The 44,187-nt window shown below is 44.9% G+C and carries 39 protein-coding genes, 3 tRNA genes and 1 other RNA gene (1 of these 43 cut by a window edge); 40 read left to right on the top strand and 3 right to left on the bottom strand.

Annotation, left to right across the window (positions count from 1 at the left end; all coding sequences use genetic code 11):
* Positions 1 to 1,465 carry the end of a lamin tail domain-containing protein gene (locus IH982_03445; GenBank protein ID MCH7828884.1) on the top strand. 2,945 nt of this gene lie to the left of the window's left edge, so only the last 1,465 of its 4,410 coding nucleotides appear in the window; its start codon lies beyond the left edge, outside the window; its stop codon occupies positions 1,463 to 1,465.
* 179 nt (positions 1,466 to 1,644) lie between these two features.
* Here IH982_03445 and IH982_03450 read toward each other — a convergent pair whose 3' ends face one another.
* Entirely contained in the window at positions 1,645 to 1,881 is a 237-nt protein-coding gene (locus IH982_03450; GenBank protein MCH7828885.1) for a hypothetical protein, read from the bottom strand.
* A gap of 111 nt (positions 1,882 to 1,992) precedes the next feature.
* On the bottom strand, positions 1,993 to 2,166 hold the full coding sequence (locus IH982_03455; GenBank protein ID MCH7828886.1) for a hypothetical protein: 174 nt from the start codon (positions 2,164 to 2,166) through the stop codon (positions 1,993 to 1,995).
* A 201-nt stretch (positions 2,167 to 2,367) separates the two neighbouring features.
* Here IH982_03455 and IH982_03460 point away from each other — a divergent pair, with 201 nt between their 5' ends.
* From IH982_03460 to IH982_03575, 24 genes are all read left to right on the top strand, one after another.
* The gene (locus tag IH982_03460; GenBank protein MCH7828887.1) at positions 2,368 to 3,012 is read left to right on the top strand and encodes a hypothetical protein; all 645 of its coding nucleotides are present in this window, start codon (positions 2,368 to 2,370) and stop codon (positions 3,010 to 3,012) included.
* 87 nt (positions 3,013 to 3,099) lie between these two features.
* The gene (locus IH982_03465) at positions 3,100 to 3,603 is read left to right on the top strand and encodes an RNA polymerase sigma factor (protein ID MCH7828888.1); all 504 of its coding nucleotides are present in this window, start codon (positions 3,100 to 3,102) and stop codon (positions 3,601 to 3,603) included.
* A gap of 76 nt (positions 3,604 to 3,679) precedes the next feature.
* Complete coding sequence (locus IH982_03470; protein MCH7828889.1) at positions 3,680 to 4,435, top strand: hypothetical protein; 756 nt, start codon at positions 3,680 to 3,682, stop codon at positions 4,433 to 4,435.
* Positions 4,436 to 4,575: 140 nt separating this feature from the next.
* Complete coding sequence (locus IH982_03475; GenBank protein ID MCH7828890.1) at positions 4,576 to 8,400, top strand: hypothetical protein; 3,825 nt, start codon at positions 4,576 to 4,578, stop codon at positions 8,398 to 8,400.
* A 144-nt stretch (positions 8,401 to 8,544) separates the two neighbouring features.
* Complete coding sequence (locus IH982_03480; GenBank protein MCH7828891.1) at positions 8,545 to 10,248, top strand: hypothetical protein; 1,704 nt, start codon at positions 8,545 to 8,547, stop codon at positions 10,246 to 10,248.
* Between the two features lie 254 nt (positions 10,249 to 10,502).
* Positions 10,503 to 11,465 (top strand): UDP-N-acetylmuramate dehydrogenase, encoded by a 963-nt coding sequence (murB, locus tag IH982_03485; protein MCH7828892.1) that lies wholly within the window; start codon positions 10,503 to 10,505, stop codon positions 11,463 to 11,465.
* Positions 11,466 to 12,038: 573 nt separating this feature from the next.
* On the top strand, positions 12,039 to 12,443 hold the full coding sequence (speD, locus tag IH982_03490; protein ID MCH7828893.1) for an adenosylmethionine decarboxylase: 405 nt from the start codon (positions 12,039 to 12,041) through the stop codon (positions 12,441 to 12,443).
* On the top strand, positions 12,440 to 13,309 hold the full coding sequence (speE, locus tag IH982_03495; protein ID MCH7828894.1) for a polyamine aminopropyltransferase: 870 nt from the start codon (positions 12,440 to 12,442) through the stop codon (positions 13,307 to 13,309). Before speD ends, speE (IH982_03495) begins: the two co-directional genes overlap by 4 nt.
* A gap of 91 nt (positions 13,310 to 13,400) precedes the next feature.
* Positions 13,401 to 14,264 carry a polyamine aminopropyltransferase gene (gene speE, locus IH982_03500; protein ID MCH7828895.1) on the top strand — a complete coding sequence of 288 codons (864 nt, stop codon included), beginning with the start codon at positions 13,401 to 13,403 and terminating at the stop codon, positions 14,262 to 14,264.
* A 28-nt stretch (positions 14,265 to 14,292) separates the two neighbouring features.
* A complete protein-coding gene (locus IH982_03505; protein MCH7828896.1) occupies positions 14,293 to 15,147 on the top strand; it encodes an arginase family protein in 855 nt (284 codons plus the stop codon).
* Entirely contained in the window at positions 15,144 to 15,518 is a 375-nt protein-coding gene (locus IH982_03510; protein MCH7828897.1) for an S-adenosylmethionine decarboxylase, read from the top strand. Before IH982_03505 ends, IH982_03510 begins: the two co-directional genes overlap by 4 nt.
* 6 nt (positions 15,519 to 15,524) lie before the next feature.
* Entirely contained in the window at positions 15,525 to 16,394 is an 870-nt protein-coding gene (gene speE, locus IH982_03515) for a polyamine aminopropyltransferase (protein ID MCH7828898.1), read from the top strand.
* A 58-nt stretch (positions 16,395 to 16,452) separates the two neighbouring features.
* Positions 16,453 to 18,888, top strand: a complete 2,436-nt coding sequence (secA, locus tag IH982_03520; GenBank protein MCH7828899.1) for a preprotein translocase subunit SecA — start codon at positions 16,453 to 16,455, stop codon at positions 18,886 to 18,888.
* Positions 18,878 to 19,360 carry an 8-oxo-dGTP diphosphatase gene (locus IH982_03525; GenBank protein MCH7828900.1) on the top strand — a complete coding sequence of 161 codons (483 nt, stop codon included), beginning with the start codon at positions 18,878 to 18,880 and terminating at the stop codon, positions 19,358 to 19,360. The genes secA and IH982_03525 overlap by 11 nt, the downstream gene beginning before the upstream one ends.
* An 18-nt stretch (positions 19,361 to 19,378) precedes the next feature.
* Positions 19,379 to 20,023 (top strand): DUF1614 domain-containing protein, encoded by a 645-nt coding sequence (locus IH982_03530; protein ID MCH7828901.1) that lies wholly within the window; start codon positions 19,379 to 19,381, stop codon positions 20,021 to 20,023.
* Between the two features lie 119 nt (positions 20,024 to 20,142).
* A complete protein-coding gene (gene secD / locus IH982_03535) occupies positions 20,143 to 21,462 on the top strand; it encodes a protein translocase subunit SecD (protein ID MCH7828902.1) in 1,320 nt (439 codons plus the stop codon).
* Position 21,463: 1 nt separating this feature from the next.
* Complete coding sequence (secF, locus tag IH982_03540) at positions 21,464 to 22,345, top strand: protein translocase subunit SecF (GenBank protein ID MCH7828903.1); 882 nt, start codon at positions 21,464 to 21,466, stop codon at positions 22,343 to 22,345.
* Between the two features lie 39 nt (positions 22,346 to 22,384).
* Complete coding sequence (locus tag IH982_03545) at positions 22,385 to 23,404, top strand: hypothetical protein (protein MCH7828904.1); 1,020 nt, start codon at positions 22,385 to 22,387, stop codon at positions 23,402 to 23,404.
* An 8-nt stretch (positions 23,405 to 23,412) separates the two neighbouring features.
* Complete coding sequence (locus IH982_03550) at positions 23,413 to 24,708, top strand: hypothetical protein (GenBank protein ID MCH7828905.1); 1,296 nt, start codon at positions 23,413 to 23,415, stop codon at positions 24,706 to 24,708.
* A 3-nt stretch (positions 24,709 to 24,711) separates the two neighbouring features.
* Positions 24,712 to 26,499 (top strand): type IV secretion system DNA-binding domain-containing protein, encoded by a 1,788-nt coding sequence (locus IH982_03555; GenBank protein ID MCH7828906.1) that lies wholly within the window; start codon positions 24,712 to 24,714, stop codon positions 26,497 to 26,499.
* A 10-nt stretch (positions 26,500 to 26,509) separates the two neighbouring features.
* Positions 26,510 to 27,568 (top strand): phosphoglycerate kinase, encoded by a 1,059-nt coding sequence (locus IH982_03560; GenBank protein MCH7828907.1) that lies wholly within the window; start codon positions 26,510 to 26,512, stop codon positions 27,566 to 27,568.
* Positions 27,569 to 28,741, top strand: a complete 1,173-nt coding sequence (locus IH982_03565; GenBank protein ID MCH7828908.1) for a DHH family phosphoesterase — start codon at positions 27,569 to 27,571, stop codon at positions 28,739 to 28,741. It begins immediately after the preceding gene.
* A gap of 46 nt (positions 28,742 to 28,787) precedes the next feature.
* Positions 28,788 to 29,234 (top strand): ribonuclease HI family protein, encoded by a 447-nt coding sequence (locus IH982_03570; protein ID MCH7828909.1) that lies wholly within the window; start codon positions 28,788 to 28,790, stop codon positions 29,232 to 29,234.
* 34 nt (positions 29,235 to 29,268) lie between these two features.
* Positions 29,269 to 29,559, top strand: coding sequence for an MGMT family protein (locus IH982_03575; protein MCH7828910.1), 291 nt, complete (start codon positions 29,269 to 29,271; stop codon positions 29,557 to 29,559).
* A gap of 79 nt (positions 29,560 to 29,638) precedes the next feature.
* On the opposite strand, the gene rnpB is transcribed toward IH982_03575, so the two are convergent.
* Positions 29,639 to 29,995, bottom strand: an RNA gene (gene rnpB / locus IH982_03580) — RNase P RNA component class A.
* An 88-nt stretch (positions 29,996 to 30,083) separates the two neighbouring features.
* Here rnpB and murJ point away from each other — a divergent pair.
* From murJ to IH982_03655, 15 genes are all read left to right on the top strand, one after another.
* Positions 30,084 to 31,709 carry a murein biosynthesis integral membrane protein MurJ gene (gene murJ, locus IH982_03585; protein ID MCH7828911.1) on the top strand — a complete coding sequence of 542 codons (1,626 nt, stop codon included), beginning with the start codon at positions 30,084 to 30,086 and terminating at the stop codon, positions 31,707 to 31,709.
* Positions 31,710 to 31,718: 9 nt separating this feature from the next.
* On the top strand, positions 31,719 to 33,497 hold the full coding sequence (lepA, locus tag IH982_03590) for an elongation factor 4 (protein ID MCH7828912.1): 1,779 nt from the start codon (positions 31,719 to 31,721) through the stop codon (positions 33,495 to 33,497).
* A 156-nt stretch (positions 33,498 to 33,653) separates the two neighbouring features.
* On the top strand, positions 33,654 to 34,136 hold the full coding sequence (locus IH982_03595; GenBank protein MCH7828913.1) for a hypothetical protein: 483 nt from the start codon (positions 33,654 to 33,656) through the stop codon (positions 34,134 to 34,136).
* Positions 34,137 to 34,365: 229 nt separating this feature from the next.
* Positions 34,366 to 34,752: a hypothetical protein gene (locus tag IH982_03600; GenBank protein ID MCH7828914.1), complete on the top strand. Its 387-nt coding sequence runs from the start codon at positions 34,366 to 34,368 to the stop codon at positions 34,750 to 34,752.
* A gap of 1 nt (position 34,753) precedes the next feature.
* Positions 34,754 to 34,824, top strand: a tRNA-Gly gene (locus IH982_03605).
* Positions 34,825 to 34,840: 16 nt separating this feature from the next.
* Positions 34,841 to 34,915 (top strand) — tRNA-Thr (locus IH982_03610).
* The gene (prfB, locus tag IH982_03615) at positions 34,867 to 36,018 is read left to right on the top strand and encodes a peptide chain release factor 2 (GenBank protein MCH7828915.1); all 1,152 of its coding nucleotides are present in this window, start codon (positions 34,867 to 34,869) and stop codon (positions 36,016 to 36,018) included. Before IH982_03610 ends, prfB begins: the two co-directional genes overlap by 49 nt.
* On the top strand, positions 36,018 to 36,698 hold the full coding sequence (gene ftsE / locus IH982_03620; protein ID MCH7828916.1) for a cell division ATP-binding protein FtsE: 681 nt from the start codon (positions 36,018 to 36,020) through the stop codon (positions 36,696 to 36,698). The genes prfB and ftsE overlap by 1 nt, the downstream gene beginning before the upstream one ends.
* A 61-nt stretch (positions 36,699 to 36,759) precedes the next feature.
* Positions 36,760 to 37,668, top strand: coding sequence for an ABC transporter permease (locus IH982_03625; GenBank protein ID MCH7828917.1), 909 nt, complete (start codon positions 36,760 to 36,762; stop codon positions 37,666 to 37,668).
* A 36-nt stretch (positions 37,669 to 37,704) separates the two neighbouring features.
* Positions 37,705 to 37,775: transfer RNA gene (locus tag IH982_03630), tRNA-Gln, on the top strand.
* A gap of 120 nt (positions 37,776 to 37,895) precedes the next feature.
* The gene (locus tag IH982_03635; protein ID MCH7828918.1) at positions 37,896 to 38,159 is read left to right on the top strand and encodes a GIY-YIG nuclease family protein; all 264 of its coding nucleotides are present in this window, start codon (positions 37,896 to 37,898) and stop codon (positions 38,157 to 38,159) included.
* Between the two features lie 96 nt (positions 38,160 to 38,255).
* A complete protein-coding gene (locus IH982_03640) occupies positions 38,256 to 39,860 on the top strand; it encodes a multicopper oxidase family protein (GenBank protein ID MCH7828919.1) in 1,605 nt (534 codons plus the stop codon).
* A 334-nt stretch (positions 39,861 to 40,194) separates the two neighbouring features.
* A complete protein-coding gene (gene obgE / locus IH982_03645) occupies positions 40,195 to 41,178 on the top strand; it encodes a GTPase ObgE (GenBank protein MCH7828920.1) in 984 nt (327 codons plus the stop codon).
* Positions 41,179 to 41,780: 602 nt separating this feature from the next.
* The gene (locus tag IH982_03650; protein MCH7828921.1) at positions 41,781 to 42,026 is read left to right on the top strand and encodes a MerR family transcriptional regulator; all 246 of its coding nucleotides are present in this window, start codon (positions 41,781 to 41,783) and stop codon (positions 42,024 to 42,026) included.
* Positions 42,013 to 44,187, top strand: a 2,175-nt coding sequence (locus IH982_03655) for a hypothetical protein (GenBank protein MCH7828922.1), incomplete at its 3' end; no start/stop codon positions are given. The genes IH982_03650 and IH982_03655, both read left to right, overlap by 14 nt.

Consider the following 44,187-nt stretch of genomic DNA (forward strand, 5'->3'; position numbering starts at 1 on the left):
TGACCCCCCTAACTGGGCAAATAACAATCTTATTACACATAACGGAGAAGATTCAGATGGGGGATATGTGAATAGCACTCCACGAGCGCAAAACAGTGTTTCTTATTCTTCTACAACAATAATTAACACTGCGTTTCTCCGCTTTAACGAATTTGAAGAAGTCACCCTTGCTTTTCTGGGAAGTCCCTACGAAATGCTAGGGAATATTGAAGTGCCCCCTGGCAAGACATTGATTGTGGAACCAGGGGTCACTATTCGCTTGAAAGCTCTAAAGTCCCACGTGATTATTCATGGTACGCTGCAGGCTGTGGGCAGTGAAGATAACGTTATTACCTTTATTGACGGCGCTGACGGAAATTTTGGGAATTGGTGCGGCTTTTCCTTTTCTTCTACCAGCACTAACTCTCAGTTGGAATACGTGAAGGTAGAACAATCAGCGAGCGTTACACCCACCTGCGGCACATTAGGAGGAAAGACCTATGCTTTGTTTGTGGATGGGACTGACATCATCATGAAGAATTCTGTCATTAATAAAGGTAGTTCTGATCACAAACTCTCTCTTAGAAACTCAAATTCCACTATTGATTCTCTGACGATTACAGGTGATACAACCAAGACAGCGTTCGCTGCAGGAATATACATAGAAGGAGGAAGTCCGAGCATAACCAACTCTACGATTAAAGATAGCGCCATTGGTATATTTGTGGAGAATAATGTGTCGGACCCTGCAAGCTTGCCTACTATTACTAATAATACCCTAACGGATAATACCTATGCTATTATTCTGGCGGGAGCCGATGCTGTGGTTTCTGGCAATACGGCAACCGGCAATACGTATAACGGTATTTGGGTAAAAGATGCCATATCAACTGCAAACGCCGTCTGGGAAGCAGACACCATTCCCTACATTGTAAACCAGCTGGAAATAGAAGCAGGAAAAACCCTAACGATACAATCTGGTGTTGTTGTAAAGTTTCTTGCCGCACCCCTAAGTAATACGGAATTTATCGTACACGGCACCCTATTAGTTCAAGGCACCGCAGCAAACCAGGTGGTATTTACAAGAATTGGGGATGACACAGTAGGAGGAGATACAAACGGAGAAGGGCTTTCTTCTACCGTATACTGGAAAAGAATGCGCTTTACTTCAACAAGCACTGGTTCTGTTTTGAATCATACGGTTTTGAAATATGGGGGGCATGCGGCTGTGAAATATATAGGGGAGACAGAAGGAGATGGTGCTTTGCATGTACAAGGGGAGGTTGATTTGCAGAATGTGACTGTGCAAGATAGCCCTAGGGTTGGCTTGTATTCTTCAGGTATAATAACGGGGTCTGGTATAACGCTTGTAGATAATGCATATGGCCTTAACCTTGTAATGGCAGAGTGCCCGGTGCTTACCAATGTAACCATTTCTGGTTCTGGAGAAGATTTCTACCCTGGTTCTTTGGAGTGCCAATTTTGATTCTGCTTAAACGAGATTTAAGCAACATTGCTTAAATCTCGTTTAGTTTCTCATAACTAGATTAAGGAATCCTTAATTTCATTTAGGCACCATTAACCTCTTTTATTTTGCATGCAAAAAAAGAAAGGCGTCCAGTTCCCCCTACTGGACGCCTCTTGGGTTCTCGAGACCCTTTTCACTTAGCTGACCCTCGTTATCTCCAGAGTTTCGCCTGGAGCGAGGGCAACTTTACGGACGTTGATGCCGAGCTTGAGGAACCAGTAGTTCAACGTGGCTTTGCTGACGTCAAGCTGGCTGGCTATCTCCTGAAGGTCCGATTCCTCCTGGTCGTTGATCATTGCCGGGAGAAGCTGCTCCAAAGGTTGTTTGAAGTGTCTCTCCACAGACAACATGAGGTTGGTCTTTTTTTGGGCCATGGGTGGTTTCTCCTTATACAGGATCTTCCTCCCCGTGCCCTCCCCATTTACTGCCACGGGAGCGGTTTTGTTCGACGAGTCTCGAGTGTTATGTTGCTGAAAAGATCTGGTTTAGGGCACCTTGGCGGGTACCCTAGAAATGTAGGAAAGAGGAACATTTCTCAATACCACTGTGTCGAGCTGCACAGTGGCACGGGGAGTAGGTCCTCCTGTGAGGGCGATGATGAGGGCCCCGGTCAGGGTAGTGCCCCCACTCCTTGTGTCGACAGGGGTTTTGTTTTTCATGCATGCCCTTGCTTCTAGAGGTCCCATGATCTGCTCCTTTTCATGCTAGTCCAATGAGTGTTTCTGCGGGCTAGAGACTATAGAGTGTTTATAGCATAGTTGGTTGTCCTTGTCAACTTCCCCTTTTTGACCTACCGCTAGGTCTTTGGTATATTGGGGTGAGCCCCCCCACCACTCAAATATGAGTGTGGGGGTAAAAAAATGACTCCTGATTTTTTTGTTCGCCTTACAATGGCGGTCCATAAAGTAGTTGATATCCTGCCCCGGCAAGATCCTTTGAGGGTACAGATGCAAGATTCCGCAAACAAGCTTTTGGCAAGTTTGGTTTTACTTGCACAAGAAAATCCGGTTACCAAAGAGCAAAAGCGCCAGGTTGCCCCAAGGGCCATCAGGGAGCTTGGTATGCTTATTGCCTATTTAAACTATGCAAAGCGCACGACCCAGATAAACCCAGAGAACTTCTTGGTGCTGGAACGGGAATATAATAGGGTAGGAGAATTTTTGCGAAAGATTCACGAAACCCAGGGCGATTTTTACGGCTCCGCGGGAGCTTCGCCTAAATCGCCCGCCGAAGCCAAGCAGTTGGCTTCGGCCCCACAGCCTCTACCCGATGCTGCGCTTGAGCGAACTCCCTCATCCATACCTCCTAAGTCTCGCTTAAGCACAAGGCAGACCCGCATTTTGGAGCTTATGCGCAACAAGCCCAAAACCCAGGTTTGGGAGCTGCAAAAGGTTCTTCCCGAGGTAACAAAAAGGACCCTGCGCCGGGACTTAGACGACTTGCTCCATCGTCATCTCATTATCAGGCAAGGGGAGTGGAATGAGGTTTTTTACCAGATTCGCTAAGAATTGGGGAATAACTGTGGAAAAAACTAGGACATCGACTTTTTATGGAATTTGTCCTATCCTATGCGGTAGGACATTCTCATAAGTATGGAGGAAATCAATCAATATTTCAGCCAGGTATACGACCAATACGTCAAGCGCATCTACCGGTTCATCTACCTTAAGGTCAGTTTAACGGAGACGGCAGAAGACCTGTCGTCTGAGGTGTTTTTGCGTCTGTACCGGCATATTCAAAAGAACAATCCCATCATTGAAAACCCCCAGGCCTTTCTCTACCAAATAGCAAGAAATGTGGTGGCAGACCACTACCGGAGCAAAAAAGTCTCTTTAGTGTCTATTGAGAGGACCACCATTGAGATTGAGGATATTAGCGAGAAAACAAGGGAACAGGGCGAGATAAGCTTGGAAATGGACCGGATAAGGCAGGCCATAGCCCAGCTGCAAGACGACTACCAAGACCTTATTATCTGGCGGTACATAGACGAGCTCACCGTACCCGAAATAGCCCAAATTACCGGCAAGACCGAAAAGAATGTGAGAGTAGGAGTCCACAGGGCTATTAAAGCCCTTAAGGGCAAAGTAGCTGCTTAAATCTCGTTTAAGCAACAGGCTCGGGCGGCTATGGCCGGTAGTGTAACAAATAGGCGTATTTTACGTCATAATATAAATGAAGGACGAGAAGAATCTCGTACAAAAACTCACTCTTTTAAAAAGCATTGAACCCAAAGACAATTGGGTGCTTTTTGCTAAGAACAGGATTTTAGAGGATGGAGCTAAAATGCCTCAAGTGGTAGGACATTTTGTATCCTATCTACGATACCTTGAAAAGGCCACCTTCGCTCTGCGAGCTACGGTGGCTAAACCAGCCTATGTATTTGCAGCCCTGGCCTTTGTGGTATTGGGAGGGGTTGGCTACAAGATTTCCCAAAATAGCTTGCCAGGGGATGCCTTGTACTCGGTTCGTTCTGTCATTGAAAAGGCAACTATTGGAAGCGACCCCTTGGCTTCTTTGGAGGTAGCCCAAAGGCGCTTACAAGACCTAAGAAAGGTGGTTGAGGGCAACAAGGTAAAGAACCTGCCTCAAGCAACAAAGGACTTTAACCTAAGCGTTACAGAGGTTTCCAAGGGTCTTTTAGCCCTTGTGGAAAACGAGCCAGACAAGGCTTTACAGCTCTCTCGCGAACTAGTACAATTGCAAAAGGACAAAGCTCAAATAGAGCAGATTTTAGGCGCTGCCATTGGCGAGGAGGAAGCATTAGAATTGACAAACGCAACCAAGGTTTTTGTTGAGTCAGAGCTTACCTATTTGTTGAACCATACCCTCACAGAAGAACAGAATGCCCTTTTGAGAAAAGCGCTTTTTGACTACCAGGCAGAAGATTATGAGGCAGCATTAGAAAAGATCTGGGCGATTTCAAACTAAATTTACGTGAAGGCTGAACCCACTCTTTTGTTGTGGGATTGAAAAATCACTAAAGGTCGAAACTCGAGAATAAGTCGAAAGAATAATCCCTGCCCGCAATGCTACGCATAGCGTTGCAGGCGGGAAAACAAAAATAGAAAATGAGAAAATTCAAAAGGATTTTTGCTGCTGTAACTGTCATGACTATGTTGGGAGTGGCAGCTGTTCCTGTACCTGCTTCTGCTTTAACTGCAGAAGAACTGCAGGTACAGATTGATGCCCTTTTGGCACAGTTGGCAACATTACAGACAGAGTTAACTGAATTAACAGGAGAAGAAGCCCCAACAACAGGTGCAATTACAGGAGTCCCCGATGGCTTTACCTTTGAGACCAATCTGGCTCAAGGAGACTCTGGGAGCGACGTAATGTACCTCCAGATTGTGCTGAACTCTGATTCAGACACCAAGCTGGCAGATTCAGGAGCCGGTTCTCCTGGAAGTGAAACAACCTTCTTTGGTCCTATAACCAATGCTGGTGTTGTAAAATTCCAGGAAAAGTATGCCGATGAGGTTTTGGCAACTTATGGACTAACATCTGGAACAGGTTTTGTGGGCACTACCACAAGAGCAAAACTTAATTCTCTGCTTGGTGCAGCTCCCGCAGGTGAAGAGGAGCCAACAGGAGAAGAGCCAACAGGAGAAGAGCCGATAGTAGAAGGAGATTTGTCAGTTGCCACGCCTGGTCCTGCAGTTACAACGTTTGTTGCAGGTCAAGCCACCGCAAACCTGATTGATCTTACATTTGTTGGAACAGCCACCGTTACAGGACTTACGTTAGAAAGAATTGGTGTTTCTAGTAATACCACGGCTTCAAACGTATACCTGTTTGACGGCGTTGTTCGTTTGACCGATGCTGGCACAGTGAATTCAGACGGCGTTGTTACCTTTAACAATGCAAACGGCCTGTTTATTGTGAGCGGCGTAAAGACCATTTCAGTGAAATCAGACATCTTAAACGGTTCGGGCGAAACCCTTGGTATGCAGTTGACTGCAGTTACCCTTGCAAGCGGCACGGTGAGCGGCCTTCCCGTTACGGGAAACCTTAACACCATTGCTTCAGCCAGTTTGGGTACTGTTACCCTTGGTCTAATAACTCCAACCACGTCAACTATTGACGCGGCAAACGACGTTATCGTTTGGGAGAGTACTGCAACTGTGGGTCTACGCAAGGTTTCATTGACCAGACTTGCGCTTCGCAACATCGGTTCCATTAACTCAACGGATGTTCAAAACTTCCGCTTGCAGGTTAGTGGCGTAGAAGTTGCCCAGACTCAAAGCCTGGACTCAAGCGGATTTGTTACCTTTGACCTTTCTGCTTCACCATATGTTCTGGATACGGGAAACCGCATACTCAGAGTTATGGCCGACGTGATAGGAGGAGCTTCTCGAAACCTGCAAATGTCATTGCGCAGAGCCGCAGACATTGGTTTGGTTGACAGCAGCTTCAACGTCAACATTACTGCAAGTGATACTTACCCGGCAAGTACCGGAGTTGTTGATATCAACGCAGGAACAATGACGGTGGTAAAGGCATCTGATTCGCCTTCCGGTAACATTACCGACGCAGCAGTAGATGCTGTCTTGGCACGCTACACGTTTACTGCATTCGGGGAGCCAATTAAGGTTGAAACCTTAAACGCTGTCGTTGATTCCAGTGATAATGCCGTGGCCCAGTTAAGAAACGGCCGCATTATGGTGAATGGAGCTCAGGTTGGAAGCACTGCCGCACTTGTAGAGGAGAATACAACAGCAACAGGTACGCAGTACACAACCAACTTCATTGTGAACCCTGGCACTCCGGTAACCGTGGAAATTCGCGCCGACATCTTTGACGACGACGGAACAAACGATGTTATCTCAGGTGTCACCCTTGTAGCCAGCCTGGCTCAAGTTACAGGCAATGCTGTGCCTCAGACGTCACTTGGTACCATTAATGTTCCAACTGCTAACCAGGCTGCAAACCAGGTATCCGTAGCAACCGGCTCTGCCACATTGGTTGCAACAGCAAGTTACCCCAACCAGACCTTTACGGTTCCAATTACAGCTTACAAGATTGCTGAGTGGGATTTGACGAATGGTTCTACAGAGGCAGTGAACATTACAACCCTTGACGCAGACTTTGCAAGAACTGGCAATCTTCTTATCGGAAGCTTGTCTGACGTATGGGTTAAGTACGGTAGCAACACTTCTACCGTTAAGTCTTCGGTAATCTTGACTCCCAATGTTTGGTCTGTAAACTTCCAGCTCGCTAAAAGCGAGACCATGAAGATTCAGGTGTTTGCAAACATCAGCAGCTTTTCGATTACAAGCGACACGGTAACCGTAACAATGGAAGTTTCAGGAACTGGTGTTGATTCTGCAACCACTGTTACTACCAGTGCACAACCCGGCCAAACCATGACTGCCGGAACAGGTACCCTAGTAGCTGCATTAGATGCCTCATCGCCTAATTCTGCATTGATTGACGACTCAGGCACTGTAAACGTTGCAGCATTTGAGTGGACAACCACAAACGACATCTTCACGATTACCGAGATAAACGTCAATCTTTCAACCGCAACCGCAGTAACAAGCGTGCACTTGATGGATGGTACCACTGCGCTTTCGACGAAGCCCGGTGCCATCGACGTAACATTCGGAGGTCTTTCTATACCGATTGTTGCAAACGGCACCAAGACATTAGGTATTGACCTTGTAATGTCTACGGTTGGATTTGGATTCGGTCTTACCGCTTCAGATGTGGCTGTAACGCTCGACGTTGTAACATCTAAGGATTCACAGGGTGTGGAGTACGTTGACGCGAGTCCTAACAGTGATCAAGGTAGCCTGAATGATGATGGCGGTGATCCTGTGGGTAACGCAACCTACGCCTACAAAGCAGTTCCAACCATTACTTTGGTAAGTCTGCCTACAGGCCTATTGGGTACGGGTACCAAGACACTTTCTAAGTTCACCATAAATACCAATGGTACAGGAACCATTGCCTGGAGAAAGCTTCTCTTTACGGTTACCAAGTCAATAGTTGCTGGTGATGGAGTCATTAGTGCCCCAGCCCTATGGGAGGGCAATGAACAGGTTACCGGTACTGCAATTGTAACTAACCTTGGCGTTGGTCAGAGTCCAGGGAGCATTACATTCTTGGCTACGAGCGAAGAAGCGATTTCAGGAGCCAAGACCTATGAGTTGCGTGCAACTATAGCTGGAACCATTGCAGTGAATGACAGCATTAACACGAGCATTGCAAACCCGCTTACTACCTTTGCAGCTTCTCTTGGAGCTTTCGCATCACAAACCACAGGTGGTAGCAACGTCTACTACGATGTAGGTGATGGAGGTACGGCAGATGTTGGTGATGTTCGCCAAAGCACTGCTCTCTCTGTAGTTTCTGCTTACGTACAGACAGACACAGGAATTGCAACGTTCTTAACGTCTGATAATACTGATGAAGTATTGTCATTCGGCACCGTTGGCACTGGCCTAACCATTATCCTGACGGAAACTGGTGCAGGTACAGACCTGATTACCAACCCGCTTACCGGTACATTGGTAGACGCTGGATTTACTTGTAACGCGCATGCTGCGGCAAATGGTGGTGGTGCTGTTGAGCCAATCCCTGCAAACATCTTGTCAGTTAAATGCACGAATGGCGCTGGTAATGAAGTGATTCTCAACACCGCCCTAGTGGTTCCAGATGCTGCGCTACAGATAACTACAATTACTCTTACCACAAGCACATTTGCGACCAACACCGTTGTTGGGGCAAATGATTCTGACCTCAACATTCCGTTGACAGCCGGAGTTGATGCAACAGCATCATTCCTGTGGACTGATAAGTCAGCTCAGAGTCATGGAATTACCACGACTGACTGGACGCGAGACTACTTAATAGATGTTCTGCCAACAAGTACGCAGGGCCTCAATAAGTAATTCTCTCAGTAACTGCATCCCTATCCTTGTGCGCCCTTCGTAGCCCTTGTGGTGAAGTAGGGTGGGGGATTAACAGGAAACCCACTAGCCCCGCCTCTCTGGCGGGGCTTTTGGTTTGGCGCTGAGTATTGTATAATTTGATTTATGAAGCTGCGTACAAAGATATTATTTTCTATTGTTTTTACAGTTGTTTTTTTGCCATCCGCTGTTCAGGCCGAGTTTTTGGGCCAGACTGTTGTTTTTTTTGTTGACTCTTCTTATGACGCAACAAAAAGAGAGGAATTGCCTGCGGCTTTGGTAAAGATTTCTCCCAAACTTCTTTTATATATTGATGATGCCTGGTGGTCAGCTCAAAACCCTTTTGTGCAAGATGAGGTAAGGCGCTCTTTTAATGCTTTGGCAACAGAGTTTGAAGGAAGAATATATCCTATTCTTACCTCAACCTTTGGAAGCGAATGGAAGCCGGGGATTGACAACGATTCTCGTATTACGGTTCTTTTTCACCCCATGACAGATGAGGCCGGGGGATACACAAATTACGGAGACGAATATCCCAAGGTACAGAACCCCACATCAAACGAGCGTGAAATGGTTTATTTAAACACTGCTTTTATCACAAGCCCAATGCTCAAGAGCCTTCTTTCGCATGAATTGGTACATTTGATTACCTTTAATCAGAAAGAAAACCTGCACAACGTTTCAGAAGAGATGTGGCTCAATGAGGCAAGGGCAGAATATGCTTCAACGCTTTTGGGATATGACGATGTGTTTTTAGGTTCAAACCTTGAACGGAGGATACAAACGTTTATCCAAGACCCTACCGATTCCTTGATAGAATGGAATAACGAAAAATCTGATTATGCGGTGGTAAATCTTTTTATACAGTATCTTGTTGACCAGTACGGGTTAAACATTCTTAAAGATTCTCTGCTATCTAGCAAGGTTGGGGCAGCCTCTCTGTTTGAAGCACTGGAGAACAATGGATTTAGCACCACCTTTGCCGAAGTGTTTACCGATTGGACCATTGCAGTGCTTGTGAATGACTGCGCCCTAGGAGAAAGGTATTGCTATAAAAATCAAAACCTTAAAGATTTTAAGGTGGTTCCGCAAACCAACTTTTTGCCTGTTTCAGGAGAGAGTACGTTTTCTTTGGTGAACACCACAAAGGATTGGGCAGGGAACTGGTACAAACTTGTGGGAGGCAACAATGTACTTAAGGTAGAATTTCAGGGTAATCCTTTGGCAATCTTTAAACTGCCCTACCTTGTAGAAAATCGCGAAGGGCAGATTACTCTTAAGTTTGTTACTCTTAACGAAAACCAGAAGGGGCAGTTTGAGCTCCAAAATTATAAGGAAAACCGTTCCCTCATTCTCATTCCTTCTCCCCAGACAAATACCCAAGATACCGAGAATTTTCTTCCTTATCAGTTTGTTTTAACCTTTTCTACAGCCCAAAGAACTCAAGAGCAAGAGCAGGTTTTAATTGACCAGCTCTTAGCTCAAATTGATTTTCTTGCAAAAGAGATAGCCAAGATTCAGGCACAAATTTATGCTCTTTTGGCAGGCCAGGGCACGGCAAACTGCTCTTCATTTACTAGGGATTTGTCTTTTGGAATGAAAGATAATTTTGAGGTTAGCTGCTTGCAGGAGTTTCTAAAATCAGAGGGACCTGACATCTATCCTGAAGGAATTGTATCTGGCAACTTTCTTTCTTTGACGCAGGCAGCGGTAGTGCGCTTTCAAGAAAAATATGCGGATGATGTTCTGCTGCCTTTGGATTTGGAGAAGGGGACAGGATATGTTGGAGCTTCCACAAGAGCAAAAATCAACTCCATTTTATCTCCTTAATTTCGTTTAAGCATTCTTGCCTAAATGAAATTAAGGAGATATTGACAAAATCAAACTCATAGTGTATAAGGGAGATGTGAGTGCAACCCTTTTGGGTGCTCTACGTAAGACGGCGAAAAACCTCCCTCGAGCGAGGTTTTTTGCTTTTAAAAGGACTTTTTGATACCATATAATCGGATCGGGAGTAGCGCTCACAAAGTCTTACATGTGGAGTCTAGCGCTTCCGGTCCATATATATGCGTCTCATCTAGTAGATGAGACATATATATATGGATGCGAGTATCTTAAAACTTCTCCCGAGGACAAGAAGAAATGTTCCTCTTGCTTCCTACACCACGTTTAAGATTGGGGGGCGAGCCCGCTATTTTTTTATTGCACAAAAGACGAAAGATATTGTTGATGCGGTAGAGGCAGCAAAAAGCTTACAGGTGCCGTTTTTTGTTTTGGCAGGGGGGAGCAACGTGTTGCTTGCAGACAAGGGATTTTCTGGTCTAGTAATTTATATACAAAATACAACATACAAGATACAAGGCACAAAACTCTATGCTGAGGCCGGAGTAGATTTTCCTGTGATTGTAAAAGAGACAGGAAAGAAAGGATTGGCGGGGTTGGAATGGGCAGGTGGGCTGCCAGGTTCTGTTGGTGGAGCCGTGAGAGGAAACGCAGGAGCCTTTGGAGGCGAAGTCAAAGACAATATTCTTTCGGTTGTGGCGTTAGATACGAAGGGAAATGTGAAAGTGCTTTCTAGAAAGCAGTGCAGGTTTTCTTACCGAGACTCTATGTTTAAAGAAAAGAACTGGATTGTGTTTTCTGCAACCTTTCAGCTAAAAAAGGGAAACAAGAAAGAGATTCAATCAGCAGCACAAGACCATATACAGTACCGAAAGGAGCGACACCCCCTAGAATATCCTAATGCGGGAAGCATTTTTAAGAACTGCGACTTTAAAAAGTTTTCAAGGAAGCTTAAAAAAGAATTGCAACATGTGGTAAAAGTGGATCCTTTTCCCGTTGTTCCCACCGCATATCTTATTTCTGAGGCCGGATTGAAAGGATTGCGCGTTGGAAAGGCAGAAGTTTCCAGAAAACATCCAAACTATATGGTAAACTTGGGGGGAGCTTCTTCGAAAGATGTGTTGCGCTTGATAGAAAAGGTAAAGAAAAGTATTAAAAAGAAATTTTCCGTGTCGTTAGAACAAGAAGTGCAGTATATTTCATGATGTAATACTTTATTTGTTTGTTTTGTGGAAAACTATCTCTAACGGGGTTGACAGCACACGTTTATAATGAAAAAATATATAAATAGTATTGCGATGGTAACATTATGAAAAGTCGAACCACCTGCAAATGTACTTCAACAATATTTTGATACATACTACTATGGCAAAGAAGCGAAGAAAGAAAGCTGCTTCCAAGAAGAAAGCAGCTCCAAAGAGAAAGAAGGCTGCTCCCAAGAAAAAGAAAGCAGCAAAGAGAAAAAAGAAGAGATAGTCTCCAGAAAGATGTACCTGCTTTGCAAAACGATTTGCTTTTAGCAGTTTTGCAAAGCAGGCCCTGGATTTGCATTTTTGCCCCACTCCATTTCTTGGGGTTGTTTTTTTGACTGGCCTGTGGTAGAGTAGTGCTACAGAAAAATATAATCTTCAATCGATTTTTTCCTCTTTTTCCCCGCACATAACTCGTTATGTGCGGGGTGTCCCAAGATTTTGGGCGCTCCGTCTTCACTGAAATGTGAGGGCTGAGGCCCCGCACATAAATTATGTGCGGGGTAAGCGATTGAATACATATGCTTTATGCAGCAGACAAAGAGGGTTCCTTCATGGACCAATCCTATCAATGCAATAGTTCCCAAATTTGCGTATGCTGGCACCCACGTGGTAGCTGATTTTTGGAACGGCAAAGTCATTGAAGACAAGAAAGAACTGGAACAACTCTTGCTGGGAGCGGCAAAAGCTGCAAACAGCAAGCCCTTGCAAATTTCTATTTACAAGTTTGCCCCCCAGGGTATCACGGGGGTTGTTTTGTTGGCAGAGTCGCATATTGCCCTGCATACCTGGCCTGAGATTAACTATATTGCAATAGATATTTTCACCTGTGGCATGGAGGCGCGGCCCAAAGATGCTCTTTCGTACTTTGAAAAGCATTTGCACCCGGAGCGAGTTGAGGTAACAGAAATGAAACGAGGAAGACAACCATGAGGATGAAACTCCTTGGAAAACAGTGGATGTTTGAGGAGTTCATTCCAGGAGAACTGAAAAGTGCCTTTACGGCATTTTCTGTTGATCGAGAAATTCTGGAAACAAAGACGCCATACCAGAAGATTTCTATTATTGAGAATATTGAATTTGGGAGAATGCTGTTTCTTAATGACCTTGTGCAGGTCGCAGAAATGGGCGATGCAGCATACCATGAAATGCTTGTTCACCCAGGGCTTTTAACGCACCCAAAACCACAGAAAGTGCTAATCATTGGCGGCGGTGATGGGGGTACGCTGAGAGAAGTTTTAAAACACCCCGTGCGGGAGGTTTTGCTGGCGGAGATTGATAAAGAAGTAATCAATGTTTCAAAACAATATCTTCCTTCTATATCACAAAATGCCTTTGAAGATCGCCGGACCAAGGTTTTTATTGAAGATGGTATGGAGACCCTAAAAAGGTATCGTAATGAGTTTGATTGCGTTATTCTTGATTCCAATGATCCCGATGGCTCAATGGCCCATGAGCTATTTACGTATAATTGTTTTAAACTAGTAAAACAAGCATTAAAACCAAACGGTATTTTCATAGCGCAGACAGGATATCTTTCAGATAAGTTTGGAAAACAAGCAAGAAAAGAAATGAAGAAAGTTTTTCCTTTTGTATGGTTTCACAGGGCTTTTGTGCCGTATATTCTTGAAGACGAGCATACATTTTCTTTTGCAAGCTCGCAAAAAAAATATAAAGAGATAACACTTTCAGCGCTCAAGAAGCGTTACGAAAGGCGGAGTCTTGTGACTTCGTATTATTCTCCAGAAATGCACCTGGCATCCGCCGTCTTGCCTAAGTATCTTCAGGAAAGCACTTAGGGGTGGTATGGAGCATGTCTTGAAGGCGGTACAGCCAAAGAAGGTGGATGTACGAGAAATAAAAAGGGGCGCAGCAAAAGGGTAATGTAACATGAAGAAGATCTCAGTTTTTGGGAATACTTGGGCACTGGAAGGATTCCTTCCTGGAGAGAAAAAGATATTTCTTGCGGGTTTTGCAATAAAAACAAAGATATATACGGGAAAGAGTAAGTATCAAAGTATAGATATTTTTGATACAAAAGGATATGGTAGAATGTTTTTCCTTGATGGGTTAGTACAGCTCTCCACAAAAGATGAGGCGGTGTATCATGAAATGCTGGTACATCCCGCCTTGATGCATCATCCTTCCCCGCAGCGAGTTCTCATTATCGGTGGGGGAGATGGAGGAGCACTGCGTGAAGTACTAAAGCATCCTGTTAAGGAAGCGTTTTTAGTTGAAATTGATGAAGAAGTGATTTACGTCGCAAAAAAGTATCTTCCCACGCTGTGCCGTTCGGCCTTTGGAGACAAGAGAAGTAAGATTGTGGTGGCAGATGGAATTGAGTTTGTTGCGAAGCATAAAAACTATTTTGATTGTATAATTCTTGATTCCAACGATCCGGACGGAGTTATGGCAGCAAAACTTTTTGAAGAGAAGTTTTTGCGCGCCGTAAAAAATGCGCTTAGAAAAGATGGTATTTTTTCCGCACAGACTGGGTATATTTCTGATACCTTTGGCTTGAAAGCACGAGCTACCATGAGAAAGGTATTTTACTCCTTTGAATTGCACCGCGCCTTTGTCGGGAGTTTTCCGCGAGATGAACACTCTTTTCCTGTCGCGTCTTTAAAAATGGATCTTGCAAAGACGACAGAGAAAGTTCTTGAAAAAAGATATAAAGAAAGGAGGATCTCTACCTCATACTATTCTCCAGTCATGCATTTTGCTTCGGGTGTTTTTCCTCCTTTATTAAAGTAACATATCTTTTTTGGGTTTTCTGTGTGCTATGAAGTTTTTGAATTCACCATATAATTTCAAAGAGGCAAATGTTGTTTTTTTTGGCGTACCTATTGGAAAGCGATTTTACGATGCCGCAAAAGCGTTGCGCAACACCCCTGTGTATATGGAGGATTTTGATATTGCAAGCAAGAAGGAATTGCTTGAAGGCATAAAAGTTGTAGATGTTGGGGATTTAAAGCCCAAAAAAACAGAGGATATCACGCAATATACTCGCTCCATTATAGAGAATAACAAAATACCAGTTGCGATTGCAGGAGATCACCCATCGCTTTTTACTATTCCCGCTTTCCCGGAAGGCATTAAAGTTATAAGCTTTGATGCCCATTGCGATTTAAAAGACGAGTATAAAGATGACAATATTGTAGACTTAAGCACTCTATGGAATGGCAAATTTGATGCGAGAGTGAATGGAGCAACGTGGTTGCGCAGATTAAGCGAAACCATGGATCCAAAGAATATTTTGCTGATTGGGGTAAGGTCTTGCGATGCAGAAGAACTTAAGTTTATTGAGGAGAGCGGTATTACATACATTACAGTAGGGGATATTCAAGAAAATAGAGAAGCAGCGCAAAAGAAAATCCAGGAATTCTCTGAAGGCTCAAAGGTATATATTACTCTTGATGTGGATGTTTTTGACCCAAGTATTGCCCCCGCAGTTCATCAGCCAGAACCAGACGGGATATATTTTTTGGAGTTTAAGAGCTTACTGCGCGCTATCTCAGGCAATATTGTGGGTCTTGATGTCTGCTGCTTAAAACCGATAAAGGGAAACCAGATAACGGAATTTCTTGCTACAAGAGCGTTGTTTGAGATATTAAGCTTGGTTAAAAAAAGAGTATGAGAAAGAATTATACAAAGACCTATCATATTATTTTTGATGCTTTTGGTGTAGATAAAAAACTCTTAAGGAATGAGAAGTTTACGTTGAATTTATTACTTCAACTCCCAAAATTAGTAGGAATGAAGATTCTCTCTGGGCCACATTTAGTGCGAGACTATGATACTGGGCACGAAGGACTTACTGGATTTGCGATTATAGATTACTCACATATCTCTTTACATACTTTCGTTGATACGCAAGAGATTTTTATAGATATATTTTCCTGCAAACCTTTTGATTATAAGAAAGTACGGCGATATCTTTTTAAGCAATTGAAAATAAAGAGCGGGCAAGTTGAAACATTAGAAGTTAAATACCCCTGGGAGAAATAGCAGTACATGAAGAAGCAAAAAGTTGCACTGGTAGATAGTGTTCCCTTTGACGAATCAAGGGTAACGGTTGCCTACAAGGTAAAAAAGGTACTGTATTCGGGGAAATCTGCATATCAAAAGATTAATGTCTTTGATCTTGAGTTTTATAGAAGAGCGCTATTTTTGGATGATATTTTGCAAACAACGCAAAAAGATGAATTTATCTATCATGAAATGCTTTGCCAAGCACCGCTATTTTTACATTCTTTGCCAGAGAAAGTTTTAATTATCGGCGGAGCCGATGGAGGCGCATTAGAAGAAGTGTTAAAGCATGCATCGGTACAGGAAGTTTGGATGGTAGAGATAGACAGAAAAGTTGTTGATGTATCCCGAAAATATCTTCCCTCTATTTCCAAGAATGCATTTCAAGATAAGCGGACACATCTTCTTTTTGAGGATGGGAAGGAATTCGTAAAAAAGCACAAGAGTTTTTTTGATGTTGTCATTCTCGACCTCTCAGATCCAGGAGGGCCCGCAGAAGGCCTTATCTCCCCAGCGTTTTATAGAAATGTAAAGCAATGCCTGCGAAAGAATGGGATTGTTTCTGTACAGTCTGGTTCTCTTAGCGCCCAGCCACATCTTGTGGCCTTAATCCAAAAGCGTTTGCGCAGCGTTTTTCGCTTTGTAGAAATGCGATGTGCAGTAGTTCCTTCTTACCAAGCAGGAGTGTTTACCTTTACCTTAGCTTCGGACTTTAACTTCTCTATGGTTTCCTCAAAGACCTTAGAAAAGAAGTTTAAAAGCGCAAAAAAGATGGATTTGAAGTATTGGTCTCCAAAGATTGCTGTTGCATCAGCTATTTTACCAAGGTACATAAAAGATTTTTTGGGAAAATAGTAAAAGAAGAGGTCAATACCACTTTTTTACAAACACTCCATTTTAGGCAATAATAGCTATTATGAAGATTTTTGAGAAATTCTTTGCTCAAGACCACGAGAAATACGCGAAAAAATTCAGGCCCCAAATAGAGAAGATTGCCTCTTTTGAGGCAGAACTGAAGTTGCTTTCTCTTGAGCAGTTTAAAGAGAGGACAAGGGAACTCAAGGAACAACTTTCCAAAGACGCACAACTGGATATTTTGCTCCCGGAGGCTTTTGCATTGGTGAGGGAGGCCTCTTTGCGTACGCTTCAGCAGCGGCATTTTGATGTGCAGTTAATAGGAGGCATGGTGCTTCACGAGGGCAAGATTGCAGAAATGAAGACAGGAGAAGGAAAGACCCTTACCGCAACGCTTCCCGTGTACCTTAATGCTTTAACGGATAACGGGGTACACATTATTACGGTAAACGATTATCTGGCAAAGAGAGACACGGTGTGGATGGGGCAAATCTACCATGCCCTGGGTTTGTCTGTTTCTTGCATTACCCACGACGCTTCCTATATATACGACCCGAGTTACGGACAGGACTCAACGCAGGATGAAAAACGAGATACCTTAGGTTCATTTTTAGTAGAGGAGTCTTATCTTCGTCCCGTTTCAAGAAAAGAGGCGTACCTGGCCGATATTACCTACGGGACAAACAACGAGTTTGGCTTTGACTATCTTAGAGATAATATGGCGCAGAGCTTGGAAACCCAGGTGCAGCGGGGCCACGCTTTTGCCATCATAGACGAGGTAGATTCTGTGTTGGTGGACGAAGCAAGAACCCCCCTGATTATTTCTGCCCCAGACCAGGAAAGCTCCTCTTGGTACAAAGAGTTTGCTCGCCTCGTACCCCAGCTCAAAAAGGAAGAAGATTATGAGTTAGATGAAAAGTTAAAAGCAGTAACCTTGACGGAACAAGGCGTAAACAAGGTAGAGCGGTTAATGGGGGTGAAGGATATTTACCAAGAGCGTGGTATTAAGTTTTTGCATCATTTAGAACAGGCCCTGAAAGCAGAGGCAATCTTTGAGCGCGACCGAGATTATGTGGTGAGAGACGGAAGCGTTGTTATTGTAGATGAGTTTACCGGAAGACTCTTGCCAGGAAGAAGATACTCTGGCGGCCTGCACCAGGCCTTAGAGGCAAAAGAGGGGGTTTTGGTGCAGCCAGAATCTTTGACGTTGGCCTCCATTACCTTTCAAAACTATTTTAGGATGTACAAAAAGCTAGCTGGAATGACAGGAACCGCTTTAACTTCAGCTGAAGAGTTTTCTAAGGTATACAACCTTGAAGTAATCGCCATTCCCACAAACAAGCCCATGGTGCGCCAGGATATGCCAGACAAGGTGTATCAATCACAAGAGGCAAAGTTCAATGCCATTGTAGAAGAGATCAAGGAGAGACAGAAAAAAGGACAACCTGTGCTTATTGGTACGGTCTCCATTCAAAGGAATGAATATCTGGGCAAACTTTTAGAACGGCAGGGAGTTCGCCATGAAATGCTCAACGCAAAAAACCACGAGAGGGAAGCTGCCATCATTGCACAAGCTGGGCAAAAGGGAGCTGTTACCGTTGCAACAAACATGGCAGGAAGAGGGGTAGACATTATCTTGGGGGGAAACCCGTTAGATGAGAAGGAGGCAGAAGGGGTCAAGAGTTTGGGAGGGCTCCATGTTATTGGAACCGAACGCCACGAAGCAAGAAGAATTGACAACCAGCTGAGAGGACGCTCTGGCAGACAAGGAGATCCAGGGTCTACCCAGTTTTTTGTTTCTTTAGAAGACGACCTCATCCGTATCTTTGGGGGGGAGCGCATTCAAAAATTAATGCAGCAGCTCCACTTGCCAAAAGAGGAGGCCATTGAGTCCAAGATGGTATCTGGAACCATAGAGTCAGCCCAAAGCAAGATTGAGGGGTTTAACTTTGATGCGAGAAAGCACCTGCTGGAGTATGATGATGTGTTGAATAAACACCGAGAGACCGTGTACCGAAAAAGGAGAGAATTGCTCAATATGGCCAAGGAAGGAACCTTAAAAGAGTATATTCTTGGGGTTATAGAAAAGCTTGGGAAAAACAAAGAGGAATATGACAAGAAAGAACAGGAACTGGGTCAAGAAAATCTGCGCCAGGCAGAAAAGATTGTTGCCATGCGCGTCTTGGATTCCTTGTGGCTTGAGCATTTAGAAAACATGGAGGCCTTGCGGGATTCTGTAAAATTGCGCGCCTATGGTCAGCAAGACCCTTTGATAGAATACAAGAATGAGGCAAGAAAAATGTTTCAGTCTTTTGTAGAGAACATGGAGGCAATGATTGCAAACGCTTTGCTTCAGATTTCGCGTGTTCAGCCGCATCAACATCAGCATGTGCACCAGGCCTCCCAGCAGGATCCGCAATACAAGAATGTTGGACGAAACGACCCCTGTCCTTGCCAAAGCGGCAAGAAATTCAAGCGCTGCCATGGTGCATAGGAAAAAACTTTTTACCCTTTGTATTGTTTGTCGAGGAGATCAGGTTTTGCTTGGCATGAAAAAGAGGGGATTTGGACAAGGGAAATGGAACGGGTTTGGAGGAAAGGTAGAGGCGAGGGAGAGTATTGAAAAGGCAATGAAGCGAGAACTCAAAGAAGAGATTGGTATCATTCCTCGCTCTTTTGAAAAGAAAGCGCTCTTTGAGTTTCATTTCAAAGACAATCCTGAGTATCTTGAGGTTCATGTGTTTTATATTCCTTCTTTTGAAGGCGAACCAAAAGAAACAGAAGAAATGAGGCCGCAGTGGTTCTCAAAAGAAAAGCTCCCCTTTGAGAGCATGTGGCCGGATGACAAGCACTGGCTTCCCCTGTTTCTTGAGGGGAAAACCCTGCGCGGACGATTTTCATTTGGAGATGACGATGTCCTCATTGACTATACACTCAAAGAAGGCGATTTCACTTTTGGAAGCTAAGCTTCCAAAAAGCTAAAAATGGTATTTGCTCCGTTTCTCTTCATCATTCTCTTAATTCTCGCGATTCCATTCCTTCTTGCTTTTGGGTTTTTTCATGTTCTGCGCCTGGGGTTTGAAAACCTTGGCTTCCCACCAGAGATGGTTCTTTTAACCTTGGTGTCAATGCTTTTGGGTTCTTTTGTGAACATTCCTTTGGGAAGAAGGAAACTGGTAGAGGTTACAGAGTCGCATTTCTTTGGGCTGTTCAAAAGAAAACGGCTTTTGGTGCAGGGTCTTTCCGTGAATGTTGGAGGAGCTTTAATCCCCTTGGCCATCGCGGGTTTCTTGCTCTTTCGCGTTCCTCTTGAGGAAACGCTCATTGCAACCTTGTTCATGACCCTGGTTGCGTGGAAACTTTCTTATGTGGTTCCTGGCAGGGGTATTGCCCTGCCCGTTCTCATTCCACCCTTGTTTGCTGCCCTCTTTGCCCTGTTGCTGGCACCAGAGGAAGCTGCCTTGGTTGCTTTTGTATCTGGAACCCTGGGAGTTCTGCTGGGAGCTGATCTCCTGCGTTTGCCCCAGGTTGTGCGGGGTGAGGTTGGCATGATGTCCATTGGAGGGGCTGGAGTGTTTGATGGTATATTTCTTGTGGGGATAGTGGCTGCTTTACTCGCAGGCCTCTAAATGCTACGATAAGGTGGTTACGTTCACACAGTTTCTCCCGACCCCCCTTCTTTTCAAAACCCTCGGTTTTGAATAATTTCCAACACGGGGGAAACTGAAAATTTTATTCTAAAATTTTTATGAAACCAAAAAGGAAAGCATTGTTGATACTTTTCTTTGTATTTTTCCTGGGAGCACTAGCTGCTTCTTTTGTATTCCCTCAGTATCTTAAGGTTCCTGGCATGGCGAATGTTCCCTTTCGGTTGGGACTGGATTTGCAGGGCGGGCTTCATTTGGTGTATGAAGCTGACTTGGAAACTATTCCTTTCTTTGACCGAGACGAGAAAATGCAAGGGCTCCGCGATGTTATTGAGCGCAGGGTTAACTTTTTTGGAATTTCAGAACCTACCATTCAGCTACAGGGTAAAGGGGAAACAAGGCGTCTCATTGTGGAGCTGGCAGGCATTCAAGACACGAACCAGGCTATCTTGTTAATAGGGCAGACGCCATATCTGGAGTTCAAAGAATATAGGGAGAATTATCAAGAGATTTTGGCAAGCAACCAACAAGTGCTGGAAACAGGAGAAGGGCAGCTTGAGGACCCGTTTCAGGCAACTTTGCTGACAGGGGGATATCTGTCGCGAGCCGAGGTTGGGCTTGACAATCTGACCCAAGAGCCCCTTATTATCCTGCAGTTTGACAAAGAGGGTTCTTTACTGTTTGAAGAGCTTACAAAAAAGAATATTGGGCTGCCTTTGGCCATATTCTTGGATGGGGCATTGCTGCAGGCTCCCGTGGTGCAAGGCGTTATTTCCGGTGGAAGAGCCCAGATTACGGGAAGCTTTACGGTCAAAGAAGCGCAGCGCATTTCAAGAGAATTAAACAACGGGGCATTGCCGGTTCCCATTACCCTACTCTCGCAGCAGAGCGTGGGGGCAACCTTGGGGGCAGAATCCTTGCAAAAGAGTTTGGCCGCGGGATTGCTTGGTCTTGCCTTTGTGTTTGTATTCATGATTCTGGTATACCGTATTCCAGGCATGGTTGCTGGAATCGCTCTGATTTTGTATGCCTTGTTTTTTCTCTCATTGTTTAAGCTTATTTCCATTACCCTGACTCTGGCTGGAATTGCGGGAGGCATTCTTTCTTTGGGCCTGGCGGTGGATGCGAACATTCTTATCTTTGCCCGTATGCGAGAGGAGCTGCGCACAGGAAAGAGTTTTGGCCTGGCTTTAGAAGAAGGGTTTAAGCGGGCATGGCCCTCCATTCGGGACGGCAATATTACCACGCTTGCCGTGGCATTAATCCTCTTTTGGTTCGGAAGCTCTTTTGTGAAAGGATTTGCCTTAACCTTGTCTTTGGGAATTTTGGTCAGCTTGTTTTCTGCCATTTTCATAACCAAGAACATGCTGAGGTTGTTTATAGATACCAAGATTGCAAAAGTTTCGTGGCTTTTTCGCTAACATGATATTTCAAAAACTCCAACGCATATTATTTATCCTTTCTTTTGTCGCCATGGGAGCCAGCGCCTTTGTCCTTGGATTTTTTGGTTTAAACTTAGGGATTGATTTCACCGGAGGAAGCTTACTGGAAGTAAAGTATGAAAATGAACGTCCCACCACAAAAAGCATCCAGGAGTCCTTAAAAGCTCTTGATTTGGGTTCTTTGTCTGTACAGTACACGGGGGAGAAGGGAGCGTTGATTCGCATGAAAGATATTCCAGAGCCCGTGCACCAGCAGGTACTTTCTTTATTGGGAGAAGATATACAAGAACTGAGATTTGAATCTATTGGACCTACTATTGGAAAGGAACTTCGTGAAAAGACCTTGCTTTTGGCGGGATTAGCCATGGCTGTAGTGATTTTGTACATTGCCTTTGCCTTTCGGAGAACGGCAGAGCGTGTTCGCCCTTGGCACTGGTCGGGAGCCGCAATGGTAGCTTCTTTTCACGACATTCTTTTGCCGCTTGCGGTGTTTGCGGTGCTGGGAGAGTATGCCGGGGTTCAAGTCACCATTCCCGTGGTGGTTGCCCTGCTTACGGTTGTGGGGTATTCCATTAACGATACGGTGGTGGTGTTTGACCGTATTCGAGAAAACATCTTCAAGCATGTTGGTTTTGACTTTAAAGACACGGTACAGCAAGCGCTGCGCCAGACTTGGTTTCGTTCATTGTCCACTTCTTTGACCACGCTGGCGGTGCTTGTGTCCATGTATCTTTTTGGGGGTTCAACCTTAAAAGATTTTGCTTTCATGCTCATGATAGGAATTGTTGCGGGCACTTTCTCTTCTCTGTTTCTGGCTCCCTCCCTTTTGCTGGTGTGGAGAAGAGAGATGTTCAGGGTTTGACAAATTCCTTATTAAATGGTTTGATAGACCAATTGGAACATGCCAACGGTATCTTTTGAAAAGCTTAGCTTGGAACTTGTAGAACAGCTCCCGCCACGAATAAAGGATGTGGTTGTAGGGCGTTTTGGTTTGAGCGTAGTACCTCCCCTGACCCTGGAGGCGGTGGGAAGACAGCACCAGATAACCAGGGAACGGGTGAGACAAATTGTAAAAGAAGGGTTAGCGCGGCTCAGAAAGGATATGCAGCAGGCAAAGTACAAAGATCGGTATGCCGCCACCTTTGAAGAAGTAGCTGCCACCTTGAGAAAGGCAGGGTCCATGAAACGAGAAGACCTGCTGCTTGACCTGCTTGAGGCCAAAGATGCAGTAAACCACGCCCTGTTTCTTTTGACCCTGGGAGATCAGTTCTATAATCAAAGAGAGACCCAGGACTTTTACGCTTTTTGGACCCTAAGGGAAGACATGGTTCAAAAGGCCCGCCCTTGGCACCAGCGCCTTCTTTCGTTCTTTCAAAAGAAAAAGAGTCCTGTAGCGGAGCAAGAATTGCGGCTCTTGCATGGAAAAGAGGTATTCTTGTACCTTGAAATTTCAAAGCTTATTGAGAAAAGTCCGGATGGAAGATGGGGGCTTAAAACATGGTCTGAGGTAAATCCCCGAGGCATGAGAGATAAGGCGTACCTCGCGCTTAAGCAGCAAGGTAACCCTTTGCATTTCAAGGAGGTTGCCTCTGCCATTGCAAAGTTGCAAGAAAACCTTACTCTGCAAAAAAAGAAAGCCGTGCTTCCCCAGACCGTACACAACGAGCTTATCAAAGACCCCCGGTTTGTGTTGGTTGGTCGGGGAACCTATGGATTATCTGACTGGGGTCTTAAGTCTGGAACCGTGAAGGATGTGATGCGCTCAATCTTGGCAAACAATGGAAAAACCATGCCAAAAGCAAAACTCGTCGGAGAAACCCTGCAGCGGCGCCAAGTGAAATTAAGCACCATCTTGCTTAACCTGCAAGACCGACGGTATTTTTTAAGAAATCAAGACGGCACGTATACCTTAAAACTATAAGTTTTGCCATGCAAGAAGTTTTCCTTCTTCTCGGTTTCATCTGGCAAGTTACCATTACCTGGTGGTGGCTGTTTCTCCCGTTCCTTTTGTGGAAACCAGCGGTGTTCCTGTGGCTTTATTGGCGAAAGGAAACTTTTTCGGGGCAACAGCGGTACATTCTCCTGGAGATTAAAATGCCAGAAGACGCTCCCCGGCCTTTCAAGGCAATGGAGGATGTGTTTACTGGCTTGTGGCAGATGCATGATCCCGCAAACACCAGGGAGGCGTGGCTGGAGGGAAAGTACCAGCTTGCCTTTGCCTTAGAAATGGTTTCCGCAGAAGGAAACATTCATTTTTATCTTCGCATTCCAGAAGGAGCCCAGAAGCTGGTGGAGTCTGCCATTTATGCCCACTACCCCTTAGCAGAACTTGAGGTGGTGGAGGACTATACCAAACTCATTCCCCAAGACATTCCCAACAAAGAATGGGATTTGTGGGGCACCAACTATGTCTTGGAGCGCCCCAGCCCCTACCCCATTAAGACCTATGCAAAGTTTTTTGAACCAATCGCCACCGACAAAGAAGAGATGCGTATTGATCCCATGGCCCTTTTGGTGGAAGGATTCTCCCAGATTGGTAAAGGGGAGCATATCTGGATTCAGTTTGTCTTGACCCCCATTTTGCACACCAACCCGCGTGAAAGCAAGCTTGTTGAGGAGGGGCGGGAGATTGTAGCTGAGATCGTGAAACGCCCTCCCCCTGTAAAGGACAAAGGATTACTTGGAGACATTGGAGTGGTGGGAAAAACCATAGCTACCGGGCAAGTAGAAGCGCCCAAAGAAGAATACCGGGAAATCATCCCTCCCGAAATGAGATTAACCCCTGGGGAACGGGAGATTGTCTTGTCTGTTGAAGATAAAATCAGTAAGTACGCCTTTGGCACACATTCCAGGTTTATTTATATAGCAAAACGGGAGAACTACTTTGGACCTGCCAAAGCTCTGCCCATGTCCTGGTTTACTCAGTTTGGGACTGCAACCTTTAACAACTTTCGGCCCCTGCGTCCCACCTTAACCAAGGTATACACCATTTTTACCTGGTTTATGGACAAGAGAAGGGTGTTTGTGAGAAAAAGGCGTTTGTTTCGAAACTATACCTTGCGTCTTTCTCCGTACTTCCCGAAGCCAGGAGGCACGTTTGTCTTGAATGTTGAGGAACTAGCCACCATTTTCCATTTCCCCGGCAGAATTACTGCTCCTTCTTCTGCTGTGGTGAGGGTTGGATCAAAGAAAGGAGAAGCTCCCTCCGGGCTTCCCACCGAGTAAGTCATGGACATTAACTTTTTTGGCATTACCAATTTCCGAAATACACAAAGGCGTTTTGGCATAAAAGTGGACGACCGAAGACGCCATTTTTACGTTGTGGGGAAGACCGGCATGGGAAAAACCGAGATGCTAAAGAATATGGCGGTGCAGGACATTCAGGGAGGGAACGGCATTGGATTTGTGGATCCGCACGGGGAAGCGGCAGATGAATTATTGCAGTTTGTCCCCACCGAGCGCTTAAAAGACGTCATTTACTTTAACCCTGCTGACACAGACCACCCTATTGCTTTTAACGTCATGGAGAATGTGAAGGCCGAGCACCGTCATTTGGTGGCTTCTGGTTTAATGTCTGTGTTCAAAAAAGTCTGGCCCGACGTGTGGTCGGCCCGCATGGAATACATTTTAAACAACACGGTGCTGGCCTTGTTGGAGTATCCAGGATCAACCCTGTTGGGGATTAACCGCATGCTGGTGGATGTAGACTACAGAGCAAAGGTTATCAACAAGCTCACCGATCCCGTAGTCAAGGCCTTTTGGATTCAAGAATATGCAAGATATACGCAGAGGTATGAGGTGGAAGCAACCGCTGCTATCCAAAACAAAGTAGGCCAATTCGTGTCTAATCCCTTAATTCGCAACATCATTGGTCAGACAAAGTCTTCCTTTGACATGCGAGAGGTCATGGACAAAAAGAAGATTTTAATACTCAATCTTTCCAAAGGACGCATTGGGGAAGACAATTCCCGCCTCTTGGGAGCCATGCTTATCACGAAAATCCAGCTTGCTGCAATGTCTCGAGTGAGCATTCCGGAAGACCAGCGGCAGGATTTCTTTTTATACATTGATGAGTTTCAGAACTTTGCGTCAGATTCTTTTGTGAGCATTCTTTCTGAAGCGAGAAAGTATCGCTTGTCTTTGATTTTAAGCCACCAGTACATAGCGCAGCTGGACGAGAACGAGTCTAAGGTTCGCGGGGCCGTGTTTGGAAACGTTGGCACAATTGTGTCTTTTCGGGTGGGGGCAGAAGACGCAGAATTCTTAGAAAAGGAGTTTACTCCGGAGTTTTTGGCTTTAGATTTTGTGAATCTGAACAAGTACTCAATCTATGTAAAGCTCATGATTGACGGCATTACGGGTAAACCATTTTCTGCCCAAACCCTGCCGCCTCCAGTGCTGCCCTTTGTTTCTCCTGAAGAATCCAACCAGGACGAGATTATTCGCTGGAGCAGGGAACAGTATGCATCCCCTCGCCACCAGGTGGAAGATGAGATTGCGAAGTGGGCAGAGGTTGATGTTGCTGGCGAAAAGAAAACGCAGGTGGTTCAACCTGCCGGTCAAGAGCAGATACTCTATGATGCAAGGTGCGATAACTGCGGCAAGGATACCAAGGTGGTCTTTGCCCCGGACGGCAAAAGGAAAATCTACTGCAAGTCGTGCAGGAAAAAGCTTCAGCGGAGCAAGAGTCAACTGCTCGACTCTGGCGGGCGCGTACCCCGAGGAGTTCCTTCCGAGGGGTCGCAGAGCGCCCAGGGGCAGGTTTCCTTAAAGGAAGCTATGCAAAAGGAACCCACCATATTTTATCCTTCAAAAGGGAAGCAGGATCATTCAAATCAAAAGAGAAAAGAAGTGGACAGACAAGGATTAAAAGAAGTTTTGGGAGAGGCTCTTAAAGAAGGAACATCTCAAAAAAAATCCCTGCCTATAGAGGCAGGCCAGAAAGACGAGCCCAACACCAAGACAAGTCTGGTGCGGGGTAAACTTCGGCCAGGGGAAACCCTGCGTTTCTCTTGACCCTTGACCCATGAGATGGCTTCCTGACCTCTTCTTGAAAGGAAAGCGCGTGTTGCTGCGAGCTGACTTTAACGTCCCCTTAAAAGAAAGCGGGGAGATTGCAGACGACTTTCGTATTACAGCCACCCTTCCCACCATGCAGCATATTCTTTCTCAAGGGGGAAAGCTTGTGGTGATGAGCCACTTGGGAGACCCCGGAGGAGTATATGATGAGCGATTAAACATGCAGGGTGTCAAAGAAAAGCTTGTAGAACACTTAAAGATTGCTGTTGAGGTCACGCAGGATTGCATTGGCAGGGAGATTGAGGAGAAGACAAAGAACATGAAAGAGGGGGAGGTCTTGCTTTTGGAGAATCTCCGTTTTCACAAAGAAGAAGAGAAAAACGACAGGAGTTTCACGCAAGAACTCGCAAAACTTGGAGACGTGTATGTTTCAGACGCATTTGGGGTTTTACACCGCGAGCACGCTTCTGTAGTGGGAGTTCCAGCACTTTTGCCTTCAGCTGGAGGGTTTCTGCTCAAAAAAGAGATTGAAGGATTACAAAAGCTTTTAGAGAACCCAGAACGCCCGATGATTGCCATTATCGGGGGCAGAAAGATTGAGGATAAGATTCCCGTGATTGATGGGATTCTAGAGGTGGCCGACGAAGTGCTCTTGGGCAATCTTCTTTCGCGGGAGATTGAACAAAAGAACATTGTGCTTAAGCATAGAGACAAAGTTGTTTTTCCTCTAGATGGCTTTCCCGGAGGAGGAAAAGAGTATGATATTGGAGAAGAAACCAGGAAGCTCTACCAAGAAAAGGTAAGGGGAGCTAGAACCGTGTTTTGGTCAGGTCCCTTGGGAAGGTATGAACAAAAGGAATACGCTGAAGGTTCACGGATTGTGGCAGAGGCTATTGTGGAGGACACGAGCTATGCGGTAGCTGGCGGGGGAAACCTGATGGATTTTTTGGGTAGGTATAATCTTCGAGACAAGTTTGACCACATTTCTACCGGAGGGAGCTCCATGCTTATCTTTTTGGCAGGAGAAGAACTCCCTGGTTTGAAAGCTTTAGGGTATTATGACTAAATGAGATTTAGGCAGAACATGATTAAGAATCTAGACAAGGCCGCAAAAAGGCTCAAAAAAGCAGTAGAGAAAGGAGAGCGCATTATTCTCTATGGAGACGCTGACTTAGACGGCGTTTGTTCTGCCATCATCATGCAAGAAACCTTAAGAACCCTTGGGGGAAACGTGGTGCGCGTATACTTTCCCGACCGCGAGAATGATGGTTATGGCATTACCCTCAAGGCCTTAAAAGAATTGAACGTGTTTGCTCCCGCCCTTTTGTGCGCCATGGATTTGGGCATTTCTAACTTTACAGAGATCAAAGAAGCGAAGAGAAAAGGGTTTGACGTTATATTGGTTGACCACCATGTGGTGTTAGATAAACTTCCCGCCGCAGACATCATTGTTGACCCAAAGCAAAAAGGAGATACGCATCCTTTCAAGGAATTGGCTGCCTGCGGGCTAACCTTTAGGTTGGCTGAAGAAACGTTGGGGGATAAGATGTCTTTGGCCATGAGAAAAAATTTGGTGGAGTTAGCTGCCATTGGAACTACAGCTGACATGATGCCAAAAGACGCAGACAACAAGGAGATTATAGAGGAGGGATTGGAAACTTTGGAAAACTCATGGCGCCCCGGCATTCGCGCCTTTTTCAAATTACAAGAGCTTGAAAGATTCCCCAATATTGAGTCAAAGCTGCAAAAAATGATTGCCATACTTAATGTTCGGGATGTTGAAAATGGGTATCCTGCTTCCTTTCGCATTTTAAGTTCTGATTCAGAGCGGGAGGTCACCGCGATTGCAGAGCGCCTTTTGGAAATACATGAGCTAAGAAAACAGCAGCGGAATAAGCTTTTGGATAAGGTGCGAAGCGATATCTTAAAAAAGAAGGATGTACCCATTGTGTTTGAGGGGGGAGAGGATTTTGATTACATTCTTTTGGGGGGCATTGCCTCTATCATTTCTCAGGAAGAGGAGAAGCCCACCTTTGTGTACAAAAAGATGAGAGGAGAGAGTATTGGATCGGTGCGCGCCCCCTCGGGCCAAGATACCGTTGAAGCAATGAAACACTGCAAAGAGCATGCCATAACATATGGGGGACATCCCCAGGCCTCTGGATTTCGGGTAAAGAACGCTAATGTGGCAAAGTTTAAAAAGTGTTTGATAGAATACTTTAAAAACCATACTGCCTAAGTTTCGTTTAAGCACTGGTGCTTAAACGAAACTTAGGCAATCATCCATGGAAAAGGAGAAGTTTATTGTCTATACCGACGGGGGAGCAAGGGGTAACCCAGGGCCCTCTGCCATTGGGGTTGTTATTAAAAACGCAAAGGGAGAAACCTTAAAAGAATACGGAGAGTATTTGGGCGAAACAACCAACAATGAGGCAGAGTACAAAGCTGCCATCTTTGCCTTGAAAAAAATCAAGGCATTGTGGGGAAAAGAAAAAGCAAAGAAAGCAGAGGTTCAAATTTTTGCTGATTCAGAATTGCTCGTAAAGCAGCTCAATGGACAATACAAAGTGGAGAATGCAAAGATTCAAAAGTTTTTCTTGGAGCTTTGGAACCTGAAGATTGATTTTCACAAGGTAAGTTTTACTGCAGTTCCCAGAGAAAAGAACAAAGAGGCAGACCGCTTGGTAAACGATGCCTTGGATAAAAAAGGCCACCCAAAGCAACTCTTCTAAAACTTAATCTCATTAAGTTTACAGAGTTGGATATATGCATAAGGCAATCTTGCTTTTGAAGAAGATTCCCAAAGGGAAAGTTACAACCTACAAGGAGCTGGCCAGAGTTTGTAAAACTTCTCCTCGAGCCATTGGGAGGATCATGGCTTCAAATGAGCATCCCAAAGAATACCCTTGCTACAAGGTGGTAGCGTCTAACGGAGAGCTGACTGGATACAGTGCTCCTGGAGGGATAAAAACAAAAGAGAAGTTATTGCGAAAAGACGGAATTGTTCTTAGGAAAGACAGGGTGCCTCCCCAGTATTTTTATGTCTTCTCTGCCTAAATCTCGTTTAAGCAATAGTGCTTAAACGAGATTTAGGCAAAAGCAATACAAAACCGCCAGATAAACTGACGGGTTTGTATTGCACAGCAAGCCGATAAGCCGAATTCTGTTAAGGGTGATCATCTATCTGTCCAGCAGATTACTCTGAAGGATCAAGCGAGCCACCTTTCCAAAAGCTCCACATGAAAGCAGATCTTCTGGTTTGCTCTTGCACTCAGGCAGGATTTAGCCGTTTCACCCCTGATATTTCTATCAGGACTCGCCCCGTCATTCGACAGGGCGTCTCTCAGCTTTCGCATCAAGACGTCTCTGCTCGCACCTCTCAAGTCACCTTGGCAGGGTATTACCCTGACCCATGGATCCGCCTCATCGGCGGAGAGTGTTCGGACTTTCCTCTCCCTACCGTATGGTAGGGGGCGATCACCTAGCTTACTGTGACAACTGTATTATCCCATATATTGCGGCAATGTCAAGATGACTAGGTGGTTTTTTCGTTGGTTTTAAGGTAAAATGCAAAAACTTGAATGATTGCAAAACTTCTCAGCATTAAAAGCAAGACCATTGGGGCAGCCGCCCTTCTTTTGGCAGGGTCCGCGCTAGCGTCCCGGTTGTTGGGATTGCTGAGAGACCGCCTGCTGGCATCCCGTTTTGGAGCAGGAGAAGAGCTGGACATATATTTTGCTGCCTTTCGCGTCCCGGACTTTATCTACGGCATTTTAATCATGGGGGGATTCACAGCGGTGTTCCTGCCTATCTTTTCTGAATACTTTGAGAAGAACAAGGATGAGGCGTTTCGCATGGTTTCAAACCTCTTAAACGTGTTCTTTTTCTTGCTTGCGGGTTTTGCCTTGATTTTGTTTGTATTCATGCCTTTTCTGATTCAGTTTGTGACCCCTGGGTTTAGTGGCGAAATGCGAGAGGCTACGGTGCCCTTGGCCCGTCTCATGCTTTTGTCTCCCATACTCCTTGGAGTCTCTGCGGTGTTTTCTGGCATGCTCCAGTATTTCCGTAAGTTCTTGGTGTACTCTTTGGCCCCGGTTCTCTACAACGCGGGAATCATTGTGGGTATTCTCTTTTTTGTCCCGGCTCTTGGATTAATTGGTCTTGCCTGGGGCGTGGTGCTGGGAGCTGCGGCGCATTTACTCATTCAGGTATATCCTGCGTTCCAGTCCGGGTTTTCTTTTAAGAATGTTTTCTCTTTTTTTGACCCCTCTTTACTTCGCATGGCGCGATTAACTGCCCCGCGTATTGTGGGGGCTGCTGCCTTTCATGTGAATCTCGTGGTGATAACGGCTTTGGCATCAACCTTGGCCGTAGGCTCTATTGCGGTTTTGAGCTTTGCAAACAACCTTTACTTCCTTCCCATTGGAGTCATTGGGATTTCTTTGGCAACAGCTGCCTTCCCGCTGCTCTCTTTTGCAGCTGCCAAAAAGGATAATGCTGCGTTTCAAGAAAGTTTCTTGAAAACTGTGCGTACCATATTCTTTTTTATCATTCCAGTTTCCGGTTTTATGTTTCTTTTGCGAGTCCATATCATCCGTCTTGTGCTGGGGACAGGAGAGTTTGGCTGGGTAGAAACGCGCCTGACAGCCGCTGTATTTGGGGCTTTTGCCCTGGGAGTGTTTTTTCAATCCCTGGTTCCATTGTTTGCCCGCGCCTTCTATGCCCTACAAGACACCAAGACCCCCACGCTTATTGGCATTGGCGCCATTGTGAGCAATGTTGCTGTGGCCCTTGCTTTATTATGGGTATTTTCTTTCCCAAACTTTATTCAAGGATTTTTGGTTTCTTTTTTTGATGTGGCAGATATTCAGGATGTAAGGGTGTTGGCACTTCCTTTGGCGGTGTCAGCATCGGTAGTTCTTCAAGGATTCTTTTTGGCCTTGTTCTTGAAGTTTAAGATTGGGGTTAATATGAAGAAGCTTTCAGGGTCGCTCAACAGAATAGGAATTTCGGGGGTGGTGATGGGCATTGTTTCCTTTTTTGCCTTGCAAGGGACTTTTCTCTTTTTGCCTTTAGATACCTTTTTAAACGTATTGCTCCAGGCCATTCTCGTGGTTATTGCCGGACTCGCAGCATATCTTACAGCAGCAAAACTGCTCAAGGTTGAGGAGTTGAAGCTTCTGCCATTTTTCAAGAAAGAAAAGTAGGAGTATTGTATGGAAGAGCTAAAAAATATTAGAAACTTTGTGATTATTGCCCACATTGACCACGGAAAGTCCACTCTGGCAGACCGATTTTTGGAATTGACCGGAACCATTGAGAAGAGAAAAATGAAAGACCAGGTGTTAGACCAAATGGATTTGGAGCGAGAAAAAGGCATTACCATTAAAATGCAGCCTGTTCGAATGAAGTATCAGGGGTATGTTCTCAATCTCATTGATACCCCAGGCCATGTTGACTTTACCTACGAGGTTTCCCGCGCTTTAGCTGCGGTAGAGGGCGCCATTCTTTTAGTAGACGCAACCAAAGGGGTTCAAGCTCAAACCTTAGCCAATCTTAACCTTGCAAAGAAACAAGGCCTGGTGATTATTCCTGCTGTAAACAAGATAGATTCTCCCTTGGCAAGGACTGAAGAGGTTGTAAAAGAGGTAGCATCGCTTCTTTTTATACCGGAGAACGAGGTGCTTTGCATTTCAGCAAAAGAGGGGAGTGGGGTTCCAAAACTTCTTGATTCAGTTATTGAAAGGGTTCCAGCTCCAAAAGGCACAAGAGAAGCTCCTTTCCGCGCCCTTATCTTTGATTCCCTGTACGATTCCTTTCGGGGCATTGTGACCTATGTTCGTGTTGTGGATGGGGAGCTCAAGGCAAATGATAAGGTTTCTTTTTTGCAGACAAAGGCAGAAGGATCAGTCAAGGAAGTAGGATATTTTTTGCCCAGTGAACATTCTACAGATGTCTTGAGAACAGGGGAGATTGGGTATGTGGCGACAGGAATGAAAGAGGCAGAAAAGGTTCGCATTGGAGATACCATAACCGCACAAAAGGCAAAGGTAGAACCCTTAGCTGGGTACCAAACTCCAAAACCCATGGTGTATGTGAGTTTGTACCCGCAAGACGTAGATGATTTTGATGCTTTGAAGGATGCATTGTTCCAGTTAAAGCTGAACGATCCCTCTTTTTCTTTTGAGCAGGAAAGCAAAGAGGTATTGGGAAGAGGATTTCGCTGCGGGTTTTTGGGAGTGCTGCATTCTGAAATTATAGCGGAACGAATACAGCGGGAGTTTGCAGTTGAGATTGTCATTTCACGCCCTTGTGTGGAGTTTCAGGTAGTAACAGAAAGAAAAGAACAGCTCTCTGTGAAGACCTCTACTGATTGGCCGGACGGGCAAAAGATTGTTGCGGTAAAGGAGCCTTGGGTTCGCCTCGAGGTTATTGTTCCTCGCGACTTTTTCCCCCAGGTTACTCAGCTAGTGCTGGCTTTAAGTGGATTCTCAACCGGCGTAAAGAACCTGGGAGAAGAGCGCCTGCTGGCTGTCTTTGAGATTCCTCTCCGTCAGGTGATAGCTGATTTGTATGACAAACTCAAAAGCTGCAGCCAGGGCATGGCTTCCATGGATTATGAGATTTTGGCTATGAGACCAGCTGACTTGGTAAAGCTTGAGATATGGACTGCAGGAGAAAATCAGGATGCGCTCTCTGTGATTATTCCAAGAAAAGATACATACAAAGAAGGCAAGGCCATTGTAGAGAAGCTGAAAAACATTCTGCCCCCCCAGCTCTTTGAGGTTGCTTTGCAGGCAGTTGTTGAGGGTAAAATTATTGCACGGGAGACCTTAAAAGCCCAGAGAAGAGATGTTACGGGAGCCCTATATGGGGGAGATGTTACAAGAAAGAAAAAGCTATTGGAAAGGCAAAAGAAAGGGAAAAAGGAACTCAAGGCAAAAGGGAAAGTAACCATTCCCTCCAAGGTATTTTTGGAGCTGTTTCGGAGTTGACCAAGGAAGTAGATCAGGGGAGATGCACGAACTTCTTAGGATTGTGTTACTGCTTGACGATATACAGAAGCCGTGTCATATAAGGCTGTACGCAGTATATCTCAATAGAGCTGCATAGCACATTTTTAGCGCCATAGGCGCGGAAAGGAAGTCGTTATGTCTACAGTAGAACTACTCCTTGCTCAGCTCGGCACGGTTGTGATTCCAGCAATCACTGTGCAGTTCGTGGCGCGAGAGAAGCTTGTAGTGGGCAATTCCCCGGTAAAGATCGGCTGGTTTGGCGAGGATCTCGAGGCCTGGTTTTTCGGGAAGATTGAGGAACCGACTGTTGAGATAACGCTTCGCTATGCAAAGCTCACGATAGCATCGCGTGACGGCCCAATCATGGTTGAGTTGGGGGAGAATAAGGAGACCACACTTGCCCAGATATACGCCCTCATGGAGCGTCAGCCTAACGGCGAGCAAGGCGTTCTGCTCACCAACAGGTGGGCAAATATTTTCTATGTTTGCGATGTCAACGGCGATCTCCGTGCAGTGGATGTTTACTGGGGTGTTGATGGCTGGTACATGAATGCCCGCTCGGTCGCGGGCCCGCGCGGATGGGGCGGTATGGACCGGGTGTTCTCCCGTAATTCCTGAAGCACTTGGAAACTTGGGACCTGTGCAGTAGACCCTTCGGCCCTTGGCTTGCGAAATCGCGAGCCGAGGGCATTTCTTTTACAGATTGAAAAGAGAGGGATTTTGAGCTAGAATAGGAGATACCCAAAAGGCAAGAGAAGGGACAGGATTAAGCTCCCGGCAATGAAGACCACAAACACGGTCCAGATGATGCGAATGCGTTTCTTTGGGCTCATAGGATGATTGTTTCATGGTAGCAAAACTTTCCAGATTCCGCAAAAAGCGGGAGAGCTCTACTACAAAGAAAGTGTTTGGATGGTCTTTTCTTGTCTTGATTGGTTTGTTGGGTCTGTTTCTCATTTTCTACAACCTGCGCTTGTATCAAAAGAGGGCTGAGCTTCAAGAAACGGCAAGAGAATTTCAGCTGGAGATAGTAGAGTTGAGCCAGCAGGAACAGCAGCTGCAGCACCAATTGGAGGTGTCGGCTACCACAGAATACCAAGAAAGGGTGCTCAGAGAACAGGGATTGTATCAAAAGCCTGGTGAAGAAATGGTAACCGTGTTGCCCCTTAAGGAACCAGAAACAAAGCAAGAGGAAACAAGGGTGTGGTGGGATCCGTGGGCCTGGTTTAAGTAATGCGGGATTCGTATAGTGGCAGTATGTAACCTTCCCAAGGTTGTGGCGCCGGTTCGATTCCGGTATCCCGCTCAGAAAATGAAATCATGCCGGAGTAACTCAGTGGCAGAGTAGCTGTTTCGTAAACAGCAAGTCGCGAGTTCGAATCTCGCCTCCGGCTCCACATGGAAGACATTAAAGCGAAAATCCAAGAGTTACAGGAACGCCTCCAGACGCTGGAGGACTGTCTTTGACTTTGGAGAAAAAGAACAAAGGGCAAGAGAGATAGAGAAACTGTTGGAGGATCCTTTGGTGTGGGAGAATCAAGACCGAGGAGCATCTCTTTTAAAAGAGACAGCAGAACTGAAAAAAGAGCTTGCTCTACTGGCAGATTTAAAAAAGGGGATTTCTGACACAAAAGAACTGGGAGAACTACTGAAGGAAGGCGAAACCAAGGAATTAGAACAACAAGTAGCTTTCCTAGAAGATTCTCTCCAAGCAGCAGAGCTCCAGGTGTTTCTTTCAGGGAAATACGATAAGGGAAACGCCATTTTGACCATTACTGCTGGAGCTGGAGGTCAGGATGCCCAGGACTGGGCATCCATGCTGCACAGAATGTACCTTAGGTACACAGACAAGAAAGGGTGGAAAGTAAAGGAAATATCCCACTCTTTTGGGGAAGCTGGAGCTGAAGGCAGGATTGGCACCAAGCAGGTGACCTTTGAAGTACAGGGTCTTAACGCGTATGGACTCTTTTACAGAGAAGCCGGGGTGCATCGCTTAGTACGCATTTCTCCCTTTTCTGCAAAGAAGCTGCGCCATACTTCCTTTGTTTCCCTTGAGGTATTGCCGGTCTTGAACCTTGCAGAGAAAAAGGATATTGTTATTTCCCCAGATGATATTAAAGTTGATACATTTAGGGCTTCGGGGCCAGGGGGGCAGTACGTGAATAAAAGGGAGACTGCAATTCGCATCACCCATGTTCCTACTGGCATGGTAGTGACCTCGCAAGCCCAACGCTCCTTGCAGCGAAACAAAGACAAAGCCCTGGAAATGTTGGCTGCAAAGCTGTATGACAGAAAGAAGGAGGAAGAAAAAAAAGAAATAGCTTTGCTTAAGGGAGAAAAGAAAGCGATTGAATGGGGAAGCCAAGTCAGGTCATATGTTCTTCAACCGTACCAATTGGTGAAGGATCACCGCACCCAAACTGAAACCAAAAACGTGCAAGCAGTGTTAGATGGAGATCTTGATGTATTCATTGAAAGCGAAGTGAAAGTTGTATCATAATGATAAAGTTTGAAAAGGTTAGCAAAATCTATCCCCCAAACAGCGTAGCTGTAAAAGACATTTCCTTTGGAATCAAAGATGGGGAGTTTGTGTCTTTGGTGGGCAAGTCTGGAGCAGGCAAGAGCACCTTGTTGGAGCTTTTTTTGAGAGAAGAGTTTCCTTCAGAAGGCAGGGTGTTGTTTCAAGGAGATGACGTGCATCAGATCAAAGACTCCTTGCTCCCTGAGTTTCGGCGAAAAGTTGGGGCCGTGTTCCAGGACTACAAGCTTTTGCAAAACAAAACCGCGTATGAGAATGTTGCCTATATCATGGAGGTTATGGGAGCCAGAGAAGAGGATATTGTGCGGGATGTTTCTGAGGTGCTGGAGATTGTGGGCTTGATTGACCGGGCCCATCACTACCCAGCCCAGCTTTCTGGCGGGGAGAAGCAGAGGGTAGCCATAGCACGGGCCTTGATTCATCGGCCGGATGTTATTATTGCAGACGAGCCAACCGGGAATCTGGATCCCTACCATACAAGAGACATCATTGGTCTTTTGGTAAAGATTAATGAATTGGGCACTACCATTATATTAGCAACGCACAACAGAGAAGTGATTAACCGCCTCGGGAAAAGAGTTATTACGTTAGACGAGGGAAGGCTTCTTCGCGATGAAGAACGAGGCATGTTTATGATTTAGTGCCTAAACGAGATTTAGGAGCTCCTAAATCTCGTTTAGGCACTATTCCATCAAATACATTATGATGATTGCTTTTAAAAGAGTACTGAGGTCTGGCTGGGAAAAGTTTTCAAGAGACAAGAGTTCTTCTGGTGCGGCCTTGTTTGTTATGGTTATTGTTATGTCTGTGGCGACCATGCTCTTTTTTCTCCAAGGTATGGCTTCTTTCATGATAGCTGGCTTGGAGGAAAGCGTGGACATTAGCACGTATTTAAAAAACACTGCAACACAAGAAGAAGTGTCTCAACTCAAAGAAGAACTTGAATCTATGCCCGAAGTAAAGGAGGTGAAGTATGTTTCAAAAGAACAGGCGCTTAAGAGTTTTGTTGAAATACACAAGCAAGACGAGGTTATCTTGGAGTCCCTAGAGATTGTGGGGCAGAATCCCTTGCTGGCTTCCTTGAACATTAAGGCATTTTCGGTTAGCCAGTATCCTGCCATTTCAGAGTTTTTGCAAAACACGCCGCTTGCTTTTATTATCAGTGATGTTGACTATTTTGACCGCGCTCCTGTTATTGATAGGCTTTCTACCTTAACCGCGGGCATTCAGACCGCCGTGTTCTTGGTTACCTTGTTTGCGGGCTTTGTTGCGGTGCTCGTTGCCTTTAATACCATACGTCTTACCATTTACAGCTCCAGGGATGAAATTGAGATTATGCGTTTGGTTGGGGCTTCTAACTGGTTTATCCGCGGCCCCTTTATTATTCAGGGAATAATTGTGGGGGTTTTGGCAACCCTTATTACTACCTTATTGTTCTTTCCTTTAACCTTGTTTGTGGGAATAAAGCTTCAAACATTTGCTCCCGGTTTTGACCTCTTTTCTTACTTTGCAGACAACCTTTTTCTCATTCTGCTTTTACAGCTTGTAGCGGGGATTGGGCTTGGGGTCGTTTCAAGCTTGATTGCCATTAGAAAGTACCTGAAGGTCTAGATTTTTCAAGGAAAATACGATATACTATCCCCGTATTGCGGGTTCGTCTAACGGTAGGACCGCGCCCTCTGGAGGCGTGTATCCTGGTTCGAATCCAGGACCCGCAGCCCTTCGTCGCTTCCGCTCTCATCGAGCCTGAGGCTCTCAGAGCCGAATGGCCTCAGGGTCTTCGACCGCTTCTCAATAAAAGCGACGAAGGCACTGAGCTCAACAGAGCGAAGTGATACATCATGAAATTCTACGTCTATATCGTTGAGTGCGCAGATCAGTCATTGTATGTTGGATGTACGAACGATTTAGAAAGAAGAATAAAACAACATAACGAATCAAAATGGGGAGCCCACTATACGAAATTAAGAAGGCCAATTGAGTTAAAGCACTCCGAAACGTTTGCCAATCTGAAAGACGCCAGAAAGCGCGAGCGGGAAATTAAAGGATGGCGACGAGAAAAGAAATTAACTCTTATCAAGCCCGTCACTCCGAAGCTTTAGTGAAGAATAGAGTATATTGAGAATTTCTTAATAACGTTCCAAAATTCCAACAGATAATTTTGGGGAGGTATCTGGAACGGTAAGATATGTAATATTATGGTAAACATACGTATATTTAAAAAAAGAAAAATAAAATTTGCAATATTAGGTATTGTAGTATTTTTTATTGGGTTTGCTATTTTTCACGAGTTTGCAAATCAAAGTGAAAAATATCCCACTTCAATATTAGGCTTAGAGGTTGCAAAAGCATCAGAAATTATCGAGTTGAAGAATGGAGACACACTTACTTTATCAATTGATATAATTCAAAAAGAAATTGGTGGGCAAACAATTAGAATGTTTGGGTACAACGGTCAAATTCCAGGGCCTCTTTTGAAAATTGAACAAAATTCAATAATTTTAGTAAATGTATTGAATAATTTAGATGTTGAGACAACAGTTCACTGGCATGGATTAAGACTGGATAATAAATTTGATGGAGTTCCAGGTATAACAATGGAAGCACTAAAGCCAGGGGAAAGCTTTCAATATGAATTACGATTTAATGACGAAGGAGTTTACTGGTATCACCCACATGTTCGTGAAGATTATCAACAAGAATTAGGATTATATGGAAATATGTTGGTATCTCCCACAGAAGACGATTATTACAATAATGCAAACAAGGAAATTCCAATTATTTTAGATGATATTTTAATTGAAGACGATGGAATGTTTCCATCTTTTAAAGATTATGCTAATCATGCGTTGAATGGAAGATTTGGAAACATTATGTTAATTAATGGGGACGACAATTATAATTTGGAAGTAACTACAGGAGAAGTTGTAAGGTTTTACATTACAAATGTTGCAAGTACCAGAGTGTTTAATTTTTCAATCCCAAACACGAGAATTAAATTAATTGGTTCAGATATCGGTTCTTATGAAAAAGAGGAATTTGTAGATTCAGTTATTATTTCTTCTGCAGAAAGATATACAATTGAAGTACTATTTGATAAAGCGGGAGAGTATGAATTTAAAAGCATAACTCCTGAAAATGAATATACCCTCGGAAAAATTAAAGTATCTGGAGAACCCGTAACTTTGGAAGATGATTTTAGTGGAGACTTTTATTCATTAAGAGAAAATAAATATGTAACAGAAGATATCAATAATTTCAGACAATATTTTGATAAAGAAGTTGACGTAAATATTAAACTTTCATTTGAAGTAGATTCTTTTTTTGCGTCTTTGTTCACTAAAGGAGATTCAGATAGCACTGATAATGACTGGGATAAAGTTGAAGTTGGAGGTTCTGATAGGATTAACTGGGAAGATTCTGAACCTAGATTCAATAAAGATACTAAAACTGATACGATAAAATGGTTATTAAAAGATACATCTACAGGTAAGAAAAATACTGATATTGATTTAAATTTTCAAGTTGGAGATAAAGTAAAAATTAGAATTTTTAATGATTCAAGCATATCAGACCCATCACAGCACCCAATTCACTTTCATGGTCAACGGTTTTTAGTGCTTAATAAAAATGGTGTTGAATCAAAAAATTTAGTTTGGAAAGATACCGTATTGGTTCCCATTGGTTCATATGTTGATATTCTATTAGACATATCAAATCCTGGAGAATGGATGGCACACTGTCACATTGCAGAACATTTAACGTCGGGAATGATGATGTTTTTTAAAGTAACTGAGAATTAACTTTAATATTCTCTTCTGAAGGGGAGCAAAAAGCAAATTATCAGACAACTAATTGTAGTAATTTCTGCGATTGCTCCATGGTTAATTGAGGATAGGGGATTAACTTTCCCCAATCTGCAGTTCTAAAATCATCCACAATTCCCAGCATACTAATACAAGAAGCCAATGGTTCTTTAGTCTAGCTAAGGAATCCTTAGCTAGACTAAGGAGATATGAGGAGACAAAACTTAACGGGGTTAAGTTATTCACAACTTAGTCGAACTAAGTTTCAAAGAATCGCCAAGGTGGTGGTTTTTTAATTGCCCAAAGTACACCGACAAGGTAAGGTATGTTTATGGCATTTATTGATGAGATAAGAATTCAAGTAAAAGCAGGTGATGGGGGAGATGGAGTTGTACGCTGGTCTCACACAAAGGAAAAAGATCTTGGGGGTCCTTCTGGTGGAGATGGGGGCCGAGGGGGAAATGTATATGCAAAAGCTTTGCGAGATGTTCATTTGCTTTCCCGTTATAGAAGTAAAAAGGAACTTAAAGCTGAAGATGGTAAAGATGGACAAGCAAAGAATCTCTTTGGAGCCAATGGAGAAGATCTTGACCTTTTTTTGCCTGTGGGTTCTATCATTACCAATATAGAAACGAGTGAAAAGTTTAGCTTAAACAAAGAAGGGGAGCGAATACTTCTGCTTTCTGGAGGATTTGGCGGCAGAGGGAATAGATCATTTAAAAGTTCAAGAAACCAATCGCCAGACAAGACTACTCCTGGAAAACCAGGGCAAACAGCGACCTTGTATATTGAAGTTGAACTCATAGCCCATGTTGGCCTTGTAGGTCTGCCCAATGCAGGGAAAACAAGTCTTTTAAATAAACTTACCTCAGCCCATGGAAAGATTGGAGATTATCCTTTCACAACGCTTGAGCCGAACCTAGGAGAAATGTATGGATATATCATTGCTGATATTCCAGGTCTTATAGAGGGTGCTGCGAAAGGAAAAGGATTGGGCCATAAATTCCTGCGCCACATTAAAAGAACAAAAATACTTGTTCATGTAATCTCCTTGGAAAATACCAATGTACTTGAGGCTTATCAAATAGTACGAAAAGAAATTGAGCAATATGATCCTTTGCTGCTTGAAAAAAAAGAGATTATTCTTTTAACGAAAACAGATCTTAAAGATGATAGTGAAGTTAAAGAAGCTAAAAAAACACTTCAGAAGATTGCAAAAACTATTTACGCTGTATCTTTATATGACGATGAAGATATAAAGCTTCTTGAAAAACTCCTTTTAGAGGCGTTAGACGGCGGACGTCTAACAAAATAGACCCGACCGAGAGGGGTTGGGTTTAATAGTAGTTTTCATAATGATGATGTACGCTGCCTTACGAGTAAGGAATAAAAAACGGGGCGAAAATTACAAAAAATAGTTTCCTGCACACATGCTCAAACGAGATTTAAGCACACCGAATATCTCCTAAACGAGATTTAGGAGATATGCGCTCTAGGCGGTAGGGGAGCTATGAGCAGAGCGATAAGGGGAAAATACAGGAAGGGTTCAGGCATCACAGAAACGGTCTCCAGCCGTTTTTTTCTTTGGAAAAAGAGATTTTTCCTCCCCTTATCCACGAGTTTTCCACAGGGATATTGACAGGTATTTTGGTATACTGGTATACTTAGTGTTAGAGAGCAGCTCTTTTTTGCGCAAATCTCTTTCCCATTTGTGGAACAATTTCTCTCTTTGCCCTTTAGAGAGAAAACAATGAGAGAGATAAGGTTGGGGGACGTTGAATTTGGATAACGTCCCTCAATCACCCATGTATTTTTGAAGTATAGACTCGAGTCTATTGCGCAATAAATAGACCGGAGTCTGGACTCCAGAAAGATTGCAAGTTTAGAGTCCAGCAATGTAAAAGGGCATATTCTTGTGTGTACAAGAAGACGCCTTTTTTGTTTCATCATATGTCCAAAGAACGATATTACCTCAACGAAATCTTAAAAAGGGTTGACCGGAACAAGACCACGCTCATTCGCTGGGAGGCTGTTGGTTTAATTCCCAAGGCAAAGCGGGATTCCCGTGGTTGGCGTTACTATACCGAAAAAGAAGTTTTGGCAGTCGTCAAATTGATTAAGGATACCGAATATTTCCGTACCATGGCGAATGAAAAAGTATAAGTTTCAAAAAAGAGTTTTCGTAGTAGCCATTACATTGCTGAGTTTTTTCATTGCAGTAGATACCGCAAGCGGAGTAGCGGGCGTACCAAATATTCTCAATCACCAAGGAAGACTCTTGGATTCAAGCGGGAATTTGCTTGGCGGAGACGGGACGAACTTTTGTTTGCGTTTTTCTATATATGAGGATGCGACGGTAGGCGTGCCCGATACAAAACTCTGGCCTTCTGGTGTGCCATCCACCATGACCGTCAACGTGAAGGACGGAGTGTTTAACGTGGGCATTGGGGATACCGCTGCCGGAGGCGATACCCTTGACTTCAACTTTCAGGACAACGATGAGGTATATCTTAATGTTGAAGTCGCAAATTCGTCTGGCGGCTCTTGCGCCGGAGTAAGCTCTTTTGAGACACTTGACCCCAGGCAGCGTATTGTCGCTGCGGGCTACGCGATTAATGCAAGTACCGTTGGGGGCTTTACCCCTTCTCAGTCAGCGACAGGCAACCAGATTCCCGTCTTGTCGTCTGGCGACCTGACATTGGCAGGCGGCATTACGTTTTCCACTTTCACGAACGCAAACGGCATACTCTATACCAATGGTTCCGGTGTTCTGGCCCAGACGCCAACCGGCGGGGCAGGAGCACTCTGTCTTGTTTCGACCAACGGGGGAACACCAGCTTTCGGCTCGTGTTCTGGTTCAGCTTCTACTGTTTGGTCTGCTCTGACGGATCCTAGCACTAACCTCACCCTGTCCATGGCAGAGAACACAACCACCTTTGACTGGAACACTGCAGCGACAGCCGCTGCTTTTGACGGCCTCACCTTAGCTTTGATCAATGATGCAGGAACAGATTCCAATACTCAAAGAATCTTGGTGGTGCGTAATGTAGACGACGCAGGCTCCACCGGAACCACCGAAGCCCTTCTCCTTATTGACAATGCTGATGTTAACGAAGCAGTAGCAAGCGGCCTCATTATAACGGCTGCCACGGGAGGTGGCATAACTACAGCTCTTGACGTCTCTGATGCGGATATCACCACAGCCCTTTCTTTGGGGGGCAATGCCATTGCTGGAACCAACTTCTCTGTTACGGGAGCTGGAGTAGTCACCGCAGCTGGGGTTTCTTCCTCTGGCACCATCACCTTTTCAGACCTTACGGCCTCACGCCTGGTTGCCACGGACGGCTCTTCCAACCTTGCCACCACCATTTCTTCTGCCAACCTTGCCGCTTCTGTTACAGGCACGACAGGAACAGGTAACTTGGTGTTTGCAACCTCGCCCACCCTAACAACCCCGGTCCTAGGCGTAGCCACAGGTACTTCTCTTGCAACCTCAGCCCAGAACATCTTTACCGCAACCTCGGGCACCGAGCCGGTTATCTTCCGTTCTGCCACGGCAGCGGATGACGATTTGAAGCTCTTGCCTTTCGCAGGGGGAGCGGGAAGATTCGCAGGAATTATCACCACGGCCGATATCACCTCGGCCGACAAGACGTGGACCTTCAGAGATGTTTCGGGAACGGTCATCCTTTCAGGAGACAGCTTTACGGGAGATGTAACAGCCACCCTTGATACCGATGGCTCTACCGCCCTTACCATTGCCGACTCAGTTACCGTTACCTCCTGGGCTTTGGGCTCTTCAACCGCAACAACCCCTTCTGCCGATGACGATGATACTTCCTTGGCCACCACAGCCTATGTCCAGATAGAGATCAATGCCTTGGGCGGAACAGGCCTTACCTGTTCGTCCGGCTCCTGTAATGTTGATCTGGGAACAGACATTGTATCCTCAGAGATTGCCGATGACACGATAGATTTTGTGGACATCAAGCAGGACAACACATTGGCTGGCGACCCCGCGCTCTTGGTGGACGAGTGTTTCTTCGTAGCGACCACCGGAGGAGGCGGGTTTATTTGTGAAGGATTAGCCGCAAACACGAATGAGCAGTTGTACATTTTCCCCGATGTTGATGGCGCAGACACCACCTTCAGGATTGTTGTGGACGCCACCGAGGTCACCGACATAGAGGGTACCGGTCTTTCTATCTCTACAGGAACTCTTAATTTCTCTGCCTCTGGCATAGCCGGCCATGATATATTCACAGACTTTGTTTCCGGCGAGCATTTCCTTCAATCAGGCATTACAACTGTTGGCACCGTTACT

The sequence above is a fragment of the Patescibacteria group bacterium genome, assembly GCA_022563395.1.
Classification (GTDB): Bacteria; Patescibacteriota; Minisyncoccia; order Minisyncoccales; family UBA10102; genus 01-FULL-49-22b.

Bases quoted from the DNA above. Each gene is read 5' to 3' on its own strand.
- IH982_03460 (MCH7828887.1), top strand. From the start codon at position 2,368: ATGACTCCTGATTTTTTTGTTCGCCTTACAATGGCGGTCCATAAAGTA.
- IH982_03560 (MCH7828907.1), top strand. From the start codon at position 26,510: ATGAGATGGCTTCCTGACCTCTTCTTGAAAGGAAAGCGCGTGTTGCTG.
- IH982_03480 (MCH7828891.1), top strand. From the start codon at position 8,545: ATGAAGCTGCGTACAAAGATATTATTTTCTATTGTTTTTACAGTTGTT.
- murB (MCH7828892.1), top strand. From the start codon at position 10,503: ATGAGACATATATATATGGATGCGAGTATCTTAAAACTTCTCCCGAGG.
- lepA (MCH7828912.1), top strand. From the start codon at position 31,719: ATGGAAGAGCTAAAAAATATTAGAAACTTTGTGATTATTGCCCACATT.
- IH982_03470 (MCH7828889.1), top strand. From the start codon at position 3,680: ATGAAGGACGAGAAGAATCTCGTACAAAAACTCACTCTTTTAAAAAGC.
- murJ (MCH7828911.1), top strand. From the start codon at position 30,084: ATGATTGCAAAACTTCTCAGCATTAAAAGCAAGACCATTGGGGCAGCC.
- IH982_03550 (MCH7828905.1), top strand. From the start codon at position 23,413: ATGCAAGAAGTTTTCCTTCTTCTCGGTTTCATCTGGCAAGTTACCATT.
- IH982_03595 (MCH7828913.1), top strand. From the start codon at position 33,654: ATGTCTACAGTAGAACTACTCCTTGCTCAGCTCGGCACGGTTGTGATT.
- speD (MCH7828893.1), top strand. From the start codon at position 12,039: ATGCAGCAGACAAAGAGGGTTCCTTCATGGACCAATCCTATCAATGCA.
- IH982_03570 (MCH7828909.1), top strand. From the start codon at position 28,788: ATGGAAAAGGAGAAGTTTATTGTCTATACCGACGGGGGAGCAAGGGGT.
- ftsE (MCH7828916.1), top strand. From the start codon at position 36,018: ATGATAAAGTTTGAAAAGGTTAGCAAAATCTATCCCCCAAACAGCGTA.
- IH982_03600 (MCH7828914.1), top strand. From the start codon at position 34,366: ATGGTAGCAAAACTTTCCAGATTCCGCAAAAAGCGGGAGAGCTCTACT.
- secD (MCH7828902.1), top strand. From the start codon at position 20,143: ATGAAACCAAAAAGGAAAGCATTGTTGATACTTTTCTTTGTATTTTTC.
- IH982_03455 (MCH7828886.1), bottom strand. From the start codon at position 2,166: ATGAAAAACAAAACCCCTGTCGACACAAGGAGTGGGGGCACTACCCTG.
- IH982_03450 (MCH7828885.1), bottom strand. From the start codon at position 1,881: ATGGCCCAAAAAAAGACCAACCTCATGTTGTCTGTGGAGAGACACTTC.
- IH982_03545 (MCH7828904.1), top strand. From the start codon at position 22,385: ATGCCAACGGTATCTTTTGAAAAGCTTAGCTTGGAACTTGTAGAACAG.
- IH982_03530 (MCH7828901.1), top strand. From the start codon at position 19,379: ATGGTATTTGCTCCGTTTCTCTTCATCATTCTCTTAATTCTCGCGATT.
- IH982_03510 (MCH7828897.1), top strand. From the start codon at position 15,144: ATGAGAAAGAATTATACAAAGACCTATCATATTATTTTTGATGCTTTT.
- IH982_03465 (MCH7828888.1), top strand. From the start codon at position 3,100: ATGGAGGAAATCAATCAATATTTCAGCCAGGTATACGACCAATACGTC.
- speE (MCH7828898.1), top strand. From the start codon at position 15,525: ATGAAGAAGCAAAAAGTTGCACTGGTAGATAGTGTTCCCTTTGACGAA.
- IH982_03525 (MCH7828900.1), top strand. From the start codon at position 18,878: ATGGTGCATAGGAAAAAACTTTTTACCCTTTGTATTGTTTGTCGAGGA.
- IH982_03625 (MCH7828917.1), top strand. From the start codon at position 36,760: ATGATGATTGCTTTTAAAAGAGTACTGAGGTCTGGCTGGGAAAAGTTT.
- obgE (MCH7828920.1), top strand. From the start codon at position 40,195: ATGGCATTTATTGATGAGATAAGAATTCAAGTAAAAGCAGGTGATGGG.
- speE (MCH7828895.1), top strand. From the start codon at position 13,401: ATGAAGAAGATCTCAGTTTTTGGGAATACTTGGGCACTGGAAGGATTC.
- IH982_03475 (MCH7828890.1), top strand. From the start codon at position 4,576: ATGAGAAAATTCAAAAGGATTTTTGCTGCTGTAACTGTCATGACTATG.
- IH982_03555 (MCH7828906.1), top strand. From the start codon at position 24,712: ATGGACATTAACTTTTTTGGCATTACCAATTTCCGAAATACACAAAGG.
- IH982_03565 (MCH7828908.1), top strand. From the start codon at position 27,569: ATGAGATTTAGGCAGAACATGATTAAGAATCTAGACAAGGCCGCAAAA.
- secF (MCH7828903.1), top strand. From the start codon at position 21,464: ATGATATTTCAAAAACTCCAACGCATATTATTTATCCTTTCTTTTGTC.
- IH982_03640 (MCH7828919.1), top strand. From the start codon at position 38,256: ATGGTAAACATACGTATATTTAAAAAAAGAAAAATAAAATTTGCAATA.
- IH982_03505 (MCH7828896.1), top strand. From the start codon at position 14,293: ATGAAGTTTTTGAATTCACCATATAATTTCAAAGAGGCAAATGTTGTT.
- IH982_03575 (MCH7828910.1), top strand. From the start codon at position 29,269: ATGCATAAGGCAATCTTGCTTTTGAAGAAGATTCCCAAAGGGAAAGTT.
- speE (MCH7828894.1), top strand. From the start codon at position 12,440: ATGAGGATGAAACTCCTTGGAAAACAGTGGATGTTTGAGGAGTTCATT.